48 protein-coding genes, 1 tRNA gene and 1 other RNA gene (1 of these 50 running past the window's edge) are annotated in these 57,671 nt (G+C 48.8%); 12 read left to right on the forward strand and 38 right to left on the reverse strand.

Features of this window, described 5'->3' with window-relative positions; genetic code table 11:
- A partial coding sequence (locus tag Q1V74_RS05390) for a hypothetical protein (RefSeq protein WP_300647390.1) occupies window positions 1–321 on the forward strand: 321 nt, incomplete at its 5' end.
- Between the two features lie 177 nt (window positions 322–498).
- Here the strand turns inward: Q1V74_RS05390 and Q1V74_RS05395 are convergent.
- From Q1V74_RS05395 to mnmD, 3 genes are all read right to left on the reverse strand, one after another.
- A tRNA-Lys gene (locus Q1V74_RS05395) sits at window positions 499–574 on the reverse strand.
- A 172-nt stretch (window positions 575–746) separates the two neighbouring features.
- The gene (locus Q1V74_RS05400) at window positions 747–2,825 is read right to left on the reverse strand and encodes a TIM-barrel domain-containing protein (RefSeq protein ID WP_300647429.1); all 2,079 of its coding nucleotides are present in this window, start codon (window positions 2,823–2,825) and stop codon (window positions 747–749) included.
- Window positions 2,826–3,039: 214 nt separating this feature from the next.
- Entirely contained in the window at window positions 3,040–4,863 is a 1,824-nt protein-coding gene (mnmD, locus tag Q1V74_RS05405; protein WP_300647391.1) for a tRNA (5-methylaminomethyl-2-thiouridine)(34)-methyltransferase MnmD, read from the reverse strand.
- A 94-nt stretch (window positions 4,864–4,957) separates the two neighbouring features.
- On the opposite strand from mnmD, the gene Q1V74_RS05410 reads away from it, so the two are divergent.
- The 4 genes from Q1V74_RS05410 (at window position 4,958) to mgtE (ending at window position 9,072) form a co-directional block, all read left to right on the forward strand.
- Window positions 4,958–5,803 (forward strand): inositol monophosphatase family protein, encoded by an 846-nt coding sequence (locus tag Q1V74_RS05410; protein ID WP_300647392.1) that lies wholly within the window; start codon window positions 4,958–4,960, stop codon window positions 5,801–5,803.
- Between the two features lie 99 nt (window positions 5,804–5,902).
- Window positions 5,903–7,108, forward strand: coding sequence for a M20 aminoacylase family protein (locus tag Q1V74_RS05415; protein ID WP_300647393.1), 1,206 nt, complete (start codon window positions 5,903–5,905; stop codon window positions 7,106–7,108).
- Between the two features lie 90 nt (window positions 7,109–7,198).
- Complete coding sequence (locus tag Q1V74_RS05420) at window positions 7,199–7,600, forward strand: acyl-CoA thioesterase (protein ID WP_260649268.1); 402 nt, start codon at window positions 7,199–7,201, stop codon at window positions 7,598–7,600.
- A 2-nt stretch (window positions 7,601–7,602) separates the two neighbouring features.
- Window positions 7,603–9,072 carry a magnesium transporter gene (mgtE, locus tag Q1V74_RS05425; RefSeq protein WP_300647394.1) on the forward strand — a complete coding sequence of 490 codons (1,470 nt, stop codon included), beginning with the start codon at window positions 7,603–7,605 and terminating at the stop codon, window positions 9,070–9,072.
- Between the two features lie 2 nt (window positions 9,073–9,074).
- Here the strand turns inward: mgtE and Q1V74_RS05430 are convergent, their stop codons facing one another.
- The 5 genes from Q1V74_RS05430 to Q1V74_RS05450 form a co-directional block, all read right to left on the reverse strand.
- The gene (locus Q1V74_RS05430) at window positions 9,075–9,974 is read right to left on the reverse strand and encodes a GTP-binding protein (RefSeq protein ID WP_300647395.1); all 900 of its coding nucleotides are present in this window, start codon (window positions 9,972–9,974) and stop codon (window positions 9,075–9,077) included.
- Window positions 9,958–11,583, reverse strand: coding sequence for an amidohydrolase (locus Q1V74_RS05435; RefSeq protein ID WP_300647396.1), 1,626 nt, complete (start codon window positions 11,581–11,583; stop codon window positions 9,958–9,960). The genes Q1V74_RS05430 and Q1V74_RS05435 overlap by 17 nt, the downstream gene beginning before the upstream one ends.
- A 4-nt stretch (window positions 11,584–11,587) precedes the next feature.
- The gene (locus tag Q1V74_RS05440; RefSeq protein ID WP_300647397.1) at window positions 11,588–12,985 is read right to left on the reverse strand and encodes a sodium/glutamate symporter; all 1,398 of its coding nucleotides are present in this window, start codon (window positions 12,983–12,985) and stop codon (window positions 11,588–11,590) included.
- A 187-nt stretch (window positions 12,986–13,172) separates the two neighbouring features.
- A complete protein-coding gene (gene secA / locus Q1V74_RS05445) occupies window positions 13,173–15,896 on the reverse strand; it encodes a preprotein translocase subunit SecA (RefSeq protein WP_300647430.1) in 2,724 nt (907 codons plus the stop codon).
- Window positions 15,897–16,024: 128 nt separating this feature from the next.
- Complete coding sequence (locus Q1V74_RS05450; RefSeq protein WP_300647398.1) at window positions 16,025–16,912, reverse strand: M23 family metallopeptidase; 888 nt, start codon at window positions 16,910–16,912, stop codon at window positions 16,025–16,027.
- 17 nt (window positions 16,913–16,929) lie between these two features.
- Here Q1V74_RS05450 and Q1V74_RS05455 point away from each other — a divergent pair, with 17 nt between their 5' ends.
- Window positions 16,930–17,412: a DciA family protein gene (locus Q1V74_RS05455; protein ID WP_300647400.1), complete on the forward strand. Its 483-nt coding sequence runs from the start codon at window positions 16,930–16,932 to the stop codon at window positions 17,410–17,412.
- A 21-nt stretch (window positions 17,413–17,433) separates the two neighbouring features.
- Here the strand turns inward: Q1V74_RS05455 and lpxC are convergent, their stop codons facing one another.
- From lpxC to rnpB, 16 genes are all read right to left on the reverse strand, one after another.
- Complete coding sequence (gene lpxC / locus Q1V74_RS05460; RefSeq protein ID WP_300647402.1) at window positions 17,434–18,357, reverse strand: UDP-3-O-acyl-N-acetylglucosamine deacetylase; 924 nt, start codon at window positions 18,355–18,357, stop codon at window positions 17,434–17,436.
- A 153-nt stretch (window positions 18,358–18,510) separates the two neighbouring features.
- The gene (ftsZ, locus tag Q1V74_RS05465) at window positions 18,511–19,719 is read right to left on the reverse strand and encodes a cell division protein FtsZ (RefSeq protein WP_300647403.1); all 1,209 of its coding nucleotides are present in this window, start codon (window positions 19,717–19,719) and stop codon (window positions 18,511–18,513) included.
- Between the two features lie 96 nt (window positions 19,720–19,815).
- Window positions 19,816–21,042, reverse strand: a complete 1,227-nt coding sequence (gene ftsA, locus Q1V74_RS05470) for a cell division protein FtsA (protein ID WP_260649274.1) — start codon at window positions 21,040–21,042, stop codon at window positions 19,816–19,818.
- 12 nt (window positions 21,043–21,054) lie between these two features.
- The gene (locus tag Q1V74_RS05475) at window positions 21,055–21,864 is read right to left on the reverse strand and encodes a cell division protein FtsQ/DivIB (protein ID WP_260649275.1); all 810 of its coding nucleotides are present in this window, start codon (window positions 21,862–21,864) and stop codon (window positions 21,055–21,057) included.
- Between the two features lie 2 nt (window positions 21,865–21,866).
- The gene (locus Q1V74_RS05480) at window positions 21,867–22,811 is read right to left on the reverse strand and encodes a D-alanine--D-alanine ligase (protein ID WP_300647404.1); all 945 of its coding nucleotides are present in this window, start codon (window positions 22,809–22,811) and stop codon (window positions 21,867–21,869) included.
- Complete coding sequence (gene murC / locus Q1V74_RS05485) at window positions 22,808–24,217, reverse strand: UDP-N-acetylmuramate--L-alanine ligase (protein ID WP_300647405.1); 1,410 nt, start codon at window positions 24,215–24,217, stop codon at window positions 22,808–22,810. Before murC ends, Q1V74_RS05480 begins: the two co-directional genes overlap by 4 nt.
- The gene (gene murG, locus Q1V74_RS05490) at window positions 24,214–25,284 is read right to left on the reverse strand and encodes an undecaprenyldiphospho-muramoylpentapeptide beta-N-acetylglucosaminyltransferase (protein ID WP_300647406.1); all 1,071 of its coding nucleotides are present in this window, start codon (window positions 25,282–25,284) and stop codon (window positions 24,214–24,216) included. The genes murC and murG overlap by 4 nt, the downstream gene beginning before the upstream one ends.
- Entirely contained in the window at window positions 25,281–26,471 is a 1,191-nt protein-coding gene (ftsW, locus tag Q1V74_RS05495) for a putative lipid II flippase FtsW (protein ID WP_300647407.1), read from the reverse strand. Before ftsW ends, murG begins: the two co-directional genes overlap by 4 nt.
- A complete protein-coding gene (gene murD, locus Q1V74_RS05500; RefSeq protein ID WP_300647431.1) occupies window positions 26,468–27,925 on the reverse strand; it encodes a UDP-N-acetylmuramoyl-L-alanine--D-glutamate ligase in 1,458 nt (485 codons plus the stop codon). The genes ftsW and murD overlap by 4 nt, the downstream gene beginning before the upstream one ends.
- Window positions 27,922–29,094, reverse strand: a complete 1,173-nt coding sequence (gene mraY / locus Q1V74_RS05505; RefSeq protein WP_260649280.1) for a phospho-N-acetylmuramoyl-pentapeptide-transferase — start codon at window positions 29,092–29,094, stop codon at window positions 27,922–27,924. The genes murD and mraY overlap by 4 nt, the downstream gene beginning before the upstream one ends.
- On the reverse strand, window positions 29,084–31,855 hold the full coding sequence (murF, locus tag Q1V74_RS05510) for a bifunctional UDP-N-acetylmuramoyl-L-alanyl-D-glutamate--2,6-diaminopimelate ligase MurE/UDP-N-acetylmuramoyl-tripeptide--D-alanyl-D-alanine ligase MurF (protein ID WP_300647408.1): 2,772 nt from the start codon (window positions 31,853–31,855) through the stop codon (window positions 29,084–29,086). The genes mraY and murF overlap by 11 nt, the downstream gene beginning before the upstream one ends.
- On the reverse strand, window positions 31,855–33,594 hold the full coding sequence (locus tag Q1V74_RS05515; protein ID WP_300647409.1) for a penicillin-binding protein 2: 1,740 nt from the start codon (window positions 33,592–33,594) through the stop codon (window positions 31,855–31,857). The genes murF and Q1V74_RS05515 overlap by 1 nt, the downstream gene beginning before the upstream one ends.
- The gene (ftsL, locus tag Q1V74_RS05520; RefSeq protein WP_300647410.1) at window positions 33,591–33,893 is read right to left on the reverse strand and encodes a cell division protein FtsL; all 303 of its coding nucleotides are present in this window, start codon (window positions 33,891–33,893) and stop codon (window positions 33,591–33,593) included. The genes Q1V74_RS05515 and ftsL overlap by 4 nt, the downstream gene beginning before the upstream one ends.
- Window positions 33,890–34,957 carry a 16S rRNA (cytosine(1402)-N(4))-methyltransferase RsmH gene (rsmH, locus tag Q1V74_RS05525; protein ID WP_300647411.1) on the reverse strand — a complete coding sequence of 356 codons (1,068 nt, stop codon included), beginning with the start codon at window positions 34,955–34,957 and terminating at the stop codon, window positions 33,890–33,892. Before rsmH ends, ftsL begins: the two co-directional genes overlap by 4 nt.
- A 10-nt stretch (window positions 34,958–34,967) precedes the next feature.
- Window positions 34,968–35,396: a division/cell wall cluster transcriptional repressor MraZ gene (gene mraZ / locus Q1V74_RS05530; protein WP_300647432.1), complete on the reverse strand. Its 429-nt coding sequence runs from the start codon at window positions 35,394–35,396 to the stop codon at window positions 34,968–34,970.
- Between the two features lie 257 nt (window positions 35,397–35,653).
- Window positions 35,654–36,045, reverse strand: an RNA gene (gene rnpB / locus Q1V74_RS05535) — RNase P RNA component class A.
- A 58-nt stretch (window positions 36,046–36,103) separates the two neighbouring features.
- Here rnpB and Q1V74_RS05540 point away from each other — a divergent pair.
- Window positions 36,104–37,915, forward strand: a complete 1,812-nt coding sequence (locus Q1V74_RS05540) for an ATP-binding cassette domain-containing protein (protein ID WP_300647412.1) — start codon at window positions 36,104–36,106, stop codon at window positions 37,913–37,915.
- Window positions 37,916–37,980: 65 nt separating this feature from the next.
- Here Q1V74_RS05540 and pyrC read toward each other — a convergent pair whose 3' ends face one another.
- Window positions 37,981–39,045, reverse strand: a complete 1,065-nt coding sequence (gene pyrC / locus Q1V74_RS05545) for a dihydroorotase (protein ID WP_300647413.1) — start codon at window positions 39,043–39,045, stop codon at window positions 37,981–37,983.
- 1 nt (window position 39,046) lies between these two features.
- A complete protein-coding gene (locus Q1V74_RS05550) occupies window positions 39,047–40,249 on the reverse strand; it encodes a M20 aminoacylase family protein (protein WP_300647414.1) in 1,203 nt (400 codons plus the stop codon).
- 141 nt (window positions 40,250–40,390) lie between these two features.
- On the opposite strand from Q1V74_RS05550, the gene Q1V74_RS05555 reads away from it, so the two are divergent.
- Together Q1V74_RS05555 and Q1V74_RS05560 are read left to right on the forward strand one after the other, a co-directional pair.
- Window positions 40,391–40,699, forward strand: coding sequence for an SWIB/MDM2 domain-containing protein (locus tag Q1V74_RS05555; RefSeq protein WP_300647415.1), 309 nt, complete (start codon window positions 40,391–40,393; stop codon window positions 40,697–40,699).
- 62 nt (window positions 40,700–40,761) lie between these two features.
- Complete coding sequence (locus Q1V74_RS05560; protein ID WP_300647416.1) at window positions 40,762–41,574, forward strand: alpha/beta hydrolase; 813 nt, start codon at window positions 40,762–40,764, stop codon at window positions 41,572–41,574.
- Here Q1V74_RS05560 and Q1V74_RS05565 read toward each other — a convergent pair.
- The 6 genes from Q1V74_RS05565 to mog form a co-directional block, all read right to left on the reverse strand.
- The gene (locus Q1V74_RS05565) at window positions 41,545–42,537 is read right to left on the reverse strand and encodes an L-threonylcarbamoyladenylate synthase (RefSeq protein ID WP_300647417.1); all 993 of its coding nucleotides are present in this window, start codon (window positions 42,535–42,537) and stop codon (window positions 41,545–41,547) included. The two genes, Q1V74_RS05560 and Q1V74_RS05565, sit on opposite strands and share 30 nt — an antisense overlap.
- Window positions 42,530–43,699 (reverse strand): 5-(carboxyamino)imidazole ribonucleotide synthase, encoded by a 1,170-nt coding sequence (locus Q1V74_RS05570; protein WP_300647419.1) that lies wholly within the window; start codon window positions 43,697–43,699, stop codon window positions 42,530–42,532. Before Q1V74_RS05570 ends, Q1V74_RS05565 begins: the two co-directional genes overlap by 8 nt.
- 2 nt (window positions 43,700–43,701) lie before the next feature.
- Window positions 43,702–44,202: a 5-(carboxyamino)imidazole ribonucleotide mutase gene (purE, locus tag Q1V74_RS05575; protein ID WP_260649290.1), complete on the reverse strand. Its 501-nt coding sequence runs from the start codon at window positions 44,200–44,202 to the stop codon at window positions 43,702–43,704.
- Window positions 44,203–44,207: 5 nt separating this feature from the next.
- Window positions 44,208–45,089, reverse strand: coding sequence for a phosphoribosylaminoimidazolesuccinocarboxamide synthase (locus Q1V74_RS05580; protein WP_300647433.1), 882 nt, complete (start codon window positions 45,087–45,089; stop codon window positions 44,208–44,210).
- A gap of 51 nt (window positions 45,090–45,140) precedes the next feature.
- Window positions 45,141–46,205, reverse strand: a complete 1,065-nt coding sequence (gene fba / locus Q1V74_RS05585; RefSeq protein ID WP_260649291.1) for a class II fructose-bisphosphate aldolase — start codon at window positions 46,203–46,205, stop codon at window positions 45,141–45,143.
- A gap of 74 nt (window positions 46,206–46,279) precedes the next feature.
- A complete protein-coding gene (gene mog, locus Q1V74_RS05590; protein ID WP_300647434.1) occupies window positions 46,280–46,900 on the reverse strand; it encodes a molybdopterin adenylyltransferase in 621 nt (206 codons plus the stop codon).
- Between the two features lie 152 nt (window positions 46,901–47,052).
- Here mog and Q1V74_RS05595 point away from each other — a divergent pair, with 152 nt between their 5' ends.
- Window positions 47,053–47,886 (forward strand): NAD-dependent epimerase/dehydratase family protein, encoded by an 834-nt coding sequence (locus tag Q1V74_RS05595; RefSeq protein WP_300647420.1) that lies wholly within the window; start codon window positions 47,053–47,055, stop codon window positions 47,884–47,886.
- Between the two features lie 3 nt (window positions 47,887–47,889).
- On the forward strand, window positions 47,890–49,221 hold the full coding sequence (locus Q1V74_RS05600) for an MATE family efflux transporter (protein ID WP_300647421.1): 1,332 nt from the start codon (window positions 47,890–47,892) through the stop codon (window positions 49,219–49,221).
- A 42-nt stretch (window positions 49,222–49,263) separates the two neighbouring features.
- Here Q1V74_RS05600 and Q1V74_RS05605 read toward each other — a convergent pair whose 3' ends face one another.
- The 3 genes from Q1V74_RS05605 to tkt all read right to left on the reverse strand — a co-directional run bounded on the left by Q1V74_RS05605 (window position 49,264) and on the right by tkt (window position 53,597).
- A complete protein-coding gene (locus Q1V74_RS05605) occupies window positions 49,264–50,460 on the reverse strand; it encodes a phosphoglycerate kinase (RefSeq protein WP_300647435.1) in 1,197 nt (398 codons plus the stop codon).
- Window positions 50,461–50,521: 61 nt separating this feature from the next.
- Window positions 50,522–51,538 (reverse strand): type I glyceraldehyde-3-phosphate dehydrogenase, encoded by a 1,017-nt coding sequence (gap, locus tag Q1V74_RS05610; RefSeq protein WP_260649295.1) that lies wholly within the window; start codon window positions 51,536–51,538, stop codon window positions 50,522–50,524.
- Between the two features lie 13 nt (window positions 51,539–51,551).
- Entirely contained in the window at window positions 51,552–53,597 is a 2,046-nt protein-coding gene (tkt, locus tag Q1V74_RS05615) for a transketolase (RefSeq protein ID WP_300647423.1), read from the reverse strand.
- 165 nt (window positions 53,598–53,762) lie between these two features.
- Here tkt and Q1V74_RS05620 point away from each other — a divergent pair, with 165 nt between their 5' ends.
- The gene (locus Q1V74_RS05620; RefSeq protein ID WP_260649297.1) at window positions 53,763–54,509 is read left to right on the forward strand and encodes a 16S rRNA (uracil(1498)-N(3))-methyltransferase; all 747 of its coding nucleotides are present in this window, start codon (window positions 53,763–53,765) and stop codon (window positions 54,507–54,509) included.
- Here Q1V74_RS05620 and Q1V74_RS05625 read toward each other — a convergent pair.
- From Q1V74_RS05625 to Q1V74_RS05635, 3 genes are all read right to left on the reverse strand, one after another.
- A complete protein-coding gene (locus Q1V74_RS05625) occupies window positions 54,506–54,973 on the reverse strand; it encodes a barstar family protein (RefSeq protein ID WP_300647424.1) in 468 nt (155 codons plus the stop codon). The genes Q1V74_RS05620 and Q1V74_RS05625 overlap by 4 nt on opposite strands.
- Before the next feature lie 197 nt (window positions 54,974–55,170).
- The gene (locus Q1V74_RS05630) at window positions 55,171–57,465 is read right to left on the reverse strand and encodes an NADP-dependent malic enzyme (RefSeq protein ID WP_300647425.1); all 2,295 of its coding nucleotides are present in this window, start codon (window positions 57,463–57,465) and stop codon (window positions 55,171–55,173) included.
- A gap of 145 nt (window positions 57,466–57,610) precedes the next feature.
- Window positions 57,611–57,671: the 3' end of a hypothetical protein gene (locus Q1V74_RS05635; protein ID WP_300647426.1), read on the reverse strand. 812 nt of this gene lie beyond the right edge of the window; only the last 61 of its 873 coding nucleotides appear in the window; the start codon falls outside the window, past its right edge; its stop codon occupies window positions 57,611–57,613.

A 57,671-nucleotide genomic window follows, 5' to 3' on the forward strand; every position in this document is an offset into this window, starting at 1 on the left:
CGCGCTATTTTACGTGAAAAAAACACGAGCGACAGCCCTGCGTTGCCATTATTGTATTATATTGCTGCCTTTCATTCTTTTATACGTATCGAGCCAGAAACCCCACGTGGGGATTTAATTGCCGCCGCCTTTTCTGGCAAATCTCTTTTACAACAACCCATTTGTTATCAGCAACTAGGCACACAGGCGTTAGCGCTTCTCAATCAAACAGACCAACAGCGTATACAAGAGCAATGGGGGCCACCCGCACAGCATCAACGCTTGGCCGATTTACTCCCTGACCTACACCAACAATATCTCACCGCTGTTCAACCCTCTTAGCCCTGAGCCAGCTGTTACAACTAACCGACGGTCATCCTCTATAAAAAAAGCCCAATGGCCTGCATACCATTGGGCTTTGCCGTTAAAAACGGGTTTCCTGCAAGGAACAATTTGCTATGTCATCAGCAAAAACAAAAACGCCACCTATGAATAAGTGGCGTCTTTGAGAATTCGGGCTGGTGGGTCGTGCGCGACTCGAACGCGCGACCAACGGATTAAAAGTCCGCTGCTCTACCGACTGAGCTAACGACCCAACCGAAAGATTAAATTATTGCATAGCTGTTTTTAACTGTCAAGCTTTTTATAAAAAGTTTACATAAAAAAGCCTGCAATAATTGGGTCTTTGCTTACCGGTGCACGCACCTAAATAAGCAAAGACGTAACTATAACATGTTTTTAAAAAAAGTACACCTTTTTTGTAAAAACTATCGAGCTCGGGAAATACGAACCTCTGCACCACGTCGTTTGACCTCAAGGCCCTCTGAAGGCAGGATTTTTAACCCTTCCAGACCTTTAATATAGCTAGAGCCTTGCATCTGCATTACACGAATTTTATTACGCATCACAGCAGGGCTATGCTCTGGCATACCAAACATCCAGACTTCTTCGAGTAAGCGGGCAGAATTGAACTCTGATGTATTGAGCGCTGTCGGGCCTAAACACAACATATGTCCCTCGCGTCCAAAAACAGGGAGCCGGTCCAAACCCGCTTTAACCACCCAACGTGAGCCACCCTCATAGCGCCAACCTGTGGATAAATCCCACCAGTCACTGCCTTTAGGTAGATATACCTCGATCTCGTCTCCTGGCTGCACAAAAGGTGCAACCAGAAGTGTTGAGCCGAGCATGTACTGATGTTTCCAGTTTAGCACTTCAGGATCATCCGGAAACTCTAGCGATAAAGCACGCTGCACAGGCAAACCACAGCGCACAGACTCTTCGATAATGCCCAGCACATAAGGTACTAAGCGATAACGCCATTCTAGCCAATGCGCAATAAGCTTTTGGGTCTCAGCATCAAACGAGGTAGGCAATAAGCCGTCCACAGCCTGAAAATGAAAGTTTGCCGAAAATACCGCCATCGATAACCAGCGCACATAAAGCTCTGGTGTCATGCTATCTAGGGGAGCATTTGCCGAGCCAATTTGATGTGTTTGTGCTGTAATCCCGCTATTACCAATGGAAAGTGCAGCCTGCAAGGTTTTGGCTAAGCCATCCCAGTCATTGGTCACATCTGGCCCTAACTGCCAAGCAAAACGATGTGCAGAAGGATATAAATCGCGGCTTGCTACCAAGCCTTCTTGAGGCGTTTTATGCCCTGCAAAAGCATCGAATAAGGCTTGGCGTGCAAGTAACGGATAGACCGTGCGTAACATCGCACCGCTTTCTCCACCACGGGCTGTGATCTCATCTGGCAAATCATATTGCGCTTGAATCACCACCGCCCCTAGCCCCTCGTCGTAGCTCTGGCGCAAACGCTCCACCCATAATTTATAAGCATCTTTGTGGGTGAGGTCCAATAGCCCAAAGTCTTTGCCTGCAGTGACGGCATTGCCTTTAAAAGTGTAGGCCAAACCGTCGTCATCATTAATAAGCAGCCAGCCTCGGTCCTCCCACTCATCGAATAATGCTGTGCCTACAGCTACCCCCGGAAAAACCGAAGCCGCTAATTTGCACTGCTTGTCTTCGGCGGCAGCCATCATGTCGCGTACATCGGCAATACGCTCGGCATCCCACTCAAAAATAGGGCGATCAGCACTAAAGCCTAGGGCTGCAGGTGGTGCTAGGTTTAAGACATCAACCCCAACCTGAAGCTGCTTAAGCTGTTCAATGGTAGCGTAACCTTGCTCAATGGATTGACTCTGTGTTTGATCCAACCAAACCCCCATTGGCCAGAGCCCAGGTTGCCCTGCTCGCCCTGTCAACGCGGTGTACTGGTTTAAGATTTCGACAGGCTGACCTATAAAAATAAACAGGTCAAACACCGTGGCATGAACCGTTAACTGATACTGATCCGCTTGGCTTAGTGCCACATCATGCTCTACGCGCTCAAATGTATTTACGTAAAGCCCCCAGCCACGATTACTCCACGCTAGTGGCAACACTCGATCCGCATAATGGTCTGAAACGAGTTTTGCTCCACGTCGATTAAGATCACCCGTGGTCTCACCCAAACCAAAAATACCGTCGTTAGGGTCCAGAGTTAAAGCAAACTGCCATTGAGGCGTTGCGATCAAAGACTGACTTTGTAATAAAAGCTGATCCCCGTTATACGCGCGCAAAGCAAACGTGTCTTTATCAATCTCGAGCACGCTTTCGCCTTGCTCAATGCGCCAACCCTGTGCTTGCTCCGTGACTTCGAGCTCGCCAACGGCATCCTGTCGGGCAAGAAGCATATCGGCATATTGTTGTGCTCGCGCTGATACTCGCTCGGGCTGAATATGCTTGAGCGCACCAAAGCGCAAGCGAAATACGCCAGGGGCATGGGCTTCGATACGAAGCATGAGATCATCGGTTGCGGCAAAATCAGCCGCCGAGGATTTTGTGGATATAGAGCTTAGAAGATTAAACAATTGCGTCACATCATCAGAGTGTGTTTTGGACGGCACAATGCGATCCTCAAGGGCAAAGCCCAAAACTAGAATTAAAAAATACTATTTTGACGCATATTTGCTGCAAAGCAAATACGCATCACTACTATATATGAACAGACACGTATTATCGCAGGTCTAGCGCTCGGGATAAATCACGCTCTATCAGCGCCGGCTCTGCCGCCATCTGTGCGGCAATTTGTTCAGCAAGTACCGCCGCCCAACTAAAGCCATACGAACCATAGCCTGCATTTAACCATAAGCCCGGCAGAGGCTGGGCCAACACCGGCAAATGATCTTTTAATGCGGCTCGAGTCCCCACCCAAGCACTTTCTACCGCCAATACGTCCTGATCCAACGGCACTAAAGGCTCCGTTTTTTGGAATATTTCGCGACAAGCAGCCTGCGTCAGTGGTCGGGGCGGTTGATCGTAAGTGCTACCTAGCACATAGCCTTCGGCTAAAGGAACCACATAACCACTACCTGCAACAATACGTGAAGGTGCTGCATTTAAAGCCGCACGTGCTATCGAAATACTTTGTCCTCCTATTACATCTAAACCCATAACTCGTGGAGCTTGACCGTGTAGGGCCTGTGGCAACAATGACGTAATGCCTTGTGCATTGGCCAAAATAATATGCTGGGCCTCGTAGTGATCACCCGCACGGGTGATCACTTTCCAACCTTGAGTAGAGGCATGAACAGTCACTACCGTATCAGCTCGCCACGTCACCAGGTTTGTTTCCAATAGCTGTGTTAATAACTCTTGAGGGCGAATAACAGCGCCTTTAGGAAAATACAAAGCACCGTGCTTCACCGGCGTGCTCGCATACCGCGATGCGTCTTGTGCTGTTAGATATTGTACCCAATCTAAATCAAAGGCGAGCTCTGCCACACTTTGCTGCTGTAAAAATGCCTCTTCTTCGCTTTGAGCGACAACAAGAGAACCCACAACCTGCATTGCCCCCGTCGATGACTGCCAACGCTGCAGCGCCCGCAATATTCCGGCACGACTGAGACGGGCACGTGGAGCGTCATCTCGAGTCAATAATGGGGTCATAGCTAATCCAGCATGCCCAAGTTGCGCTCCCCCTGCTCCATGCATGAAGTGAGGGTCCAGAACACAAGTAGCAATACCTCGTAACGATAACGCATGCGCCGTTGCGGCTCCCGCTATACCGCCCCCCACTATGATCACCGGCTGTTGTGGCGGCTCAGTGTAAGAGCGACCTAAATGCGGACGCAGTGTGGCTTTGATCATATGACGCTTATAAGCAAAACCCGGGTGGCGCGTCACCACAAAGCCCGCATTTTGTAAATCGCGACGAACCTGAGCCGCCGCACACCAGGTTGCCGCCGTCGCACCGGGTGCTGCCATACGCACCAATTGTCCAAACACTTCTGGCGTCCACATGGCCGGATTAACTCGTGGCGCAAAACCATCTAAATAAAATGCATCGGCCTGACATACCATCTGCTTTGCTGCTTGACGAATATCACCAAAAAACAAGGTCAGCGTCACCGCCCCCTGCTCAAACTCTAAACGATGGATGCCTGGGACTAACACCGGCCACTGTGCCAATAACTGGTCAGCCAGCTTACGCAAAGCAGCTGGTGTATGCGTCAACATCAACGCCAAATCTTTTGCATAAAAAGGGTGTGCTTCGAACGACACAAAATGCAAACGGCGGCTACGCTGCTCATCCTGCTGCCAAGCCGCCCACGTTGCTAAAAAATTATTACCTAAACCAAAGCCGGTTTCTACGATAGTAAATTGCTCCCTGCCTCGCCAACGCTCTGGCAACCCATTTCCTCCTAAAAACACATACTCGGCTTGTTCTAAAGCACCAGACGCGGCGTGATACAGGTCATCGTAGCGATCACTGCAAGCCAGCCCCGTCTCGGTAAAAGTTGGAGTAGCAGGAACTAAAGGTTGAAATGCGCGTGTCATATGGATTCGTTTTAATAATGGGTTGCTTGTACAATTTGAAGAGCAGGAGCAGTTTTTGCTCTTTACCGTCTCTTCATTCTTTTAGGTCGAGTTTATGCAAACCTCTTTCGCTCTCAGCAGTAGCTTAGAAACTGCCGTACAAGCGGCTCATGCCGGAGCTGCTATTTTACAAGCCTATGCGAATAATCGCAGCGAATTAGTCATTGACACAAAAATGCGTAATGACTTAGTGTCGCAAGCCGATCGTGAAGCGGAAGCAGCGGTTATCCATATTTTACGCAGCCAAAGCCCCGAATTTGGGCTCATTGCTGAAGAAACAGGCGGACAAGCAAACCAGCAGCTGGCCACATGGTATATCGACCCTTTAGATGGCACCACCAACTTTTTACATGGTATTCCGCACTATGCCGTCTCAATCGCTTTGATTGCTCACGCTGGCACAGAAGTCAACGGCTCTCGTTTAGACCAAGATACCCCCGTGATTGGGGTGGTGTATGACCCCAACCGAGAGGAAATGTTTACCGCCATGCATGGTGTGGGGGCTTGGCTCAACGGGCAACGCATTCAATGCTCTCAGGCTGACAGCCTAGCTAATAGTGTGGTAGCAACGGGTTTTCCTTTTCGGGATTTTAGTTTTGCCAACCAGTACATGCCAACGTTGAACACCGCCATCACCAGCACGCGTGGGGTACGTCGCCATGGCGCCGCGGCTTTGGACTTAGCCTGGGTGGCATGTGGTCGCTTTGATGCCTATTGGGAAATGGGGCTTGCCCCTTGGGACGTAGCAGCAGGCACTGTTATCGTGCGTGAAGCCGGTGGGATTAGCGAAGACATGTACGAACAACTGCCTTGGCCACGTAATGGCTATGTGTATAGTGGTAACGCTACTGTGGCCCCTGAGCTTTTAGCCATGATTAAACCCCATTTGATCTATCCTTAAGCAAGGGCGCTGCGCGTCTTTACGGATTCTCTTTAGCAACATTACCGCGTAACATGGTAGTCATCATTCCTACGACTTGGTATTGCTAAAGGTGAATCCATGACAACGCTTCCTCCCCTTGATCTCTGGCACGATGAGTTCATCGCTATTCGCCGCGATCTTCATCAGCACCCCGAACTCGGTTACGAGGAATTCCGTACAGCAGATAAAATCGCAGACTATTTGCAAAGCTGGGGTATCCCCTTTCACCGTGGTTTGGGTGGTACAGGGGTGGTAGGGATTTTAACCGGCACCCAAGGCACTGGGCCGACGATAGGACTACGAGCTGATATCGATGCGCTGCCCATGCCAGAGCAAAATCAGTTCGCGCATAAAAGCCAACACGATGGTGTTATGCATGCCTGTGGCCATGATGGCCACACCACCATGTTGCTTGCCGCCGCCAAATATTTAGCGCAACATAATCATTTCAAAGGCACAGTCTATTTTATTTTTCAGCCAGCCGAAGAAGGCCTAGGCGGCGCCAAAAAAATGATCGAGGATGGCCTTTTTACCCAGTTTCCAATGGATGCTGTCTTTGGTTTGCATAACTGGCCAACTCTGCCCACTGGTCATTTTGGTTTGCGTACCGGTGCTATTATGGCTTCGAGCAATATCTTTGTGATTGATATCCAAGGCAAAGGAGCCCATGGCGCTATGCCGCATTTAGCGGCAGACCCCATTATGGCGGCCACCTCTATTGTTCAAGGTTTACAAACCATTGTCAGTCGCTATCTTGACCCACAAGAACCTGCCGTACTAAGCATTACCCAATTACATGCTGGTTCCGCAGATAATGTGATTCCCGATACAGCACAAATCCGAGGTACGGTTCGTACATTTTCATCCCAAGCCACCGATCAAATCGAAGAGCACCTGCGTCGCATTAGCCAGCAAACAGCAGCGGCGATGTCCTGTCAGGCATACATTGACTTTGACCGGCGCTACCCCCCTACCGTTAACCATGCTATTCCCACTCAATTTTGCGCGGATCTACTTAAAAACTGGCTAGGCGAAGCATCCGTCATCGACCCCGTTGCCCCCTCCATGGCTGCTGAAGATTTTTCTTTTATGCTTGAAAATGTTCCCGGCTGCTATTTATTTCTAGGCAATGGAGATGGAGATCATCGCTTAGCCGGACATGGTTTAGGTCCCTGCACGCTACATAATGGTAGCTACGACTTTAATGATGCCCTCATCCCTATTGGAGCGACCTATTGGGTTAAACTCGCCCTAGCCTGGTTAAAACAAGCTCCCACCTCTTAGGCTCATCACAAAAGTTTGCAGCAGGAATCTAGCATCTAGGTACAATAATAAGCATTTCTTTTTGTTTGTATTTTGTACCTAGGAGTCATCATGAGCGGTGCTCTGATTTCCATTCCCAAAGACCGAGATCCTGTTTTACGTGTTATTCCAATGCCCGGCGATGCCAATATGCATGGTGATGTATTTGGCGGCTGGATCATGGCTCAAGTTGATATCGGGGGCTCTGTGCTGGCCTCGCGGCGCGCACAGGGTCGGGTTGCTACGGTTGCCGTTAACTCTTTTACCTTTAAGCAACCGGTATTTGTGGGTGATTTATTAAGCGTCTATGCCGAAATCATTAAAACCGGCACCACTTCTATTACCGTTTCAGTCGAAGTCTATGCAGAGCGTAAACTTTTACCTGATGAAACGGTCAAAGTCACCGAAGCCGTTTTAACCTATGTTGCCACTGACGACCAGCGTCGTAGTCGTCCTTTACCGCCTTTAAAATAACTATGACCCAATCTGCGCCTACTGCGACCCGCCCTACCGTCCGTCGCTTAGATCCGGAAGATGCTCAGCTTGCTTTACAACGCCTACAAAGCATTCTTAAACGTCACGAAGTGATTACGCTTCTGACCGAAAAGCAAAGCGAAGGCGATGAGCGCTCCGAGCTTATCTCCAATCTTACACATCGTCGTCACGAAAACGAGATTCGAGCTATTATCAATCATCTGCACCCTGCGGACATTGCTTTTATCCTCGAATCGCTCCCTGAGCCTGAACGACAGCTTGTGTGGGATCAAGTCGCAGAAGAACATGATGCTGACGTCCTTCTTGAAATCGAGGACTGGGTACGCGAATCGTTAATTAAATCCATGGATGCCGAAGAGCTTATTGCCGCGGCCTCTTCCATGGATGCCGATGAGATTGCGGATCTGGCACACGACCTGCCACCCGATGTTATGGCCGAGGTGCAAAAGGGGCTAACTGATGCCGAGCGTGCCCAATTGATCGCTGCCATGGGCTATCCCGAAGACACCGTGGGCGCAATCATGGACTTTGAGATGGTGCGTGTACGCGAAGACGTCACCCTCGAAGTGGTTTTACGCTACTTACGCCGCCTTCAAGAGCTTCCTGATCACACAGACCAAATTTTTGTGGTGGACCGCGAAGACAAGCTGCAGGGCACACTATCTTTAGCCACACTACTGGTCTCTGATCCTGACAGCCTTGTTTCCCACGTTATGTCCACCGACTATTTTAGTCTGCATCCTTTGGATCCGGACACTGATGCGGCCAGTGCTTTTGAGCGCTATGACTTAGTCTCTGCGCCGGTCGTCGACGATTATGGGCGGCTCATTGGACGGGTGCCTATTGATGAGGTCGTCGACGTACTGCAAGAGGACTCACAAGAACAAGAACTATCTCGTGCTGGCTTACAAGAAGAAGATATTTTTGCACCAGTACTCAATGCTTTACGTAACCGCGCACCTTGGTTACTTATTAACCTGTGTACAGCCGCCACCGCATCATTTGTGGCTTCTCGCTTTGAGGATACGGTCAGTCATATTGTGATTTTGGCGTTTTTAATGTCTATTGTCGCCGGTATTGGTGGCAACTCGGGCAACCAAACCATGACCATGATTATTCGAGCCATGGCAATGGGGCGCATTACAGGCTCTAATATATGGCCCTTGGTCAAACGCGAGCTTTTAGTCACCTTTTTGGTCGGCGCCTGCGGTAGCCTTGTCACTGCTACATTTGCTTGGTTTATTTCAAAGTCCATCCCCATCGCCTTGGTGATGATGGCCGCCATGATCGGCAATATGCTGGTTGGCGCAACCCTAGGGGTATTAATCCCTACCCTGCGTAGCCGTTTTGGCAAGGATCCTGCCGTTGGCTCTTCCGTTTTACTGACCTTTGGCACCGACTCCCTAGGGTTTTTTATTTTTCTAGGGCTTGCTACGGTATTTTTATTATAAGTTCAATCTTGGTTTTTCTTACACAGCGCTTGCAGCTTTTGTTGTAAGCGCTGTAGCTTTTCTAACGAACGCCCAATAAAAACCAATTGTGTTTTTTGAACCTGAAAAGTCGGCGAGCAGTGACACTGCCCCCTTGTGTACTGTACCACATACCCTTTACTTGCAGCGGCATCTAAACACACGCGCCCTTTCGCTCGGTACAATGTATCTGCATAACTTTGCAGCAGCTCAACAAGTACCCGTTCCTGTATTCCATATTCGCTTTCAACGCTTAAACTGTGCCATCCTGATGAGGCATCAGCTATAGCAGGGGCCGGCCTAATTGACGTAGCCGATTCCATCGTAGGCATCATTTCATAATGAACAGGAGCTCTGGTTTTTTCTACCAAATCCGCTAAAGGAACCGCCAAAGGCTGCTGAGGAAGGCAGCGATTAATCACTAGCTGGGTAGCACTTTGTACTTGCCTCTCCCAAACCGTGTTAACCAGCTCATCTACACTATGTTGTGCCGCTAAGGAAGCATCGACAAAGCACCAATTATCACGCAACACAAATCGCTGTGAAACCCGAACCATATCCACAATTTTGGCTGAATCTGCAATGCCGCTTAGCTCCATATATACCTGACTCGGTGCAGGCGAAAGCCGCCCAATTTCAGCCATTTTTTCCGCCATGCTGCCACCCAACGTGCAACATACACACCCATTTTGTAAGCGTATAATCTGCTCATCTTCATAATCGATGAGCTCGGCATCTATATTTAATTGCCCAAAATCATTCACAATAATCAAGCTATTAGGCTCAATGCCCGCTTGAATCCAACGATTTAAAGCTGTGGTTTTTCCTGCACCTAAAAAACCAGAAAGTAGTACGACAGGTATTTTTTTAGGTTCGTACGACATGCACCTGTCCTCCAACCACCGTAGCATGCACCGTCATATCACGCAGCTGATCTGGTGTCGTCGCGTACAAGTCATGCTCTAAAACCACCATATCGGCGTACTTTCCTACTTCTAAACTTCCTACTTGATCATCCAAATGCAAGGTATAAGCCGCACCCAAGGTGACCGCATATAATGCTTGCTCCATAGATAAGGCTTCATGCTCACCTAAAACTTGATCCGTTGCCGTGCGACGTGCTAACGCACACCACATTGAAAACAAAGGCCCTAAAGGCGTCACAGGTGCATCCGAATGCATTGCCACTGGTATCCCTAACTCATAAGCCGATCGTAACGGTTGCATACGACGCGAACGACTGTAGCCTAGAGTAGATTGGCGGTGAATATCACCCCAATAATAAATATGATTAACAAACATATTTAAACAAACCCCCAGCTTAGCCGCACGACGCATTTGTGCCTGGCTAATAAACTGGCAATGTTGCAACGTATGACGATGATCTGGCCTATACCATAACGTTTGTGCTTCCTCGATCGCATCAAGCATCAGTTCTACCGCCTCGTCACCATTGGTATGAATATGGAGCTGTAAGCCCGCTTGATGATAGTCCATTACCATTTGCTTTAACGTTGCGGGTGGGGCGTTCCATATCCCATTCTCTTGCCCATTGTGATAGCCAGGCCAGCGCATGCGTGCTGAAAACCCCTGAATAGAGCCGTCCGTCATCAGTTTCACTAATCCAAAATGTAACCGATCCGTATTAGCTTGCTGACATTGTTGAACACGCTCTATTCCCTGAGAGCTTTGCCACTCTAAGGCCGCCATCGCAGGTACTAAACGCACAGGATAATCGGTTTGACTTGTCGCCTCTTTTAAAACAGCCACCCCTTGATCACTTAATGGATTATATAAATCAGTAATAGTGGTAATTCCGGTACGCTGTGCTGCCAAAGCATATTGCTTTAATGTTTCAAGACTGGCCACCTCATCAAAAATACTCTGCCCTAATGCTTCAAACACCGCATGCATTGCTGCCATTTCTCGCAGCTCTCCATTTGGTGCGCCATCCTCTGTGCGCATTACCCCTTCGATTTGACTCTGCGCTAGATTCGTTTGACGCAACATCGCCTCATTAACGGTCATCAAATGCAAGTTGGCATGAAACACAACCACAGGGCGGTCAGCCACCACCTCATCAATAATGGCCTTATCTAAACGCTCCCCATCAAAATAAACGGGATCAAACCCCCAAGCTATGAGCGGCTTACCTGCAGGTAATTGCTGGGCCTGTTGCAGAAGCTTCTGCTGAATTGCCGCTAAATTTTGGCAGCCGTCCCAGTACTTGCCCTGCGGGTCATAACGTGGAAAATAGCCTAAATAGAGGTACTTCCACATCGCGCCCTCTAAGGCATGGCTATGTCCCTCGACAAAACCTGGATAAATATATTTATCGGCAAACTGCTGATCTAATCGATACTCACCTAAATCCTTAAGTTCTTCTAATGGCCCGACGCCTAGCACCCGCCCCTCTTTTACCGCAATATGCGTGGCTGTAGGTAAAGATGGATCCATTGTAATAATGCGTTTGGCCTCAAAAATAGTAAGCATGTCTTTATCCTCCCACCATGCTAGGTTTTAATGCAGGGGTTGTTTTTTTGATCATTAATGGCATTAACACTAAAGGAATAAAAGCGGTGGCCGCAAAAGCAAGTAAGTAAGTGTTCGGATCTAAGGATGGGGCGATCGGTGTCAAAATAAAAAGCACTGGCAAATTCACTAAAACAATAGCTAAGTTAAAAAAAGCGAGCTCTTTAGCAACGGAAGTGCTAAAGTCAGCATCCACCAAGCGCAAAAGTAACAGTCCTGTTCCCGTCGAGCCGGTGCAGCAACCAAACGATGTAAGCGCTCGCTCGGGGGCTAATTTTCCACTTAACTTAGCGCTATACCAACATAGAATAAAAGTGGCTATCGTCACAGCTGTTGCCACCAGCAGTACGGGAGCTAATAACGCGTACAATACCGAAAATGCAATACTCATAATGGTTCCTACCACCATAAAGTCGACAGAGGCGCCGGTAATACGCTTTAACGTCTCATCATCTACATAACTCGACCAGCCCGCCTTATCAATGATAAGACGCATCAGCACACACACACCTAAGCCATGAACAAAGAACATATTATGACTAAAAAGCACGGCAATACTGATCCCAAACGGCGCATGTCCTAGCGCTACTTTCTGCATAAAAGACAGCCAAATATGGGTGATACCATAAGCAATACCCAGTAGGCCCAAATGCCATGCCAAACTATCCATATTGGCACTATGTGTCACTAAGCGCGTAGCACTTTGGCCGCGATTTGCATGAAAAAAACCAACTAAAAATGTCTCATCAATACGAGAGCGTTTATTGGCGTTCTGTCCTTTTTTAATCACATGACGAGCTGCTGGCACTCCCACCAAAAACGCTACTAAAAAACCAATGGATGCATAAATCAACCCAACTTGTGCAGCATTGGCAATCCCATATTCCTGCTCCCATATTCCGCCATAAGTCAGAGCCTGCCCTGGTCCCTGAGTAAACCCATGTGTAATCAAAGCCCCTAAAAGAGGTCCCACCTGACTCCCTGTTACCGCATCATAAAAGACTATCAACCCGTAACCAATTAAAGCTTGCAAACCAAGACTAGCAGTCCAAATTAAAGTTAACCATATGCCTCCCCGTACCACTCCGTCACCCGCTAAGGCTTTTTCATTACTACTACCCGTCAAGCACAAGGACATAAAACTCAAGGTGAAAAAGTGAAAGGTTAACGAGTTAAAATCTGCAGGCGTATAACCCGGAATTAATGAAAAAGACAACAAAACAAAACCTAATACCCCGCCTAAAATGCTAGCAGGGACCAAGGACTGCTGTAAGAAAGGGATTCTTTTACGTAAAACCCCGCCAAGAAATAACATAGCTGCCATCAAGGCAAACGCCATAATTCCATGAAAAGAGTCTCCCATGTTGGTCTCCTGTGTGGATAATACTTTTGTGAATTATTATTTAAAAATAACGATGTTTGCACACCATTATGCGAGCAAGAACCCAGTTCATACATAAGTAATTACCCATATTTGTCTCGAATAATGAGACAAAAACAAAAAAGCCACCTACTTAATAAGCAGGTGGCTTTAACAAACCAAGGAAAAACTAGTTTAAACGCCCATGGCAATGTTTATATTTTTTACCACTACCACATGGGCAATTATCATTACGCCCCACTCGTGGAATGGCTTCCGTAGCTGAGTCTTCTTCTGTAGGCATTAAAGCCTCGCCCTGTACCGCAGCGTCATAATCAGCATGTTGATAACGAACATTTTCTAACTCTACTGGTGGCTCTGTTTCAGCTGGCGCTTGTTGGATCTGTACCGTTAGGAGTGTTTTAATGACCTCATCACGAATACGGTCTAGCAATTCAGCAAATAGCTCAAAAGCCTCGCGCTTGTATTCTTGTTTAGGGTCTTTTTGCGCGTACCCCCGCAGGTGAATACCCTGGCGCAAATGATCTAGAGCCTGCAAATGACCACGCCACTGCGTATCAATAGACTGCAGCACGATAGCACGCTCAAAGTTTGCCCACTGTTCTTGCCCAACCAACGCTACTTTTTCATCCAAGGCCTGTTTAGAAGCCGCTAATACCCGATCTAAAAGGTCTTCTTCGGTCAGGTGCGTTTCTTTTTCAACTAAGGTCACCAAGTCCAGCTCAATATGAAATTGCGTAGCCAGTGCCGTTTGTAGGCCTTTAATATCCCACTGCTCTTCCATACTTTCTTCGGGCACATATTGGTGGAAGAAATCCGTAATTGCTCCCTCGCGCATGAAGGCAATGTTTTCACTAATATCATCGGATTCAAGCACCTCATTGCGCTGTGCATAAATCACCTTACGCTGGTCATTCGAAACATCATCAAACTGTAATAACTGTTTACGAATATCAAAGTTGCGCGCCTCTACTTTGCGTTGTGCTGATTCGATTGAGCGCGTTACCATGCGAGCCTCGATCGGCTCGCCCTCGGGCAAGCGCAAGCGCTCCATAATATTACGTACCCGATCCCCTGCAAAAATGCGCATTAGCGGATCATCAAGGGATAAATAAAACCGTGAAGAACCAGGGTCGCCCTGACGCCCTGCGCGACCTCGTAGCTGATTATCAATACGACGAGACTCATGACGCTCCGTACCAATAATACGTAATCCACCAGCCGCTTTTACCTGTTCATTAACAGGTAGCCATGCGGCGCGAATTGCTTCGATACGCTCTGCCTTTTGTTCAGGGCTCAGCTCTGGATCATGCTGGACTTCAGCAATTTGGCGTTCGATAGAACCACCAAGTACAATATCTGTACCACGACCAGCCATATTGGTTGCAATGGTAATGCTACCTGGTTTACCGGCATCAGCAATAATCTGCGCCTCGCGCTCATGTTGCTTAGCGTTTAAGACCTCGTGCTTAAGCCCTGCTTTTTGTAATAACCCGGAAAGCAATTCCGAATTTTCAATGCTCGTCGTACCCACCAACACAGGCTGACCACGCTCGTGACAATCTTTGATATCAGCCAAAATTGCATTGAATTTCTCCTGATCGGTTTTAAATACCTGATCATTCTGATCCACCCGAATCATGGGGCGATTGGTTGGGATCACTACGGTTTCTAAGCCGTAAATTTCTTGGAACTCAAACGCTTCTGTGTCTGCTGTACCGGTCATACCAGCCAGCTTTTCGTACATGCGGAAATAATTCTGAAAGGTAATAGAAGCCATGGTTTGGTTTTCATTTTGGATTGCCACACCCTCTTTGGCTTCTACGGCTTGGTGTAAGCCTTCGGACCAGCGACGTCCCGTCATCAAACGCCCTGTGAACTCATCCACAATAACGATCTCGCCATTTTGGACCACGTAGTGCTGATCGCGAAAGAATAAGTTATGCGCCCGCAATGCCACCATAATATGATGCATCAGCGAAATATGACGCGGGTCATAGAGAGACTCACCCTCTGGGAGTAGGCCCATATCAGCTAGAATTTTTTCTGCTTTTTCATGTCCAGCCTCTGAGATATATACCTGTTGAGCTTTTTCGTCTACCCAAAAATCCCCCTCGGGCTCTGGCTCATGGGGTTTGGGTTCGGCAGCCATCTTGGTAAGTAGGGGCGGAACCGCATTGATCGCCTGATATAAGGCCGTGTTGTCATCGGCCTGCCCAGAAATAATCAAAGGAGTACGCGCCTCATCAATTAAGATGGAGTCTACCTCGTCAACAATGGCAAAGTGCAAGCCCCGCTGACGACGCTCCGAGGCATGGTATTCCATATTGTCGCGTAAGTAGTCAAAACCAAACTCATTGTTGGTGCCATAGGTAATGTCGGCTTGATAAGCCGCTTTTTTTTCTTCGTTTGACTGATTCGGGACAACAACCCCTACCGACATCCCTAAGAAATTATAGAGCTTAGCCATGGTTTCCGCATCACGACGCGCTAAGTAGTCGTTCACGGTCACCACATGTACACCTTTACCCGTTAAGGCATTTAAGTACACCGCCAGCGTGGCCATTAAGGTTTTACCCTCTCCGGTACGCATCTCGGCAATTTTTCCATTATGTAAAGCAATGGAGCCTAACAGCTGCACATCAAAGTGACGCATGTTATAGACTCGCTTAGCGCCCTCTCGCACCACTGCAAACGCTTCGGGTAACAGTGAGTTCAATGACTTACCCTCAGCAAGACGCTGACGGAATTCTACAGTTTTCGCTTGAAGCTGTTCATCTGTTAGTGCTTCATATTCGGGTTCAAGCGCGTTGATCTGTACAACTTGCTTGCGGTACTGCTTAAGCAGTCGATCATTGCGACTGCCAAAAAGTTTTCTGAGCAAAGAAACCATTCTTGTATCGTCTAGGTAAGATTCACGGCGCATCATCTAAGTGCGCCTACTCCCATTCCTATGATTCGGGTTAAGGGAAAACTGGCAACATAACAATACAGTTTAACGCAGCTTGATGCCAAATAGATTTATTCTACCTTTTTGTTCTGGGCAAACTGAGTCGAAATTGCCTCTTTGGGTAAAAATAACATGGGGTCTAAAGGCTGATCTTCAAGCCGAACTTCGAAATGTAAATGTGCCCCTGTTGTCCTGCCGGTTGCACCAACCCGAGCAATAAGCTGTCCTTTTTCCACGACATCCCCGAGCCTAACTAAAATAGATGAGGCATGCGCATAACGTGTAACCAAGCCATCTCCATGAGTAATTTCAACCATTTTGCCATAACCACTACGATAACGAGCCTCGGTCACAATACCACCGGATGCCGCTACAATAGGGGTGCCAACTGGAGCAGAAAAATCCATGCCTTCATGTAAGGTATAACGCCCGGTAATGGGATGACGGCGCCACCCAAAGGGTGAGCTCATATAACTAACATCCACAGGATGAATAGTGGGATAACGCGCCTGATTGCCTAAACGTTGGCTCAAAACGGTATCAAGCATCATCAACCAATCCTGACGTTGTGATAAGCTATTATGTAAATCATCGAGTTGCTTACCTAGATCTTGAGCGCTACCATTAAAACTGATACTCGACTCTGGGTTTTCTATATCCATAAGCTCTGGATCGGTATAGGCCACACCTGTTGTGTCAGCAATACGACGACCTAAATGCTCCATTTCGATAACCTTGGCTTGTAGGTCACCCACTCTTTGAGCCAGCTGCTGAACACTCTGCTGTACGTAAAGCGCGTCTCTGGCCTGTGCTTGATCTAAAAGCCACTGCTGCTCAGGGCTTAGGGTTTTAGCGTTCAGTTTAGACTGCACTAATGCCCCAGCAGCAGCTGACAAGCTTAACCCCATTACTACCGTAAATATACGTACTATCCATTTTTGTGTATGGCTTAACTTCATTGTGACGGTTTCCCTTTATGTCTCGGGCTTTTTTTCAACGGTTTCATCAACGATCATCTGCTCCTGCCAGCCCTATTACAGGATGGCTAGAAAAAGATTCCCATCAGCTGTTACAGACAGCCAATAAATACCTTGAATTAGAAAAAAAGCTTCAGTCCTGTCTTCCGACAGGACTCAAGCTCTGTAAAGTGGCTCATATTGATAGACAACAGTTAACCATTGCGGTTCCCAGCGCTGCTCATGCCACCAAACTGCGACAGCTTGTACCTAGTCTACTGCAGCAGCTTCAAAGCCATGGCCAGTTTAATCAAATACACGTCCAAATCCAATCCGTATTTTTTACTGAGGATTTGTCACTAGGACGAGTACAACAAGGTGGGCGCGGTATAGATGAAACTGGCCTAGAAGCCTTTACTGAGCTTAAGCAGTCATTAGAGCCTGGACCTATAGCTACAGCTATACAAAAACTATTAGCTCGCCACCAAAAAGAAAAAGGCTGAGGAAAAACTCAGCCTTAAATACTATGCCAGCTTCCACTCGCGCACATATGGCAAAGAAGCCGTTTCTGTTTCAGCATAGCTAACAAGCTCCCAGCTGTCTTGCGCTGCAAGTAGTGCCCGTGCAAGCTGGTTATTAAGACCATGTCCCGATTTGCATGCCACATAACGAGCGACCAATGGGTGACCAATTAAATACAGATCACCAATGGCATCCAGGATTTTATGTTTAACAAACTCATCCTGATAACGTAAGCCATCTGCATTCAATACACGAAACTCGTCCATTACAATGGCATTATCTAGACTCCCCCCACGAGCCAACCCTGCGGCACGCATGGCTTCTACCTCACTGGCAAACCCAAAAGTACGCGCTCTGGCTACAGACTTTGCATAAGAGTCTTTAGCAAAATCCACCTCGGCAAAATTAGCCGTAGCATCAATGGCTGGGTGTTGAAAATCAATAGAAAACTGTAAAGCAAAACCCTCATAGGGTTCAAGACGCGCCCATTTTAAATCCGCACCGGAGCCTTCTCGCACCTCTATCGGTTTTAGCACACGTAAAAACTGCTTAGGACGATTCTGCTCTGTTAATCCAGCTGAACGTAGCAAGTACACAAAAGTACCCGCACTTCCGTCCATAATAGGGACCTCTTCGGCCGATAAGTCTACATGTAGGTTATCAATACCTAAGCCGGCTAAAGCCGACATCAGATGTTCTACTGTGGATACTCGCACACCTTCTTTTTGCAGCACCGAAGCCATCGTCGTCCCTCCTACCAAATGCGCTTTGGCCGGGATACTGACGATAGGGTCCATGTCCACACGATGGAATACAATGCCTGTGTCAGGCTCAGCTGGACGCAAAGTGATCTCGACCAAATGCCCTGAGTGCAGCCCAATGCCTTTCGTGCTGACAGTTTTAGAAATAGTGCGCTGACGTAACATAAATCAAAAATTATAAAAACGAATAACTGCTATTATACGGCGATAACTGCTGCACCGCAGCAACTCGTCGTAATCGTGGCTCCCCATCAGGTGGCTAGCCAATGCTAAAGCACTAGCTAGCCATGCGAGAGCACACCTATCGGGGGTAGGTGTTTAGTCTGCCTGTTTACGTAGGTAGGTTGGAATATCGTATTGATCCATACCAGAGGTTTCTAAAGCACGTACCTGCAAGGACGCTTCTGCACTGCGAGTCCGCATAACAGAAGGAATCGATGGGGCAGGCTCTTCAGAAATTGGCTCGGGCTTTACTGGCTCAACGGTAGTTGGCTCATTATCCGTTCCCGTGCGTAAGACAGGCTCAGCAGCAGGAGTTTCCACTAGCTGCGGACGTGCCTGTTCCTGCTCTTTGTGTCGTCCTAAGCCGGTAGCCACCACGGTAACGCGTAGGCTATCACCCATGCTGTCATCGTATGCTGTACCAAAGATTACGTGCGCATCTTCCGCTGCGTAACCTTGAATAATATCCATAATCTCTCGTGTCTCACGCAGTTTGAGATCTCGGCCTGCCGTAATGTTCACCAAGACACCACGTGCACCATGTAAATCCACACCCTCGAGCAATGGGCATGCAATCGCACGCTCAGCGGCCTCTCGGGCACGACCTTCACCAGAAGCCACCGCAATACCCATCATGGCTTGCCCTTGCTCGCCCATAATGGTTTTCACGTCTTCGAAGTCAACGTTTACGTTACCTTCTACGTTAATAATTTCGGCAATACCGGCACAAGCATTATGCAAAACATCATCCGCGACTTTAAAGCAGTCTTCTTGGGTGGCGTCTTCGTCCATTAAGTCGTAGAGGTTTTCATTTAAAACCACGATTAAAGAGTGAACGTGTTTTGATAGCTCCGCGATACCGGCATTTGCCGTATTCATGCGACGCTTACCCTCGAAATTAAATGGTTTCGTCACAACGCCAACTGTCAAAATGCCAAGCTCTTTAGCGACCTCAGCCACAATGGGGCTTGCTCCAGTCCCCGTGCCCCCGCCCATACCCGCAGTAATGAAAACCATATGGGCTCCCTCGAGCACTTTGCGGATCTCATCTCGTGCCGTTTCTGCCGCCGCACGACCTTGCTCGGGTTTAGCACCGGCTCCGAGCCCAGAGCGACCCAACGCGATTTGCACAGGGGCTTCGCTACTTGCTAACGCTTGTGCATCAGTATTGGCGCAAATAAACTCTACGCCTTGAACGCCGGAATGAATCATGTGATTCACCGCGTTACCACCAGCACCGCCCACACCAATGACCTTAATCACGGTAGAGCTATTACTAGTGTCTAGTATTTCAAAGTTCATCATTTCGATTCCCTCGCATATGTATTTGGCAAGAATGTTGTCTTGCCTCCCCGATCAGTTGTTATATACGCAGTTACTGTTTTTTACAAAAAACAAGTGTTAATTCATAAACCATTCTTTGGCTTTTGCCAATAAGTGCTTAAAGCGACCTTGCGTCTGTATCCCTTTACGACCGCGCCCATAATCCAAACGAGCCTGAGTCAATAACCCCATGGCGGTAGAAAAACGTGGATTGCGCATCATGTCTGCTAAGCTACCATGGTAAATGGGCATAGCGACTCGTACTTGCTTTAAAAATACGTCCTCTGCTAGCTCCACAATACCAGGTAATAATGCCGTGCCCCCAGTAATCACTACCCCAGAGGCTAATAGGTCTTCATAACCGGATTCCCGCACGCTGTGTTGTACTAATTGAAACAATTCTTCAACACGTGGTTCTATAACCGCTCCCAGCGCATGGCGCTTTACTTGGCGATTTGGTCTATCACCTAAACCCGGAACCTCGAACAGTTCCTCGGGGCTTGCATTTGCCTCGCGTGCTAAACCATAACGCAGTTTGATTTCCTCTGCGTCTGGCATCGGTGTACGCAACATGGTAGCAATATCACTTGTGATTTGGTCTCCCGCGATGGGGATCACCTGCGTATGTCGTATAGCACCACCGGTGTATATCGCTATATCAGTGGTACCACTACCTATGTCTATTAATAATACACCGAGTTCTTTCTCATCCTCAGTCAAACAGGCCAAACTTGAAGCCAAAGGTGAAAGCATCAATTCTTTGACCTCTAGGCCACAACGGCGTACGCAACGCTCAATGTTTTGGGCCGATGATGCGGTCGCCGTCACTATATGGACCCGAACCTCCAGTCTAAAACCACTCATACCGACTGGATCTTTAATGTCTTCTTGAGCATCCACAATGAACTCTTGCTCCAACACATGCAGCACCTGTTGATCCATTGGGATATTCACTGCTTGAGCAGTTTCTATTACCTTAGCGACATCCGTAGGAGTGACTTCCTTGTCCTTGACGGCAACCATGCCACTTGAGTTCAAACTACGAATATGGTTACCCGTAATCGCAGTATAGACCTCGCCTATTTTGCAATCAGCCATCAACTCCGCTTCTTCGAGTGCGCGCTGAATTGAGTTCACGGTGGCTTCAATATTGACAACGACCCCCTTGCGCATGCCCATGGACTCATGTTGACCTAGTCCTAATACTTCGAAGCGGCCCTCAGGCAAGACCTCGGCTACCACAGCCACAACTTTACTCGTGCCTATATCTAATGCAACAATGAGATCCTTATTATCACGGGTCATAGAATTTTATCTTTATTCAATAATTGTAGGTGGGGCTAGCTCGATAGCAAAACCATTGCTATAGCGCAAATCTGCGCTTTGAATAGCCCGCCCCTCTAGTCGTTCTAGCAATGTAGGCCAAGCTTGTACAAAACGCTCTAGGCGCTCTGCAAAATCCCGTGCGCCTGAAGTACCATGCAAATCTGCAATATCCGCAGCAGGATCACGCCCAAGCTGCATACGCATACCGTTAGATAGCACAACATCCCAAGCATAACGAGGACTGAGATTAAACTCATGGATGCTAACTCCCAGTGGTGTGAGCCACTGAGTAATTTCAGCATAGCGCTGTACCACTAAATGCTCAGAGTTAGCCGGTCCACGCAACTGAGGCAACTGTACTTCCTCGCCTAAGACAGCCTCATTTGCAGAGAACGGCTCACCCCAAGTGTTAATCATGTCATTTTCATTCCAATATGCCATGGGCTGGTGTTCTTCTATTTTAACCTCTAATGTGTTTGGCCACACCCTTCGTACTTGAGCGCGTCTCACCCATGGGGCACTTTCAATCAAAACACGCGACTGCTCTAAATCAATAGTGAAAAAATTCCCCTTTAACTGCCCTGCAATAGTTGCGCTTACCGTCGCAGGCGTTACATAGACCAAGGCGTCATTATTGACCCCTTCAATTTTAACGGTATCAACCACAAAATAAGGTAGGCGAATCACCCAAACTATTGCACTGAGCAACAAGCCGATTACAGCTAGTAGCGCCAGTACATTCGCCACATAATTGACGTGACGATAGTCTAATGAAAATGAAGGTAAATATCGCCCTAACATACTTATTTTCTAGCCACCGCTTGAAGTTTTAAGCTCGCACTTTTTAAGATGCTTAAGCATAGCTGTTCGTAACTTATCCCTTCAGCCTTGGCTGCCATGGGAACTAAAGAATGACTCGTCATGCCAGGCGAAGTATTGACCTCGAGCAACCAAGGCTGATTATTTTCATCCAGCATGAAATCCACACGTCCCCAGCCCTCGCAGTTCACACCCAAATATGCTTGACGTGCATACTCTTGAATTTGCATAGTGAGTTCAGCAGGTAAGTCCGCGGGACAAAAATACTGCGTCGCATCACTGTAGTATTTGTTTTCAAAGTCGTAGTTGCCATCAGGGGCTACTATTTCAATCACTGGTAAAGCCCGAGCCTGCTCGCCTGAACCTAATACCGGCACAGTAAGCTCACGCCCTTTAATAAAGCGTTCAGCTAGCACAAACCGATCAAAACGCGCCGCTAACCGATAGGCGTCAAGCATTTGTTCTGAGGTTTCAATACGGCTAAAACCTACGGTTGAGCCTTCGTGCGCAGGCTTCATAATAAAAGGAAAAGCCAAGACCTGATCCAATTGACGTAGGTCTTGCTCTGACTGCAATAAAGCAAACTCAGGAGTAGGCAAGCCAAGTTGCAACCAAACCCTTTTTGTCATGACTTTATCCATCGCTAGGGCGGATGCCATCGGCCCACTTCCCGTGTATGGAATCTGCAGTAGCTCTAACGCCCCTTGTAGCGTTCCGTCCTCACCAAAACGTCCATGCAAGGCGATAAAAACACGGTCAAAACCAGCTTGAGCTAAATCACTTAAATTTTGAGATTGCGTATCAAACAAATGAGCATCAACCCCTAACCGGCGGAGCGCATCATGTACCCCTGCTCCGGACATCAGAGAGACCTCGCGTTCGGCTGAAACACCACCGTACAACACCCCAACTTTTCCTAAATGATTCATGCTAATTCCTTTAGTTGACCCGCCACCCGACTAATTGAACCTGCCCCCATTAACAATACGACATCCCCATCGCGCACAAAATTATGGATGGCTTCAGGCAGTTGTGCAACATCTTCTACAAAAACAGGCTCGACGCGTCCAGCAACACGAATGGCTCGTGATAAGGCGCGCCCATCCGCCGCAATAATAGGCTCTTCCCCAGCCGCATAGACCTCGGTTAAAAATACAGCATCGGCTTGGCTGAGAACCTGCACAAAATCCTCAAAACAATCGCGTGTGCGCGTGTAGCGATGGGGCTGGAATGCCAACACTAGACGACGATCAGGCCACGCTCCACGAGCCGCGTCTAAGGTGGCTTGCATCTCAGCTGGGTGGTGTCCATAATCATCAACCACCGTATACGTGCCCCCACCTGCCGCAGACGGTACCGCCAAATCACCGATTTGAGCAAAACGGCGTCCTACACCTGTAAAGTCATCTAAGGCCGCAGCAATATCCGCATCGGCCACTCCAAGTTCAGTAGCGACAGCAATCGCTGCCAAGGCATTCAAAACATTATGCTTACCGGGTAAGTTCAAACGTATCGATAATGTAGGTAACTCGCCCGCACTTCCTTGGCGTATCACATCAAAATGCATTTTAGTGCCAACATGGCGTACATTAATAGCCCGTACCTGCGCTTGCTCATTATCAATACCGTACGTCGTCACCGGTCGTGATACAAAAGGAATGATCTCTTGTACATTCGCATCATCCACACAGAGAACGGCGCTCCCATAAAAAGGAAGGCGTTGGGTGAAATCAATAAATGCGCTTTTCAACCGAGCAACATCATGGCCATAGGTGTCCATATGGTCCACATCTATATTTGTAATAATCGCCATGACAGGCAATAAGTTCAAAAAGGAAGCATCGGATTCATCTGCCTCGACGACAATATAGTCTCCCTGTCCTAAGCGAGCATTCGCCCCAGCTGAATTCAATCGCCCCCCGATCACAAAGGTGGGGTCCAAGTCGCCAGCGGCTAAAATACTAGCAACTAAGCTAGTCGTCGTAGTTTTACCATGGGTTCCAGCTACAGCAATGCCTCGCTTTAAGCGCATTAGCTCAGTTAGCATCAACGCTCTGGGCACCACGGGAATGCGCAACGCCCGCGCTGCTAAAACCTCTGGGTTATCATTACCGATCGCCGTAGACACCACGATCGCCCCCATCCCTTTTACATTATCCGCATGATGCCCGATAACAATACGTGCCCCAAGCTGCTCTAATCGTCTTGTTACCGCTGACTCTTGAATATCCGAACCACTAATGGCATATCCTAGGTTCAACAAAACCTCGGCAATACCGCTCATACCTGAGCCGCCAATCCCGACAAAATGAATATGTTGAATACGATGTTTCATGCATTTCCTTTAGCTAATCGCACACACGTATTAGCAATTTTTTCTGTGGCTTCTAATTGCGCATGCTCCTGAGCATGAATGGCCATTTGCTGCAGTTGCTGACGATTGAGTTGTCGTAACCAGCTAGTTAACCACTCTACAGTTAGAGCAGATTGTGGTTGCAACCAGGCGGCATCACAATCACTTAAATAACGTGCATTGGCAGTTTGATGATCATCTATGGCATGGGGTAAGGGCACGAACAGCGCAGCCACCCCTACGGCGGCCACCTCTGCAACCGTCATTGCTCCAGCACGACAAATCACCACATCCGCGTCAGCCATCGCGGTTGCCATATCATCAATAAAAGCTGTTGCTGTGGCTTTTACTCCTAACGCCCGATAATGATCCTGCACCTGACGCACATGCATCTGACCTGTTTGGTGTGTCACCACCGGTCGTTGAGCCTCTGGGATTTGTTCTAAAGCCAAGGGAATCACGGCATTCAACGGCGCCGCCCCGAGGCTGCCTCCAACCACCAATAAGCGCAAAGGCCCCCGTCGTCGCCCATAGCGCAACGCCGGTGCAGCTTGCTTAGTAAAACTTGCTCGCACCGGATTACCCACCATGACAGCCCCCGGGAGCGCCCCAGGGAAACCCACTAAAGCCTGGCGAGCTATTTTCGCAAGGTAACGATTTGCCGTACCGCCAATGGCATTTTGCTCATGTATGATCAGAGGTATCCCTGCCAGTTTTGCCATGAGCCCCCCAGGAAAGGCGACATACCCACCCATGCCTAGCACCACACTCGGGCGCGCTACCTTTAATGCTTGTCGGGCTTCTAGGCAAGCTTTTACAAGACGAAAAGGAAGCTGCACCATAGCAGAAACCCCTTTGCCTCGTAAGCCAGCAAAACGTAACGGTAATAACGGAAAACCATGCTCAGGCACAAGCTGACCTTCCATCCGCTCTGGATGCCCTAACCAATAAACGCGCCAGCCTTGAGCGCGCAAATGATGCGCTACAGCAAGCCCAGGCATAATATGACCGCCCGTGCCTCCTGCCATGATCAATATTGATCGACTCATCGCCGTATCCCCCGCATTAAATTCCGGTTCTCATGGTCTACACGTAATAACAAGGCAATAGCCATCAAATTCATTAAAATGGCTGAACCACCATAACTCACTAAAGGTAATGTCAGCCCTTTAGTTGGCAATAAACCCAAGCAAACACCAATATTAATAAAGGTCTGCACCCCAAACCACACGCCTACCCCTTGAGCTAGCATGCCATTAAATAACCGCTCCATAGCAATGGCTTGACGACCTATTTCAAAAGCACGCCAAATAATAAAGGCAAAAGTCAAAATAAGTAGGGTCACACCAACAAAACCAAGCTCCTCACCGATTACCGCTACAATAAAATCCGTATGCGCCTCGGGCAAATAATGCAGCTTTTCGATACTGGATCCAAGACCCACACCAAACCATTCACCACGCCCAAATGCAATCAACGAGTGGGATAACTGATAAGCACTACCATAAGCATTTTCTGGTTTCCAGGGGTCTAAGTAAACAAACAAACGCTCCCTACGCCATGGGGCAAACCAAATCATCGCTGCACCAATGCCACCAAAAAGTGCAATCATCCCTAGCATCCAGCGCAAAGCGATACCACCAATAAACAGAATCCCCATAGCAATGCAGGCGATGACAACAAACGCGCCAAGATCAGGCTCAAGTATTAGTAAGCCGCCGACCAAACCAACAACAGCGATCATTGGCACAAAGCCACGTAAAAACTCCGACATATGATCTTTTCTCACTACAACGTATTTAGCAGCAAAGATCATCATGGCGACCTTCATAAACTCTGATGGCTGAAAATTGACCAAGCCTAACGGGATCCAACGCCTAGCTCCATTGACCTCTCGGCCAATACCCGGAATCAATACGAGTAATAGCAACAGCACTGCAATAACAAAAACAGGGTAAGCCATTTTTTCCCACACACGCATGGGAATAAAACTGACGGCTCCCGCTAACAGCGCCCCTAGAGCTAAAAACAGAGCATGACGTAATACAAAATAATAATGGCCATAACCACGGTACTGCGGCCCATCAGCCAGAGCAATGGACGCAGAATACACCATGAGTAGCCCAAATGCCGCCAACATGCATACAACGGTAAGTAAAGAAATATCGATACTCGGCATCGTTGTACGTGTCGGGCGCTTACTGCGCCAAAGACGTTGTGTTAACGGGGTGCTCATGCGACTTCTCCATGATCTAAAGCTAAATCGGTCACGGCTTCTATAAAGCACAGACCACGCTCGATATAGTTTTTAAACATATCCAAGCTAGCGCAAGCCGGCGATAGCAGCACAGCATCCCCACTTAAGGCATGAGAAAAAGCCTGGTGCACGGCCTGTTCTAAGCTAGAGACCAGCTCCACAGGAACTGATACCACCTGCAACTGCTCCGCTATTTTCTGCGCATCTTGACCAAATAAAACCACCGCTCTACATATGCTTTTTTGAATGCTCGTGGCCAATGGAGCAAAGTCCTGGCCCTTACCAACACCACCAGCAATTAAAACCAAAGGTCGCTTTAATCCCTCTATCGCGGCTACCGTCGCACCTACATTCGTCCCTTTGCTATCATTGATAAAGTCGATACCTTGAATATTGCGCACAAACTGACAACGGTGGGGCTCGCCCTGATAATGCCGTAAAGTCTCTAATAAAGGCCCCCACGCCAATCCGGCGGCATGCGCTAAAGCTAAAGCAGCTAAGGCATTGCTCAAATTATGCTTACCCTGAACAAGCAAAGCGGCGGCAGGCAATAGATAATCAGGCTTTCCGTCTGCTGTTGTAGTACAAATCCAATCCTGGCCCTGGAATTCGCAAACTCCCATATCCTGTCGCTGAGGGGGGCGATTCAATCCAAAACTTTGTACCTGGTGGTGAGCCACTAGGTTCAAGATGGCCGCATCGTCTCGATTAACAATAGCTAACTGACTCATGCTTAGTAAGCGCGCTTTAGCCTGAGCATAAGCGGCCATTGAACCATGCCAGTCAATATGATCTTGCGATAAATTCAGTACCGTGCCCGCTAACACCGGTAAAGATTCGGTGTGCTGAAGCTGAAAGCTAGAGAGCTCAATCACCCAAAAGTCAGGTAGGGCGTCTTGGTCAAGTGCTTCGGTTAACGCCGCCAACGCCGCTGGACTAATGTTTCCAGCTGCCCGCACCGTTACACCGCTCGCCTGCACCATCGCTTTTAGCATTTGTGTTACCGTGGTTTTACCGTTAGTTCCGGTGACTGCCAGCAGCTTAGGCTGATAGCCCTGTAAGCGTAAGTCAGCAAGCGCTTGTGCAAATAGCTCTATTTCGCTGATAACACGAATACCTCGCTCTGTAGCAGCCGTTAATAATGCCGCCACCTCAGGCTGCGTCACCGCTAGGCCTGGACTCAATACTACGGTTTGCACCCCATCAAGCACATCTAGCTGCATCGCCGCTGCGCCAAGAACCACCTCTATAGCGGCGATCTCGTACTGCTGGTGTAGTTGATCGATATAATCTTGATAATGCGGTCGCGTGTCGGCCAAACGTACGGGCAACTGTTGACGTAAATACCAATGTGCCGCAGCAAGACCTGTTTCCCCTAACCCGAGAATCAGTGTAAAGCCATTTTGAGAGGTGGAAAATATAGGGCTGTTCATCGTAATTTCAATGTGGAAAGACCAATCAATACGAGCATCATGGTAATAATCCAAAAACGCACCACCACTTGGGTTTCTTTCCAACCACTGACCTCGAAATGATGATGTAAAGGCGCCATTTTAAAAATACGCCTTCCTTCTCCGTAACGCTTTTTAGTGTATTTAAACCACGTGACCTGCATCATTACGGAAAGTGTCTCAACCACAAAGACCCCACCCATAATGAAAAATACGATTTCCTGACGAACGATCACAGCAATCGTACCCAAGGCGCCCCCTAAGGCTAACGCTCCCACATCACCCATAAATACTTGGGCAGGATAGGCGTTAAACCATAAAAAGGCCAAACCGGCACCCGCAATCGCAGCACAAATAACCATAAGCTCTGAGGCGCCAGGAATATAAGGAAAGAGCAAATACTTGGAGTAATCCACACGCCCTACAACATAGGCAAAAATACCCAAGGCACTGCCCACCATCACCGTTGGCATAATGGCCAAACCATCTAACCCATCCGTCAGGTTAACCGCATTGCTCGAGCCTACAATTACAAACCACGTTAGCGCCGCAAAACCAAACACCCCCAGGGGATAACTAATGCTCTTGAAAAAGGGCACAATTAAATCTGCCTGAGTGGGCAAAGGCATCGTAAAACCGCTTAGTACCCACGCTTTAAACAAAGGCCATAAGTCCCCTGTGGCTGGCGCAGAGACCGCAAATGTGAGATACACCGAGGCAACAATACCAATGACGGTTTGCCAAAAAAACTTTTGCCGGGAGGACATGCCCTCTGGGTCTCGATGCACCACTTTTTTATAATCGTCTGCCCAACCAATCCAACCAAAACCAAAAGTCACCAGCAATACCACCCATACAAAGCGGTTTGTCCAGTCTGCCCACAATAAAGTACTGACCCCGATTGAAATCAGCACCAGCACCCCCCCCATCGTTGGGGTACCATTTTTTTGTAGATGGCTCTCTGGGCCATAACTACGTACAGCCTGACCGATTTTCATTTCTGTCAAACGTCGTATCACCCATGGACCACACCATAAGCCAATAACTAGCGATGTGGCACATGCTAACACCGCTCGTAGTGTGATGTATTCAAATACACCAAAGGCTCGAATATGTGATTCAGCCAACCAGCGGGCTAATTCAAGAAGCATTCTGGTTCTCCGTAAAATACTGCTCTACGGCTTCTACGACCCGCTCCATGCGTGTACTACGAGAGCCTTTGACTACAATTTGTGCCGGCATGGCCTGCAATAGCTGAGCAATTAATTCATCTAAACTCTCAAAGCCACATGCACCCTCTCCAAAAGCATCAGCGGCTTTTTGAGCATCGTTGCCTAAGGCCAATAACACATCAATGCCTTGTTCCCGAGCATAAGCACCCACTTCGGAATGCACTGCCCCACTATGGATTCCAACTTCTGCCATATTGCCTAAAACAAGGATTTTTTTCCCTTTGAGCTGTGCCAAAACGTCAATAGCCGCTCGCACCGAATCCGGATTGGCGTTATAGCTATCATCAATTAACTGCATTCCATTAGGTAAAGGTTTAAGCTGCATGCGTCCTGCCACTGCTTGGAAAGACTCCAAGCCCGTAACAATCGCAGCAAGGGGGGCTCCAGCAGCCTGCGCACATGCTGCTGCGGCTAAAGCATTACGTAAGTTATGAACCCCAGGAACAGGCAAGTGCACAGCGGCACTATCTGCACCCATGACCAAACGAAAGCGGGTTACGGTTGCATCGGCATGGATGTTTTCCGCACGTACCACCGCTTGCTCATTTAGACCAAAGCACAAGGTTTGTCGCGCCCCGGCTAACTGCTGCCACAATGGTGTGTACGTATCATCAGCTGGAAATACGGCCACCCCTTGTTCTGGCAAAGCGGTGATCACGCTACCATTTTCTTGGGCTACAGCCTCCACCGTGTGTAGGTATTCTTGATGCTCTCGCTGCGCATTATTCACCAACGCAATCGTCGGCGCCGCCACCTGTGCTAAAGGTGCGATTTCCCCAGGATGGTTCATCCCCAACTCAAAAACTGCAGCCTGATGCGAAGGACGCAAGCGCAACACGGAAAGTGGCACCCCGAGTTGATTATTTAAATTTCCCTCTGTAGCTAAATATGTATTATCCGTACCTAGCCATTGTGCAAAAATGGCCGCTATCATTTCTTTGGTTGTGGTTTTACCATTACTCCCCGTTACAGCCACAACGGGGATAGCAAAACGCTGTCGCCATAATGTAGCGACCTTGGTTAACACCGCCTGCGTATCCCCTAAGACAAACTGGGGTAAAGACACGTCAACAGGGCGAGCCACAATGGCCGCTACCGCCCCTTTTTCTTTGGCCATTTGCACATAATCATGACCATCAAATTGTTCCCCTTGCAAAGCCACAAAAAGCTGCCCTGCTTGCAAGCGTCGGGTATCGGTACAAATAGAGACATGGCGTAGCCAAGTTAATGCAAAACCTGCCCAATGCGTATCATCAAAGACATAGCGCTGGCCTTGGATCTCTTGGTAAGTTTCATGGCCTTTACCTGCAATCAACACGATATCATTGGGCTCTGCTGCCCATAACGCATGTAGTATTGCTGTAGCTCGGTCTAGCTCTGTATGTACATGACGTGTTGTTATACCTGCTAAAATCTGCTCTGCGATCGCTTGAGCGGACTCACTACGAGGGTTATCAGTGGTAACCACCACCTGATCCGCCAGTCGACTCGCAATATCCCCCATGAGCGGACGCTTAGCCGTATCACGATCCCCACCACAACCAAAAACACACCAAAGTTTGCCTTGTCGCACCTGAGCGACCTCACGCAAAGAAAGTAAAGCATGTTCTAGGGCGTCGGGCGTATGGGCGTAATCCACCACTGCTAAGGGCAAAGGACGATGCTCGCCTACTGCCAACGGTTTTACGATCTGCAAACGACCGGGCACTGGGCCTAACGTTGCCATTAAACGAGCAATCTTAGCGACCGGCCAGCCTAGCTCTAAAAGCACGGCGGCCACCAATAACAGGTTAGAAACGTTATGATCACCTAGCAAGTGCGTTAGGATCTGCGCTGTACCATGCGCTTCAATTAAATTAAAAACCTGCCCATCGGCACCAGTATGTACATCATCCGCGTACAAGTCAGCGGACGCATCCTTCATGGAGTAACTTAATACTCGTTGCGCCTGAGCCTCTGTTAAGAGTTCACGTCCAAATGCATCATCTTGATTGATCACGGCTAAGCGTAAACGCGGCCATTGAAATAAAAGACGTTTTGCTGCCTTATAGTTAGCTAAGGTTTGATGATAGTCCAAATGATCATGAGACAGATTCGTAAAAGCCGCGATATCTATCGCTACCGCATCTAAACGCCCCTGTTCTAAGCCGATAGAGGAGGCTTCGAGAGCCACTAAGTTTGCTCCGGCTTGATGCATCGCTGCTAAACTACGATGCATAGTTAAGACATCTGGGGTTGTCAGCACACCACCTAGATTTGTTCCATCAGGTAGACTCACCCCTAAGGTGCCAATTGTGCCGCATGAAACACCCGAGTTATTCAGCATGGCAGCAATCCACTGTACAGAAGATGTTTTGCCATTTGTTCCCGTCACGGCAATGACAGTCATTTGCTCAGAGGGACGGCCATACCATTCGTGACCAATGGCCCCTAGCAAAGCACTCAGATTCTCTACCTCTAGGGTTGGCACCGACGTGGCACGTGCATGTGCCTGATCCTGCACCACAGCAGCTGCTCCTGCCGCAATCGCCTGATCAATGTATTCATGTCCATTTGAATGCAAGCCTGAGCAAGCAAAAAACACATCGCCTGCTTGAATTGCACGCGAATCCAAACACAAGTGCGCAGAAGTCGATACCCCTTGCGCCGTTAACCAATCTACTATTTGTAATGCTTGCATTATTGTTTTTTCTCCTGATTGGGGTTTGCCGCCACCAATGCATCTACCGGCTCATCCGGCTCTATATCCAATCGGCGCAGGCTACTGGCAACAATCTCTGAAAACACAGGTGCCGCCACCCTTCCACCAAAATAATGCCCTTTAGGCTCATCAATACTGACAGCAACCACAATACGAGGGTTACCTGCTGGTGCAAAACCAACAAAAGAGCTACGGTAACGCGAGCGGCTATACTGACCATTGACAATTTTTCTGGCCGTACCACTTTTACCCGCAACCCGATAGCCTTGTACCTGAGCGAGTTTAGCCCCATCAGGGCCTGCCGCGGCTTCGAGCATAGCTCGTACTGCTTGTGCTACCTCGGGCCTAAATACCTGAACACTGGTGGGGCTGGTTTCGCGCTTTATTAACGAAAGCGATACCATATCGCCATTTCGAGCAAACACCGTATAAGCTTGTGCCATTTGCATTAATGACACCGACAAGCCATAGCCATAAGCCATCGTTGCTCGCTCGATGGGTCGCCACCGATCCCAAGGACGCAAACGACCAGAAACTGCCCCAGGGAAGCCGATTTGTGGTGCACGCCCAAAGCCAAGGGCGGTAAAAGCCTGCCACATCTCCTCTGAGGTGAGTAGCTCTGATATCATCGTCATCCCAATATTGCTGGAACGTCGAAGAATCCCAGCCGCATCTAAGACACCATTATGGCGGCTGACATCAGTAATCGTATGTCCCTGATAGCGATACTGCCCACTACCGGTATTGAACTTTGTATTTAGTCCAATACGTTTTAGGTCTAGCGCCAAAGCCACTGTAAAAGGCTTCATCGTAGAGCCCGGCTCAAACGTATCCGTCAGCGCTCGGTTCCGAGTCATCTCAGGGCGGATAGTACTGCGTTTGGCCGGATCAAATGTGGGCAGGTTCACCAAAGCTAAGATCTCACCGGTTTGCACATCTACCACCACCGCACTAGCGGCATCGGCATTATTTTCTGCCATTGCTTTGGTTAAAGCTGAAAATGTGTCGTACTGAATCCCAGCATCCAGAGATAAGTAAATATCTTTGCCATGCTGAGGTGGTATGACCTCGGCCACATCCTCAAGGATATGGCCTAAACGATCGCGTAAGACCTTTCGGGAACCAGCCTGCCCTGCTAACTCTGTGTTAAACGCAAGCTCTAAGCCCTCACTCCCTTTACCATCGATATCGGTAATCCCAACAATTTGTGAAACGGTTTCACCTTCGGGGTAAACCCGTCGTAATTCATCACGGGTACCAATACCCGGCACTTTTAAGGCTAGAATTTTCTCAGCGGTATCTAATTCCACCTGACGCTTTAAGTAAGCAAACTCTCGCCCACCATTAGCTATCAAGCGCTTTACCTCTGAGAGTGGTAACTGAAGTAACTCACCGACTTGACTCAGCTGTGCATCCGTAGCTCGCGCCGTATTCTGAGGGTTAGCCCAAATTGCCTTCACCAATACCGATGAGGCTAGAACGACTTTGCCACTACGATCAAAAATTTTCCCACGGATAGGAGGTAAGCTTAATTCTTGCAAATAGCGACGCTCACCCTGGGCTTGTAAAAAGTCCGTAGTCAGCCCTTGCAAATGTAAAGCTCGCGCAATCAACGCGATAAAAGCCAATAAGATACACAGTAAAACGAATCTAGCCCGCCATAACGGTAAACTAATGGCGGGCTGCTTGTGACGTAATTTATGATCCCTAGGCCTCATGGCTGAGCCCCCCGTGGCGGTAGAATCGAGGGTTTACCTTGAATATAAACCGTGCGACTTAGATCCGCGGGGTAAAGTGCTAAGTCTTGTCGGGCAATACGATCAATACGCGCATTACGCGCTAACTCAGCACGATCCGATTGTAAATGGCGCCACGCCACATCCAGCTCTTGCGCCTGTAACTGTAGCTGCTCGCTTTTAATAAAAAGCGCACGAGACTGATAGCGCGTATTAACTAAATAAATCGCCGATGCCATCACTAACAACGCTAAGATAGGGACCCAAATACGTAAATTCATCGGCGCCCTCCGCGTTTGGAGTGCGCCCCCGCTACGGCTGAATAGTCAATAGCCGCTGCTAACTGCTGTTGCCACCCAGAAGCCAAAGGTGCAGCCGTACGCTGGGCCACCCGTAATACCGCTGAGCGAGCACGCACATTGTGCTCAATTTCCTCTGCGCTAGGCAAAACCCGCCCAAGACTCTCTAACCACGCCGAAGGCAAATCTTTTTCTGCAATAGGTAACCGTGCATACTGCATCGCTGGGTTAGCTGCGCCAGTAATAAACTGCTTAACGATCCGGTCCTCTAGGGAGTGAAAGCTAATTACTGCCAAACGACCGCCTGTTTTTAATAGGCTTAAGATTGACGGGAGCGCATCCGTAAGCTCCTGGAGCTCGCGGTTGAGGAAAATCCGTATAGCCTGGAAGGTCCGAGTGGCTGGGTGATGATTCTTTTCCCGCGTGCGGACGGTGCTGGCGACCAGCTCGGCGAGATCATGCGTGGTACGTAGCGGGCTGGATTCGCGGCGACTTGTAATCGCCTTTGCAATCTGGAAAGCAAACCGTTCTTCGCCATAATCTGCGATGACCTCCTTAATATCATCTAGGTCAGCTGTAGCTAACCATTCTGCGGCCGTAGGGCCGGTTGAGTTATCCATACGCATGTCCAAAGGACCATTGCGCATAAAAGAAAAACCACGATCAGCATCATCTAGCTGAGGCGAAGATACCCCCAGATCCATCATGACGCCATCAACCTGATCTACCCCTAAAACGGCTAAGCGCTCTGCTATCTGCGCAAAACCAGCATGTACCACTGTTACACGCGTATCCTCGGCGCTTAAGGCTTGAGCATAAGCAATAGCCGCAGGGTCCTTATCAAAAACAATAAGGCGGGCCTTAGGGGAGAGAAACTGTAATAAATATCGACTATGCCCACCACGCCCAAATGTTGCGTCGACAAAAACCCCGTCTTTAGGGGCAAAGGTGGTATCGGGCACAGACCAGCGCCGCGCTTTAAATGCAGGCGCGATCAATGCAGAAACCGTAGGTTCCAATAAAACGGAACGGTGTTTGAGTTCCATGACTAGCCGATTAAAGAGAAAAATGATCTAAAGACTCGGGTAGGCCTTGAGCCAAATCTGCGGCTTGGCGAAGTTCGAGTTGCTCAGCGTCCCAGAGTTCAAAGTGAGCACCTAAACCTAACAGCATGACATTTTTGTGCAGACTGGCGACTTGACGTAGTTCAGGACTGATCAAAATACGCCCAGCCGAATCAATGTCCACGTCTTGTGCAGAGCCAAGCATCAGCCGTTGCAACGCCCTCGCTGACATAGGCAAAGCCGCAATTTGTTCACGCTTTTGCTCCCACGTGGAACGGGGATAGAGGATTAAGCAGCCATCAGGGTGTCGTGTCAAAGTCAGGCGGCCGGATTCCTCCGTCATTAAGACGGCTCGATGACGCGTAGGGATCGTCATGCGACCCTTAGCATCGAGGCTAAGCGCACTACTGCCTTGGAACACCCGACCCATCCTTTTCCACAAAAACCCACTTTTTCCCACTCTAAGCCATGCGAGTCGTAGGGTCAAGACTCTGAACGATTTTTTTCAATTACAACAATCACTTAGATTCGGATTCATTTCAAATTAAATCAAGAGAAAACCCTATAAAATCAATAAATTGAATCTGAATCTAAAAGTAAAATGTAACAAGCCATACCCTCCTGATGAATTATCAGGATACGGTTTTTACATATAGATACAATATGGAAAGAATAAGAAGGTGGGACAGGTCTATAGGCCGGATTTTGTAAGCCTGATCAGGCTGGCAATCATTCATCTAGGCGTATGGTTACCCATACGCTCAAGCCATCTACCCGCATATTCGGACGAGCCGCCCTTTCGGTGCTTTGAACACCTGCATATGCCTATTTGATGTTGCTCCAGATAGAGGTTACCGCGTTTCACCCTGCATCGTTATGGTGTGAAACACACCAAACAGTACGGAGATAGCCGTACCAGTGCATATAATAGATATGCCCCCGACGCAGTCTCGTCTCTGTGGCCCTATTCCTTGGCTCGGCGCATGCCTTGCCAGACGGCTGTTAGCCGCTATCTTGCTCTATGGAGTCCGGACCTTCCTCGGGGATCCCGCGATTGCCCGACCTGCCCCACAACCTTATTGTAACCTGCGACAATATAAACATTCATCTTTTATTTTAATTTTGCCTATGTCTACTCATCTCGTAACGCTAAACCGCGTACAACTCGCCTTTGGTCATTACCCCTTGTTAGATCAAGCTGACCTCATTATTTATGATAATGAGCGGTGCGGGCTTATCGGGCGCAATGGCACAGGCAAATCCTCACTACTAAAACTCATCGATCAACGCTTACAGCCTGATGAAGGCGAAATCATGTTCAAAAGTGGTTTACGTGTGGCCACCGTGGAACAAGAACCAGAGCTTCCTGCCCAAACCACTATTTATGATTACTTGTGTGGTGACTATGCTGAAACAGAAGACTGGCAGCGCGTGGGCCGTGTAGGCGCTCTTATTGACCAACTGGGCTTAGATGGCCAAGCCTATACCGACGCCCTATCTGGTGGAACACGTAAACGCGTGGCTTTGGCTAAAGCTATGGCGGATGAGCCCGACCTATTATTACTCGATGAGCCCACAAACCATTTAGACTTCGATGGGATTTTATGGCTAGAGCAACAGCTTAAACAGTTTAAAGGCAGTGTTGTGGTGATCACCCATGACCGTGCTTTTTTAGATGCGGTAGCCACCCGCATTATTGAACTGGATCGAGGCCAAATTTTTAGCTTCCCCGGCAACTTTTCTAAGTGGCAAGAACGTAAAGCCGAATGGCTAGAAGCCGAAGCACAACAAAATGCTAAATTTGATAAATTTCTTGCACAAGAAGAAGTCTGGATTCGTACCGGCGTGCAAGCACGGCGCACACGCGACGAAGGGCGAGTACGCCGTCTAGAAGCGTTACGACGTGAACGCGCAGAGCGACGTGAGCGCTCTGGTAATGTGAATTTTGCTATTGCAGAGGGGCGCAAGTCAGGCAAAATCGTAATCGAAGCCGAGCACATTTATCAAATCTATGATGATAAAACGCTAATCGACGACTTTTCTACTGTTATTATGCGTGGTGACCGCATCGGTCTGATTGGACCAAACGGCGCCGGTAAAACCACTTTGCTACGTATCTTACTCGGCTTGCAAACTCCCACTCAGGGCCAGATCAAACACGGGACTCAGCTAAACATTGGTTATTTTGATCAAATGCGCGCTAACCTGGATGAAAATGCCACCCTCAAAGAAACCATTAGCCCAGGCACAGAATGGGTGGAGATTGGGGGTCAGCGCAAGCACGTAATGAGCTATTTAGAGGATTTTCTCTTCCCGGCTGCGCGAGCAAATTCGCCCGTTAAAACCCTATCCGGGGGCGAGCGCGCTCGGTTGGCTTTAGCCCGTATGTTTGCTCAACCAACAAATGTGCTGGTACTGGATGAACCCACCAACGACTTAGATATTGAAACCCTTGAGCTATTAGAGCAGCTTCTCACCGAATACAGTGGGACGGTTATGCTAGTTAGCCATGACCGCGCTTTTCTAAATAATGTGGTCACTCAAGTGATCGCTGCCGAAGGAAACGGGAAATGGGGCGAATACATCGGCGGCTATGACGAGTGGCTTGCTCAACGCCCTGAACCAGAGCCTACACCAAGCAAAGTGGCTGAAAAAGCACCAGCGCCTAAAGCCGCTCCAGCCCCCACACCAAGCCCTCGCCCTAGCAATAAAAATCGCCTCGCCCCCTGGGAGGAAAAGGAGCTAGCTGAGCTACCGGAAAAAATCGCCGCCATCGAAACCCAGCAAGCCGAGCTTGCCGAGCAATTGGCCGACCCCAATCTTTATAGCGAAGGCAATGATAAAGCCGAAGCCATTAACCAGCAGCTTGCCCAGCTCGAAGCAGACCTCATGGGGCTCTTTGACCGATGGGAGCAGCTAGAAGAGAAAAAAGGGGACTAGCCTAACAGCGCGCTTCACAAAACCGATCTGCCTGCCTAGAAAAGCGCGCTTGACTCTTTGCCTGTTTAACTAACAAAACGCCAAGGCAATGACTCTCCCGCCGCCAAGGGCACAATCTGATCATTAGCCAATGCGAGCGCCTGTGGAATAGCCAACGGCGCCCGCTCTAGCGTCACATGCTCTGTATTTGGCTCCAACCCATAAAAAGCGGGGCCATTTAAGCTCGCAAATGCCTCTAGGCGATCTAACTTACCTACTGACTCAAAAGCGGTTGCATACAGTTCCAAGGCGTGAAATGCAGAATAGCACCCCGCACAACCACAGTCTTTTTCTTTTTGTCCTTTTACGTGGGGCGCACTATCTGTTCCTAAGAAAAAGCGGGGGCTGTCACTTGTAGCCGCAGCCAACAAAGCTTGTCTATGTACCTCTCGCTTTAAAATAGGAAGGCAATACCAATGTGGACGCAAGCCCCCTTGAAATAAAGCATTACGGTTATACAGTAAATGCTGGGGGGTAATGGTGGCGGCTACAGGCCCCTCAGCATGCATGACATAGTCCGCCCCTTCTTTAGTGGTAATGTGCTCAAACACCACTTTAAGCTCAGGAAACTGATGTCGTAAAGGCAACATCACCCGATCAATAAATACTGCCTCTCGATCAAAAACATCAACGTCCGGATCTGTGACCTCGCCATGTACCAACAACGGCAACTGATGTTTTTGCATGGCCTCTAACACCGCACCGCCATATTTCAACAAATCCGTTACGCCCGCATCAGAGTTTGTCGTCGCACCCGCAGGATAAAGTTTGACCGCATGCACTACGCCAGACGCCTTGGCTTTTTCAATTTCAGATGCCGGGGTATTATCAGTCAAATATAAAGTCATCAACGGCGTAAAAGTATAAGGCGAGTCTTGCGCAGCCAATGCCGACATAATCCGAGAACGATAAGCCACCGCTTGCTCTGTAGTTGTCACAGGCGGAGTAAGGTTAGGCATCACTATCGCACGCGCAAACTGTCGGGCCGTATGCGCTACCACCGACGCTAATACGGACCCATCACGTAAATGCACATGCCAATCATCGGGTCGTCGAATTCGTAATTGCTCTGTAGCCACCGTTATTTTCATCCTATAGAGAATCTGTTGTTGCTAGAAACTGCTGCGCTATCCGTATAAACATCGCAGCACCGTGCGGAATCACCGCATCATTAAAATCAAACTGGGCATTATGCAACACCCGCCCTTGCTCTGCGCCCCCCTGCCCCAAACGAAAGTATGCCCCCGGGCACTGACGCAACATAAACGCAAAATCCTCAGCCCCCATCGATGGAGTCAACTGGTCATCCACCTGCGCCGCCCCAAATAACTCTGTGGCAACCTGTGCCACTAACCTCGCATAATGTGGTGTGTTAATCGTGGCTGGAAATAACGGCATATAACGCAGTGCTACCTGTACCCCAAACATCGCCGCCACCCCATCACACACTTGCTGCATGCGCTGCTGAACATGTTGTTGCACGGCCTCAGAAAACGTACGTACCGTCCCACTCAGGTGCGCCGTATCAGGTATGACACTATATGCCGACAAATCTCCTGCCTGCATAGCTGACACCGTGAGCACAGCGGAGTCAAAGGGATGTATATTACGTGCCACAATGCTTTGCAAAGCCGTCACTAAATGCGCAGCAGCAACCAAGGGGTCTTTGGCCTGATAGGGGTGCGCCCCATGGCCCCCATGTCCAGTGATAGTTATCTCAAAACTATCTGCTGCAGCCATCATCGCCCCCTCATTGACGCCAATATACCCAGGGGGCAAGCTAGGCCAATTATGTAACGCAAAAATCGCATCACAAGGAAAGCGCTCAAACAAGCCATCCTCAATCATAGCTTGGGCACCCCCTAAACCTTCTTCAGCGGGCTGAAAAATAAAACATACTGTGCCAGAAAAATCTCGGTGTTTAGCGAGATACGCCGCTGTCGCCAATAAAATCGCTGTATGCCCATCATGCCCACAAGCATGCATTTTACCGGCCACAGTTGACTGGTAGCTTAACCCTGTACGCTCTTGAATAGGTAGTGCATCCATATCGGCTCTTAACCCTACCCAACGTCCATTATCCGGACCTAGCCCGCGCAAAACACCGACCACACCTGTTTTTCCAATACCTGTTGTCACATCTATATCATGATCTTGCAAAAACTGTGTTACCAATGCCGCCGTTTGGTGCTCCTCAAACCCTAGCTCTGGAAAAGCATGAATTTGCTGCCGTATTGCTCGAAGCTCTGGCAGCAAGCTGTGAAGTTCTGTTAATAAAGGTGTTTGTGGTGTCATTCGTACGGTTTCTATGGATAAAATAAAGAAATGGAGGAATAATTCCTGTCAGCGAAGATTAAATAGCCATAGCATGCTATGTTTTCATAAGGCTGACAACCCGCCTAATTATCATCTGCGACTTTCTTATAGGAGCAAGCCATGGCAAAAGCCACCAAAACCACAGCGGCAAAATCCACTAAAACGGCTAAAACCACCAAAAAAACGGCTAATAGCGGTTTCATGAAACCCATGACCCCAAGCGCAGAGCTAGCCGAGATCGTAGGCAAAAAACCGTTACCTCGTACCGAAGTAACAAAAAAAATGTGGGAATACATCAAAAAGCATGATTTACAGGCCCCAGAAAATCGCCGTAATATTAATGCCGATGCAAAACTCAAGCCCATTTTTGGCAAAGATCAAATCAGTATGTTCGAGTTAAGCAAATGCCTGAATGCGCATTTGAGCTAAGCGCATTGATTCTGGTTCAATAAGCGACTGCTTTTCAGTCGCTTTTTTATTAAAAAACCATCATGATGAAAACCACACAAACCATTCGCTTACACTGGAATGGTAGAGACAGAAATATTGAATACCAATGGGTAGGAGTCCAAGATCCTGCCGCACCTTTAATGATTTTTTTACATGAGGGTCTGGGCTCTGTTGCCCATTGGCAGCATTGGCCCGATCAGCTCTGCCATGTCCTTGGCTATAGGGGCTTAGTCTATTCCCGTTACGCCTATGGCAACAGTAGCCCTCGCCCTAGCGACGAAATTTGGCAAGGCGATTATCTGCACATCGAAGCACAACAGGCTCTACCCGCTTTGCTCCAAGCCTTAGGCATTGACCAACCTTTTAGTCTTTTTGGTCATAGTGATGGTGGCACCATTGCTTTGTTATACGCCGCTCTGCCCAACAGCCTTGCCCAAGACATTATCGTTTTAGCACCGCATATTTACATCGAGGCACAAAGCACCCAATCCGTACAAAAAGCAATTCATTGGTACCAGCACGGAGATTTAAAACAACGTCTTGCTCGTTATCACGCGGATGTGGACTCAGCCTTTTGGGGCTGGGCAACAGTTTGGGGTGACGAGAGCTACCAAAAAACATGGAATATAGAGCGTGATATTCAGACTATTCGCTGCCCTATTTTAGCCATCCAAGGCACCGAAGATGAGTATGCTTCTTTGGATCAGATCCACATTATTCAACGCCACCTGCCCCAGCAAACCACGTTATGCGTGCTGGAGCACTGTCGCCATACCCCTTATATTGACGCGCCCGAAGCCGTGACTAAAGCGGTACAAGACTTTTTAGCTGAACGCCGCTGCCGCACGAGCTAAGCGATCATTTACCGCCTCCCAAGCCTCATTGTGAGGCGGCTGCTGTACATAAATCGCACTATATCCCTGCTGATCCAACTGACGTAACATACTATAGAGTTGACTTGCAAAATGCTCTGGTACTGCAGGGGCTTGATAACACGGCACTACAGACGGCGGCGATGCATCGATCACAACCGCTACACTATTAGGCGCCGCTAGCTGCTCTATCTGCTCTGCCGAGACCAAATATAATGGCGTGCGTGGCGCATAATGCGCCTTAAGCGATCCAGATACACGTGGTGTATTCGGCGTACTTTTTTGCCCTAAGTCCTGCTGTAAAACACGAGCAATCTGTTGTGCCGTAATATGACCTGGGCGCAGCACCACAGGCGCTATCCCCTCAGCCACACGCGATACATCAACAATTGTGGACTCAATGCCAACATCCGCATCCCCCCCCGCTAAAATAAATAGCGTATCAGGGTCCAGATCAGGAAACTCATCACGCACATGCTGTGCTTTTGTCGGTGACACCTGCCCAAAACGATTCGCCGAGGGCGCTGCGACCCCCGCCGATGGGTTCGCGGTAATCTGCGCAAAAGCTTTTAATAGTGCCTGTGCCACTGGGTGCGAGGGACAACGTATCCCAATGGTATCCTGCCCCCCTGTGACTAACGCGTTTACTGCCTTGGCTTTAGGTAAAATCAAAGTTAAAGGCCCAGGCCAAAAAGCCTGCATCAGTTTCGTGGCTTCCTCTGGAATCGATGCCACCCAAGGCGTGATATCTGCATCCACAGCCACATGCACAATCACTGGATGATCAGCCGGACGCCCTTTGGCAGAAAAAATCGCGCGAACCGCCTGGGGGTTAGAGGCATCCGCCCCCAACCCATAGACCGTTTCTGTCGGAAAGGCGACCAACTGGCCTTTGGCTAAGCGCTGTGCCGCATCATGAACCAATGCGTCTAACTGCTTACTCATACCAATCAAAGCCTAGAATTTCAGCCACTTGGAGCGCTTTTGCCTGTAGCTGTTTCGCATTGGGCGCCAAGAGTGTGACATGACCCATTTTGCGCCCTTTTCGGGCTTCATTCTTGCCATACAAGTGCAAATATACCCCTGGCAGCGCTAATAACGCACTCCAGTTAGGCTCCTGGTGATGACCGTGCTCATCAAACCAAAGATCCCCTAACAAGTTGAACATCTTAGACAGCTGTAGATCTTGAGGGGAGCCTAAAGGCAAGCCCGCCATCACGCGCACCTGTTGTTCAAACTGGCTACTTAAACAGGCTTCTATCGTAAAGTGTCCACTATTATGTGGGCGTGGAGCAATTTCATTGGCTAATAATGTGCCATCAGCCAAAACAAAAAACTCCACACACAACACGCCATAGTAATTTAGGGATTCGGCAATAGCGATGGCAGCAGTTTTGGCTTGCTCATGATAAGGGGTCAAGCGACAAGGATTTGCTGCGGTTGATACTGCCAAAATCCCATCTCGATGTTGGTTATGCGACGGTGTATAAATTGCGGTTTTTCCATCTAAGCTACGCGCCACAACAACAGAGATTTCGTCCTCTAGAGGCTGTAAGGATTCCAGCACACAAGCAACCTGACCGAAATTTGCAAAAGCCTCTAAGGCTTGCTCTTTTGTTTGTACGCGAGCTTGGCCTTTACCGTCATAACCAAAGCGTGCTGCTTTTAATATGCCCGGAAACAATGCGGCATCGGCTTTCAACAAATCTTCCATACTATGGACCACACAATGTGGTACCACCGGCACACCCGCTTTGCTAATAAATTGCTTTTCTCGAATACGGTCCTGCACCACAGAAACCGCCTCGCCGCTTGGGGTCACCCGACTGTGCTCAGCCAGACGGTTCAAACTTTGGGCAGGTACGTTCTCAAACTCTGTTGTAATAGCTGGGCAAAGCTCTGCTAACTGCTGCAAAGCAGCCGTATCATCATAGGCAGCACAAATATGTTTATCCGCCACGGCTCCTGCGGGACTAAAATGATCTGGGTCTAAAATAGCGACTTTATATCCCATGCGTTGAGCGGCATAACAAAACATGCGTGCTAGCTGCCCACCGCCGACCATGCCTAGCCACTGGCTGGGTAAAATGGTTTCTACATTTGACATAACTAATTCGCTTCAACAGCAGGTAGATGCATAGCACGCGCATTTTCAGTTTGCTGTGCCCGAAAGGCTTTTAGTTTGGTTTTAAGCGCCGCATCATGCACCGCCAAATTCGCGACCACATGCAAAGCAGCATTCGCCGCGCCGGCCTCGCCAATGGCAAACGTTGCCACCGGCACGCCTTTAGGCATTTGCACAATAGACAAAAGCGAATCCTCGCCTTTGAGATAACGCGACGGTACCGGCACACCGAATACGGGGACCTCTGTCAGAGCTGCTAACATGCCCGGGAGATGCGCTGCCCCCCCTGCCCCAGCAATAATGGCATGGTAACCTTTAGCCGAGGCCTGCTGACCGTATTCCACCATATCTACTGGCATACGATGCGCTGACACCACCTTGGCTTCAAAAGGTATGCCAAAATCACTCAAAACCTGCGCCGCATGTTGCATCACCGGCCAATCCGATGAGGACCCCATCACAATACCTACTTTTACTTCTGTCATGCGTATTATGCTCCTAGCCGTGTAACGGCTTCAGCGTATTTAGCTGCCGTTTGCTCAATCACCGTCTGCGGCAAACGTGGTGCCGGCGCCGTTTTATCCCAATCCTGAGCCGCTAACCAATCACGTACAAACTGCTTATCAAAAGATGGCGGGTTGCTCCCCACCTGATAAGTGCTAGCATCCCAAAAGCGGGAAGAATCAGGAGTTAAGACCTCGTCCATCAAATGAAGTTGCCCCTGCTCATCTAGACCAAACTCAAATTTCGTATCGGCAATAATAATGCCTTTGGTCGCAGCATAATCCGCCGCTGCTTGATAAAGAGCCAAGGTCGTATCACGCAGCTTTTCTGCAAGCGCTTGCCCTAGTTGGTCAACCACATAATCAAAGCTTACGTTGACATCGTGCTCACCCACTTCCGCTTTTGCGGCGGGGGTAAAAATAGGTTGCGCTAATTTTTGGGCTTGTTGTAAACCCGCTGGTAATGCAATACCACAGATCGCGCCTGTTTTTTGGTATTCCTCCCAGCCTGAGCCCACCACATAACCACGCGCCACGCATTCCACCATAATAGGGCGTAAGCGTTTAACGACCATCGCGCGGTCTTTGACTAGTGGTTGTTCTTCAGGGCTTACTACGGTTAACGGATCAATACCGGTAGCATGATTCGGCACAATTGATGCCAGTTTCTGTAACCAGAATTCGGTAAGATGCGTTAACACGGCCCCCTTTCCGGGAATGGGGTCATCAAGAATCACATCAAAAGCGGACAAGCGATCGGATGCAACAATGAGTAATTTGTCGTCGCCCACGGCATACATATCACGGACTTTGCCGCGGCCAAGTAAAGGCAACGATTTTAGCGTGCTTTGATATAGAGCTGGCACGATATATCCTATAAAACAAAGGGCGGTGTATTACACCGCCATAACCATGGTTAATTATTCAACACGTTGAGCAAGCTCGCCTGCTGCGTATTTTGCTGCCATTTCGGATAAAGGAATGGGTTTAATTTTGGAAGCATTACCTGCCGCCCCAAACTGCTGGTAACGCGCAATACAAATGGCTTTAGCAGCTTCGCGTGCGGGCTTTAGGAACTCGCGAGGGTCAAATTTAGATGGATGCTCTACTAAGAAACGACGCACAGCCGCTGTCATTGCCAAGCGAATATCTGTATCAATGTTAACTTTGCGTACACCATATTTAATGGCTTCTTGGATTTCCTCGACGGGAACCCCGTAAGTTTCTTTCATATCGCCACCGAACTCGCGGATTTCCGCTAAGAGTTCCTGAGGTACGCTGGAGCTACCATGCATGACTAAGTGAGTATTAGGAATGCGCGCATGGATTTCTTTAACCCGATCAATCGCTAAAATATCACCCGTTGGCTCACGTGTAAATTTATACGCCCCATGGCTAGTGCCAATCGCAATCGCTAATGCATCAAGCTGCGTCCGGCGCACAAATTCAGCGGCCTCTTCGGGGCTGGTGAGCAACTGCTCTCGTGTTAAAGTGCCCTCGAAACCATGCCCGTCTTCTTTGTCACCCTGCATGGTTTCTAGTGAGCCTAAACAACCCAGCTCACCCTCTACCGTAACACCGAGCTTATGTGCCATTTCAACAACCCGACGCGTCACATCCACGTTGTACTCGAAATCGGCAACGGTTTTGCCATCCTCTTTGAGTGAGCCATCCATCATGACACTGGAAAAACCAAGGTCTATCGCCCCCTGACATACGGCAGGAGACTGCCCGTGGTCCTGGTGCATCACCACAGGAATATGTGGATAGCTTTCTACCGCAGCTTGAATCAGATGTTTTAAAAAGCCTTCGCCTGCATATTTACGTGCACCCGCAGAAGCTTGCATGATAACAGGGCTATCTGTTTCATGGGCGGCTTCCATAATGGCCTGAACCTGTTCTAGGTTATTAACGTTAAATGCCGGAATGCCGTAACCATTTTCAGCCGCATGATCCAGCAACTGACGCATGGAAACCAAAGCCATGATGAAATCTCCTAGATAAACAAATAATGAATACTGTCATTTTAATGGGGAATGCCGTTTTTTGCTTGCTTGATTTAAGCCGTGGGCTGACGGCGCGCTGATTTAGGCCGGAAAGCTTTCACAACATGCTCGTGGGTTTCAATATAGGGCCCACCAATTAAATCAATACAATAGGGAACGGCGGCAAAAATACCGGGCACGATCGATTGGCCTGCTTCGTCTTTTAAACCCTCTAGGGTTTCAGCAATGGCTTTAGGCTGCCCTGGCAAATTGATAATCAGTGCTGCATGTGAATCTGTCTCACGAATCACCGCCACCTGGCGTGATAAAATCGCAGTAGGAACAAATCGCAAGCTAATTTGACGCATTTGCTCGCCAAAGCCAGGCATTTCTTTGGTCGCTACGGCTAACGTCGCCTCTGGAGTCACATCTCGCCGCGCTGGGCCTGTGCCCCCTGTAGTCAACACCAAGTCACAACCGACCTCATCTACCAGTTCGATTAAAGCATTAGAAATAGCTTGAGGCTCATCGGCTACCAAACGCGTAACATACTGAGAGGGCTGCACAACCGCCTTATCAAGCCAGTCTTTTAACGCAGGAATACCCTGATCCTCGTATTGTCCGGTGGCAGCACGATCAGAAATAGAAACCAACCCCACAATCAACTGATCGGGATGTTGGCGGTGTAAACGCATAGAGCTCATAGTTATCCTAATCAAAAAGCGTGTAATTTTAATCAGTTAGGCTCTATTCTACACCGAGCTTGCTCTTACTGCTGTGAAGCAGGCTGCAACAAAAATTAACTACGTTATGATGTGGGTTTTGCTTTTTCTTTTTGAGCATCATCATGAAATCATTACTTTGGATTGGAGCCGGTGATTTGGCTCAAAAAAGCGTATCTCAATTAAACGCTGACTGGAAAACCACAGCGCTACGTCGACACTCGGCTGCGCAAGGTTTTCAACAAAGCCTGCTTGCCGATGTGACCCAAGCAGACTCGCTACGTGTACTCAACGCCCCTTATACACATCTGGTTTATAGCCCCACTCCTGCACATCGCACGGAGCAAAGCTATACGGCTATTTACCAGCAAGGCCTAGAAAACCTGTTACAGCACATCAACCTAAATACCTTAACCCGTTTTATTTTCATTTCCTCTACAGCGGTTTACGGTGCCGACGCTGTACCTCAAGACGAGTACTCCATGCTCCGTCCAGCAGCGTTTAATGGGGAGTCTCTTTTAAAGGCTGAGCAGTGGCTACAGCAGGAATTAGGCGATAAGCTCTGTGTGGTTCGCTTTAGCGGTATCTATGGGCCGGGGCGTTATCGTATTTTTGAGCGCTTACGCCAACAGCAGCTGCGCATCAACCCAGCTATGGATAACTATGCTAACCGTATCCATAGTGAAGATGCGGCACGTGTCTGCTCGCACCTTTTAACGCTAGATACACCTTTGCCTTGTTATGTAGCAACCGATAGCACCCCGCTACCCGCACGTCAATTATATTCCCATATAGCTAAGCACATTCAGGCCCCAATGCCTATTCTAGATCCAAGCATTCCCTACCAAAGTAAGCATTTTTCTAATCAGCGCTTACTTAACAGTGGTTTTTTATTTCATTACCCCAATACGCTAGAAGGATACACGACGCTTTTAGCTTCCCTGTCCCCAGACGCTTAACGTATGTCTCGTCTTTCCTACTCTGAGCTTTTCCGTCTAGCGCTTCCTATTATTCTGGCTAATGCCGCTGTGCCCTTATTGGGCTTAATTGATACAGCGGTCATTGGTCAAACAGGCTCTGCAGCAGACTTGGGTGCCATCGCTCTAGCCGCTTTGATTTTTAGCTTTGTTTACTGGGGGTTTGGTTTTTTACGCATGGGTACCACCGGCTTTGTTGCACAAGCCCTAGGCGCCAAAGATAAGCAAGAGCTGCACGCCTTGCTTTTTCGTACGCTCTTACTGGGCCTCAGTATTGGCGTTGCACTTATCCTATTACAAATTCCCATAGAACAAACTGCCACCTATTTACTTAAAGCCAGTAACGATGTAAATGCTCGTGTTCGCGATTATTTTTATATCCGTATTTGGGGTGCACCAGCCACACTGATGACCTTTGCGCTGCTCGGTATTTTAATTGGCATGGGCTGGACACAACAGCTGCTATGGGTACAACTCCTTTTAAATGGTCTTAACCTGATCCTAAATGTGATTTTTGTGGTTGGCATGGATTTAGGTGTAGCCGGGATCGCACTCGGTACCGTACTCGCAGAATGGGTGGCCTGGCTGTTCGCTCTTTGGCTAGTCATTCAAAAAATGGAGATTAGCCACCCACAACAACGCCTATGGCAACTACGCCAACGCATTTTTGACCGTATTCGCCTCGTAGCATTGTTTCGAGTCAACAGCGACATTATGATTCGCACCTTGGCATTAATTACTGGCTTTGCTTGGTTTGCTAAGCAAGGAGCTCAGTTTGGTGATCACACTCTCGCTGCAAACCATATCTTGCTACAGTTTGTTTCCCTATCTGCATTTTTTCTCGATGGTTATGCCAATGTCGCTGAAATGCTGGTAGGCAAAGCCTATGGACAGCGCAATCAAAAACAGTTTGAGCTCGCCATACAGCGCTCTTCTATTCTGGCCGCTGCTACCGCTTGTTGTTTGGCACTACTCATTTTTTTATTTGGCAACCACTTTATTCCATGGCTCACCAAAGACCCGGTTGTACAACAGGTAGCAAGTGAACATGTCTTTTTAGCTGCCCTTTATATCGCCTGCTCTTTTGCTGCTTTTCAACTGGATGGAATTTTTATTGGTGTGACCTATAGCCAAGCCATGCGCAATTCCACGTTGGTGGCTTTGGCCTGTCTAATTGGCTTGGGCACATGGTGGATTATCCCCTACGGCAATACCGGCCTCTGGAGCGCTTTTATTGTTTATGTGGTGGTGCGCGCCGTTGTCTTGGGGTTTTATTATCCACGTATTTGGTCACGACTGCTGACTAGTACCCATTAAAAAAGCAGCCTAACGGCTGCTTTTTTAGCATTAATGCTGCCTTTAGTCTTGAGCGCGTTCTTCTAAAACGGCCACAGCGGGAAGTTTCTTACCCTCTAAAAACTCTAAGAAAGCGCCGCCGCCGGTCGAAATATAACCAACTTTATCTGCAATACCAAATTTGGCGATTGCCGCTAATGTATCGCCACCCCCAGCAATCGAAAAGGCCTGCGAATCCGCAATCGCATTAGCAATGGTACGAGTACCACTAGCAAAAGCGGGAAATTCAAACACCCCAACTGGGCCATTCCACACAATAGTCCCAGCATTACGCAAAATATCAGCTAGCTGGTGTGCTGATTCAGGACCAATATCTAAAATCATATCGTCCTCTGCCACGTTGTCTGCTGGTTTTATCGTTGCTGTGGCATCGGTAGAAAAGGTTTTTGCACAAACCACGTCAACAGGTATTGGCACTGCAGCACCACGCTCTGCCATATGCTGTAGTACCTCGTTGGCCTCACCGATTTGGTCCGTTTCCGCTAACGATTTTCCAATGGCTAAGCCTTGTGCTGCCATAAATGTATTCGCAATACCACCACCCACAATGAGCTGATCAACCTTATCGGCTAAAGCACGCAAAATAGAAAGCTTTGTCGAAACTTTGGCTCCTCCTACAATCGCAACCAAAGGACGTGCGGGCTCTTTTAGTGTACGCCCTAATGCTTCTAGCTCTGCCGCTAGCAATGGCCCGGCACAAGCCACTGGCGCAAAACGAGCAATACCCTCTGTAGAGGCTTGAGCCCGATGTGCGGTTCCAAAAGCATCGTTCACATAGACATCACATAATGCCGCCATCTTTTTCGACAACTCTGGGTCGTTCGCTTTTTCACCAACATTACAGCGGCAGTTTTCCAACATCACAACCTGCCCTGGTGCAACCTCTACTCCATCGACCCAATCACGACGCAAGGGCACAGGCAAAGCCAACATGCGTGATAGACGCTCTGCTACCGGCGCAAGAGAATCCTCTGGTGCTACCACCCCCTCTTTAGGACGCCCTAAATGCGAGGTCACCATAACGGCAGCACCAGCATCCAAAGCCATTCGAATCGCCGGCAACGACGCTTTAATACGCGTATCCTCTGTGATTTCCCCATTACTTAATGGAACGTTCATATCGGAACGGATAAATACGCGCTTACCTTTTAGCTGCCCTGCAGCCGCCAGCTCCGCCAATGTTGTGATATGTGTAGTCATGCTCATTTTGTCTAGACGAAATAAAGGCGGGGGTCAAACCCCGCCTAACAATTAAAAACGATTATTTAGCTGCCATCATCGCTGCGGTAGTATCCAACATACGCACAGAGAATGCCCATTCGTTGTCATACCATGCCGAGACCTTAACCAAGCTGCCTGAAACCTTTGTCAGCAATGAGTCCACAATACTGGATGCTGTGCTGTGATTATGATCAATCGAGACCAAAGGCTCATCACAATAAGCCAATACGCCTTTTAAGCGTCCTTCTGCGGCATTTTTCAAAATACCGTTTACTTCTTCGACCGTTGTCGGGCGGCTAGACACAAAAGTCAGATCTACCATCGAAACGTTAACCGTAGGTACGCGCACAGCAAAACCGTCTAGCTTTCCGTTTAACTCGGGTAGAACCAAGCCCACAGCCGCTGCGGCACCGGTTTTCGTGGGAATAATGCTTTCTGCTGCAGCACGAGCACGACGTAAGTCTTTGTGCGCCACATCAATTAACACCTGATCGTTGGTGTAAGCATGAATAGTCGTCATTAAACCATTGACCACCCCTAGCTCTTGGTGTAAAGGCTGCACCAAGGGTGCTAAACAGTTTGTGGTGCAAGAAGCGTTCGACACCACCGTGTCAGTGGCCTTTAAGATATCGTGGTTAACACCGTAAACCACAGTGGCATCCACATCTTTGCCACCAGGAGCAGAAATCAATACTTTTTTCGCTCCTGCTTGTAAGTGCGCACTAGCGGCTTCCTTAGTGGTAAAACGCCCCGTACAATCCAGCACCACGTCCACCTTCAAATCCCCCCAAGGCAGCTTGGCAGGGTCACGCTCAGAAAGCAAACGAATACGATCGCCATTAACGATCAAGTACTGATTATCCTCGGATAGCTCCACGTCGGCGTTAAAACGCCCGTGTACGGAATCATAACGGGTGAGGTGACGTGCAACGACGTCTTGGCCGGGAGCGTTCACTGCCACAATCTCAATACCGTGTTTTTTACCGTATTCGTAGTGAGCTCGTAATGTCATGCGGCCAATACGACCGTAACCGTTAATCGCGACACGAATGGTCATGGATACATCTCCTTTATAAAACGTTTTCTACGGCCTCAACAAGCTTAGCCGCGGTAATTCCAAAATGCTCAAACAACTGTCCTGCAGGCGCGGATTCGCCATACGTATCTAACCCAATAACGGCACCGTCTAGGCCCACATATTTATACCAACCCATAGTCGAGCCAGCCTCTATAGCTACCCGAGGAACCCCTGGCAATAACACCTGATCACGCCACTCGGCCGGCTGCTCATCGAATACATTCGTACATGGCATCGATACCACTCGCACAGCGATACCCTTATCCGCTAGTTGCTTTTGCGCTGCCAGTGCGATTTCAACCTCGGAGCCGGTGGCAATAATAATGGCCTGTGGGTTCTCCACATCACGTAACACATAACCGCCTCGAGCTATCGCGGCGACGGTTTGCTCATCACGCTCAATAAAAGGTAGGTTTTGACGTGAGAGCAGTAATGCGCTCGGCCCCCCGTCTTTGACATCCATCCCCACACTTTGAGGGCGTGTTAACGCTTGCACCCAAGCCACGGCCGTTTCTGTCGTATCACAAGGACGCCAAACATGCAGATTCGGGATTAAACGCAGACTGGTAGCGTGCTCTACCGACTGATGGGTTGGACCATCTTCGCCTAAGCCAATAGAATCATGTGTAAAGACATGAATCACGCGTTGCTTCATCAACGCCGCCATACGAATCGCATTGCGAGAATAATCCGAAAAAGTCAGGAAGGTTCCACCGAAAGGAATATACCCCCCATGCAGCGCCATACCATTCATAATGGCGGCCATACCAAACTCGCGTACGCCGTAGTTAATATGACGCCCAAACTGCAAGCCATCGGCCCCGACACGTAAGGGCGTCACCCCTGGCCAATTCGTTAGGTTAGAGCCAGTTAAGTCGGCCGACCCCCCAATCATCTCGGGCACAACATCCACCAAAGCGGTAATCGCTAATTGGGATGCTTTGCGTGTGGCCACGGTTTGCGCTTGCTTAGTGGTCTCAGTAATAAAGGCCTGCGCTTTTTCTGCAAAGTCAGCAGGAAGTTCCCCGGCCATACGGCGACGCAGTTCGACTGCTAACTCTGGATAAGCCGCCTCGTATTGGGCAAAGGCCTCGTTCCAGGCGGACTCAAGTTGCGCCCCACGAGCTTTAGCATCCCACAGCTCGTAAACATCAGCGGGAATCTCAAAAGGGGCATAAGGCCAATCGATCGCTTGGCGAGTCAGGGCAATTTCCTCATCACCTAATGGAGCACCATGCGATTTTTCAGAGCCGGCTAGATTCGGGGAGCCTTTACCAATGACAGTGCGACAACAAATCAGAGTCGGGCCTTTGTTTTCAGCCGCAAACTGCTTCGCTTGAATAATCGCGGCATTTACGGCCTCAGGATCATGTCCATCAACAGCAGGAATCACGTTCCAACCATAGCTGCGGAATCGCTCAGGCGTGTTATCGTTAAACCAAGGCTGTACTTGACCATCAATGGAAATACCATTGTCATCATAAAGGGCAATGAGCTTAGATAGCTTCAGTGTGCCAGCAAGAGAACACGCTTCGTGTGAAATCCCCTCCATCAAACAGCCATCACCAAGAAAAACATAGGTAAAATGGTCAATGATGTTGTGATTGGGGCGGTTAAACTCTTTGGCTAACATGGCTTCGGCTAAAGCCATCCCCACAGCATTAGTCACCCCCTGCCCTAGGGGGCCAGTCGTGGTTTCCACACCGGCGGTATAACCGACCTCTGGGTGGCCTGGGGTTTTAGAGTGCAACTGACGGAAGTTCTTTAACTCCTCAATTGACAAGTCGTAGCCGGTTAAATGTAATAAGGCATAAATCAGCATCGACCCATGACCATTGGACAAGACAAAACGGTCACGGTCTAACCAAGCAGGATTAGACGGGTTATGTTTTAAATGCCGATTCCATAAAACTTCGGCAATATCAGCCATGCCCATAGGGGCGCCGGGGTGTCCGGATTTGGCACGTTGAACAGCGTCCATAGCTAACGCACGAATCGCATTAGCCATCGTTTTTGCGGTGGAAGGAGGAAGATCCATGGGATATGCTCACAAGGGCTAGCAAAGTCGCTATGCACCTATTTAGTCAATCAGAAATTCTAAAGGTTAGATTTTACCATTATTGCGCAGCTCAAAGCGCCGCCCTGCTCTGCACAGACAATTTGCCCTCTAATTTAACGCATTTACTTTGTTTTTGTACAACTTATGAGCTTACCTCGCTTTTTCTATGCCGATTCTTTACAAAGCCAAGCACGTATTCTTCTTCCCAAAGAGCTCGCGCATTATATGCAACGCGTTTTGCGCTTAACTGACCAAAGCCCTGTAGTTCTATTTAATGGCCAAGGTGGTGAATATCATGCCACCCTCGAATATGAGGGCAAGCTTGTCTACGCCCATATAGGAGCACATCATGCCATTGAACGGGAGCTACCTTGGGCGATCAGTGTTGCTCAAGGTCTCGCCACGGGTGACAAAATGGACTGGATTTGCGAAAAAGCCGTAGAAATGGGGGTTGCACAACTATTTCCTATCGCCGCTCGCTACAGCACGTTAAAACTCGTAGGAGAGCGCCAAGAAAAACGCCTACAGCACTGGCAACGCATCGCTCAAGCGGCAAGTGAGCAGTGCGGGCGCAATCAAATCATGCCAGTCCATCCGGTGCTCACCCTGCCCCAACTCATACAGCAACACAGCACAAAGGCACAATTTATTTTTTGTGACCCAGATGCCAAAGACGACTTTCCTACGGTGCTCAAGCAAGCTGCGCAAAGCAATACGCATCATTGGGTATTACTAATCGGACCTGAAGGTGGGTGGTCTGAAGAGGAAAAAGAAATAGCGCTCGAAGCCGGCGCTATGGGGATGCGGTTTGGGTCACGTGTATTGCGCACCGAAACCGCTGCAATTGCCCTGGTTGGCGCTATTCGCGGCCAGCTAGGGTGGACGGATTAGTTATCATCCGCACTACCAGAATAAGGCGTGGGCGCAACGCCAGGATCAGGGTCAGGATGCTTTCCGGCATGAATCACCGTATAAGCAAAATAGCGATCTTTGGTGCTGGCAAAATCCGATACATCGTTGCAAACACTTAAAATAGCTTGCGCGTCCTCGGCCAACGAGGGATCCCCCGTATGAAGCTTGTTAAACCACAAATACAGACCGGTTTTTTGATCCATTACGGTGTCACATAAGCAGTCGTACAATGCGTCTAAGTCATTGCCAAAAAACTCGGGGAAATCCACGGCTTTTACAATTGCGCGTAAAACAGCTGAACGACTGCGAGCGCGATCACACTCGACTGTCAAAGCGGTTATTTCCGCTGCTTGTGCCAAAGCAAAAATGCCCTCTTGTTGGGACTCGGTAGCCTCAATGAGACCGCCATTCTGCAGTAAAGCTTGCAGTGTCGCTTGGCTCATTACCAGGCCTCCTGAATAGTGTGGATACGATTGATTCCAATCATGGTGGTGTAAATCCTGCTATAAAAATGATGTCACTACGATTAAAAGAGGCTTTTTAATCCATTTAGATAGACTTAGGCAAGCATAGTAAAAAATTACCACGCCTGCCTAAGCAAAATGCTGCTTTCTGATCACACCTAGCCGCAAGTTAAACACTATGCATTGGCTTTGGCGTTGGCCTCAAGAACGGTTAAAGCAGTCATATTAATAATACGGCGTACAGAAGAGGTCGCGGTCAAAATCGAGACCGGTGCATTTGCCCCCAGCAAAAACGGACCTATCGCTACATTACCGCCCCGGTCTGTTTTAAGCAGATTGTAGGCAATATTTGCAGCATCCACGTTGGGACAAACCAACAGATTAGCCGAACCTGTGAGTGTTGTTTGCGGCAAGATGCTTTTACGCATTTCCTCATCTAAGGCACAATCCCCGTGCATCTCCCCATCCACCTCTAAATCTGGCGCTTGGTTACGGATCAAGTGCAAGGCTTCGCGCATTTTCTGACTAGAGGGTGTTAGCTCCGTGCCAAAATTAGAGCGGGAAAGCAAAGCTGCTTTAGGCTCAATACTGAGTGCTTTCATACGCTGTGCTGAAGCAATGGTGATTTCGGCTATCTGCTCAGCAGAAGGGTTGTCATTGACATGGGTGTCTGCAATCGCTACCGTACGCTCTCCTAGCAGCAAAATGTTCATCGCCCCATAAGTCTTTGCCCCTGGAGCTTGACCTATGACCTCGTCCACATACCGCAAATGATTCGCATAGGTGCCCACCGTACCACAAATCATGCCATCGGCCTCGCCCAAGTACAGCATCATAGCGCCAATTAACGTAAAGCGCCTACGCATTTCCACTCGTGCCATTTCTCGTGTGACACCATCACGACAACGTAGCTCCCAGTAAGCTTTCCAGTACGTATCAAAGCGCTCGTCTTGTTCTGGATTGGTAATTTCAATGTCTACCCCAGGACGTAAGCGCAAACCATAACGTGCAATACGCTGCTCGATCACAGATGGTCGCCCCACCAAAATGGGTTTAGCAAGCTTCTCGTCCACCACCACTTGGACTGCTCTCAGTACACGCTCGTCCTCGCCTTCGGCGTAAACAATTCGTGCTTTAGCGCCGTCTTTAACCAAGCCTTTGGCAATACCATAAATTGGCTTCATGAACGCGCCCGAGCGATACATAAACTGCTGCAACTGATAGATATAACTGCTGAAATCATTAATCGGGCGGGTAGCCACCCCTTCTAACATACCCGCTTGGGCTACGGCAGGGGCAATACGAGAAATCAAACGAGAATCAAAAGGTTTAGGTATGAAGTAGTTGGGCCCAAACTCCATATTGTCTAACCCATAAGCAGCGGCGACTAGCTCGTCTTGCTCTTCACGAGCTAATTGACAAATAGCATGTACTGCAGCTTTTTCCATGCCCCGTGTAATAGTCGTCGCGCCAATATCTAAAGCACCACGGAAAATATACGGGAAGCAAAGCACATTATTGACTTGGTTAGGGTAATCGGAACGTCCGGTCGCCATCACCACATCATCACGTACAGCGTGTGCGACCTCGGGTAAAATTTCTGGGGTGGGATTGGCCAGCGCTAGAATCAACGGGCGCGGTGCCATTTGTGCCACCATTTCGGGTTTTAATACCCCCCCAGCAGACAGGCCTAAGAACACATCGGCATCAGGAATAACCTCGGCTAATGTACGCGCCTCTGTTGACTGAGCATACTGCTGCTTTTTTTCATCCATCAGCACTGTACGCCCTTGGTAAACTACACCTTCAATATCAGTTAACCAAATGTTTTCCACGGGCAGGCCTAAATCCACCATCAGATCCAAGCATGCCAAAGCCGCTGCTCCCGCCCCTGATACCACGACTTTAACTTTTTTCAGGTCTTTTTTAACAACAGATAAGCCATTTAAAAAAGCCGCCGCCACACAAATCGCCGTGCCATGCTGGTCATCATGGAAAACAGGGATATTCATACGTTCACGCAGCTTGCGCTCCACCTCGAAACACTCTGGCGCTTTGATATCCTCGAGGTTAATTCCACCAAATGTAGGCTCGAGCCCAGCAATAATATCCACTAACTTATCGGGGTCGGTTTCATTAATTTCAATATCAAAAACATCTATACCCGCAAAGTTTTTAAACAGAACCGCTTTACCTTCCATCACGGGCTTAGAGGCTAAAGCACCGATATTGCCTAAGCCCAACACAGCAGTGCCGTTAGTAATCACGCCCACTAAATTACCCCTACCGGTGTAGCGATAAGCATTTTGTGGGTCAGCCACAATTTCCTCACAAGCAGCCGCCACCCCAGGCGAATAAGCCAGTGCTAAGTCGCGTTGGTTGGCTAACTGTTTTGTGGGCGTAACAGATAATTTACCGGGGCGCCCTTGTTCGTGATATTCCAGCGCGGCTTTACGAAGATTCTCATCCATGGTGACAACTACCCTACAAAGAGTGAATGGGGATTGTTACAAAAACGATTAAAGACTTATTCTACTCGCAGCCGCCCCTAAAGACATGCTGCACTACAACATCGCTACCTACCTGTAAGACACCAGAGGGCGCCATGATAGGTTTTTAGTATGAAAACAACGCGTCAGGATCAAAAGCCGCACGTACGGCAGCATCAAGCTCCTGG

Source organism: Paenalcaligenes sp. (assembly GCF_030152715.1).
Classification (GTDB): Bacteria; Pseudomonadota; Gammaproteobacteria; order Burkholderiales; family Burkholderiaceae_B; genus Paenalcaligenes; species Paenalcaligenes hermetiae.

What these genes read in the sequence shown, in the direction of transcription:
- Q1V74_RS05625 (WP_300647424.1), bottom strand. Translation starts at nt 54,973, where the DNA reads ATGAGCCAAGCGACACTGCAAGCTTTACTGCAGAATGGCGGTCTCATT.
- gap (WP_260649295.1), bottom strand. Translation starts at nt 51,538, where the DNA reads ATGACCATTCGTGTCGCGATTAACGGTTACGGTCGTATTGGCCGCATG.
- murD (WP_300647431.1), bottom strand. Translation starts at nt 27,925, where the DNA reads ATGAACAGCCCTATATTTTCCACCTCTCAAAATGGCTTTACACTGATT.
- Q1V74_RS05440 (WP_300647397.1), bottom strand. Translation starts at nt 12,985, where the DNA reads ATGGGAGACTCTTTTCATGGAATTATGGCGTTTGCCTTGATGGCAGCT.
- Q1V74_RS05600 (WP_300647421.1), top strand. Translation starts at nt 47,890, where the DNA reads ATGTCTCGTCTTTCCTACTCTGAGCTTTTCCGTCTAGCGCTTCCTATT.
- mnmD (WP_300647391.1), bottom strand. Translation starts at nt 4,863, where the DNA reads ATGACACGCGCATTTCAACCTTTAGTTCCTGCTACTCCAACTTTTACC.
- Q1V74_RS05565 (WP_300647417.1), bottom strand. Translation starts at nt 42,537, where the DNA reads ATGAGTAAGCAGTTAGACGCATTGGTTCATGATGCGGCACAGCGCTTA.
- ftsA (WP_260649274.1), bottom strand. Translation starts at nt 21,042, where the DNA reads ATGACCCGTGATAATAAGGATCTCATTGTTGCATTAGATATAGGCACG.
- Q1V74_RS05400 (WP_300647429.1), bottom strand. Translation starts at nt 2,825, where the DNA reads ATGCTTCGTATCGAAGCCCATGCCCCTGGCGTATTTCGCTTGCGCTTT.
- purE (WP_260649290.1), bottom strand. Translation starts at nt 44,202, where the DNA reads ATGACAGAAGTAAAAGTAGGTATTGTGATGGGGTCCTCATCGGATTGG.
- Q1V74_RS05455 (WP_300647400.1), top strand. Translation starts at nt 16,930, where the DNA reads ATGTCTCGGGCTTTTTTTCAACGGTTTCATCAACGATCATCTGCTCCT.
- murF (WP_300647408.1), bottom strand. Translation starts at nt 31,855, where the DNA reads ATGCAAGCATTACAAATAGTAGATTGGTTAACGGCGCAAGGGGTATCG.
- secA (WP_300647430.1), bottom strand. Translation starts at nt 15,896, where the DNA reads ATGGTTTCTTTGCTCAGAAAACTTTTTGGCAGTCGCAATGATCGACTG.
- lpxC (WP_300647402.1), bottom strand. Translation starts at nt 18,357, where the DNA reads ATGTTACGTCAGCGCACTATTTCTAAAACTGTCAGCACGAAAGGCATT.
- Q1V74_RS05415 (WP_300647393.1), top strand. Translation starts at nt 5,903, where the DNA reads ATGACAACGCTTCCTCCCCTTGATCTCTGGCACGATGAGTTCATCGCT.
- mraY (WP_260649280.1), bottom strand. Translation starts at nt 29,094, where the DNA reads ATGCTTCTTGAATTAGCCCGCTGGTTGGCTGAATCACATATTCGAGCC.
- tkt (WP_300647423.1), bottom strand. Translation starts at nt 53,597, where the DNA reads ATGGATCTTCCTCCTTCCACCGCAAAAACGATGGCTAATGCGATTCGT.
- Q1V74_RS05435 (WP_300647396.1), bottom strand. Translation starts at nt 11,583, where the DNA reads ATGCTTACTATTTTTGAGGCCAAACGCATTATTACAATGGATCCATCT.
- Q1V74_RS05430 (WP_300647395.1), bottom strand. Translation starts at nt 9,974, where the DNA reads ATGTCGTACGAACCTAAAAAAATACCTGTCGTACTACTTTCTGGTTTT.
- murC (WP_300647405.1), bottom strand. Translation starts at nt 24,217, where the DNA reads ATGAAACATCGTATTCAACATATTCATTTTGTCGGGATTGGCGGCTCA.
- Q1V74_RS05410 (WP_300647392.1), top strand. Translation starts at nt 4,958, where the DNA reads ATGCAAACCTCTTTCGCTCTCAGCAGTAGCTTAGAAACTGCCGTACAA.
- pyrC (WP_300647413.1), bottom strand. Translation starts at nt 39,045, where the DNA reads ATGAAAATAACGGTGGCTACAGAGCAATTACGAATTCGACGACCCGAT.
- Q1V74_RS05450 (WP_300647398.1), bottom strand. Translation starts at nt 16,912, where the DNA reads ATGAAGTTAAGCCATACACAAAAATGGATAGTACGTATATTTACGGTA.
- ftsW (WP_300647407.1), bottom strand. Translation starts at nt 26,471, where the DNA reads ATGAGCACCCCGTTAACACAACGTCTTTGGCGCAGTAAGCGCCCGACA.
- Q1V74_RS05420 (WP_260649268.1), top strand. Translation starts at nt 7,199, where the DNA reads ATGAGCGGTGCTCTGATTTCCATTCCCAAAGACCGAGATCCTGTTTTA.
- murG (WP_300647406.1), bottom strand. Translation starts at nt 25,284, where the DNA reads ATGAGTCGATCAATATTGATCATGGCAGGAGGCACGGGCGGTCATATT.
- ftsL (WP_300647410.1), bottom strand. Translation starts at nt 33,893, where the DNA reads ATGAATTTACGTATTTGGGTCCCTATCTTAGCGTTGTTAGTGATGGCA.
- rsmH (WP_300647411.1), bottom strand. Translation starts at nt 34,957, where the DNA reads ATGGAACTCAAACACCGTTCCGTTTTATTGGAACCTACGGTTTCTGCA.
- Q1V74_RS05620 (WP_260649297.1), top strand. Translation starts at nt 53,763, where the DNA reads ATGAGCTTACCTCGCTTTTTCTATGCCGATTCTTTACAAAGCCAAGCA.
- Q1V74_RS05550 (WP_300647414.1), bottom strand. Translation starts at nt 40,249, where the DNA reads ATGACACCACAAACACCTTTATTAACAGAACTTCACAGCTTGCTGCCA.
- Q1V74_RS05595 (WP_300647420.1), top strand. Translation starts at nt 47,053, where the DNA reads ATGAAATCATTACTTTGGATTGGAGCCGGTGATTTGGCTCAAAAAAGC.
- Q1V74_RS05605 (WP_300647435.1), bottom strand. Translation starts at nt 50,460, where the DNA reads ATGACTACACATATCACAACATTGGCGGAGCTGGCGGCTGCAGGGCAG.
- fba (WP_260649291.1), bottom strand. Translation starts at nt 46,205, where the DNA reads ATGGCTTTGGTTTCCATGCGTCAGTTGCTGGATCATGCGGCTGAAAAT.
- Q1V74_RS05560 (WP_300647416.1), top strand. Translation starts at nt 40,762, where the DNA reads ATGATGAAAACCACACAAACCATTCGCTTACACTGGAATGGTAGAGAC.
- Q1V74_RS05540 (WP_300647412.1), top strand. Translation starts at nt 36,104, where the DNA reads ATGTCTACTCATCTCGTAACGCTAAACCGCGTACAACTCGCCTTTGGT.
- Q1V74_RS05515 (WP_300647409.1), bottom strand. Translation starts at nt 33,594, where the DNA reads ATGAGGCCTAGGGATCATAAATTACGTCACAAGCAGCCCGCCATTAGT.
- mgtE (WP_300647394.1), top strand. Translation starts at nt 7,603, where the DNA reads ATGACCCAATCTGCGCCTACTGCGACCCGCCCTACCGTCCGTCGCTTA.
- Q1V74_RS05570 (WP_300647419.1), bottom strand. Translation starts at nt 43,699, where the DNA reads ATGTCAAATGTAGAAACCATTTTACCCAGCCAGTGGCTAGGCATGGTC.
- Q1V74_RS05630 (WP_300647425.1), bottom strand. Translation starts at nt 57,465, where the DNA reads ATGGATGAGAATCTTCGTAAAGCCGCGCTGGAATATCACGAACAAGGG.
- Q1V74_RS05480 (WP_300647404.1), bottom strand. Translation starts at nt 22,811, where the DNA reads ATGAATCATTTAGGAAAAGTTGGGGTGTTGTACGGTGGTGTTTCAGCC.
- Q1V74_RS05475 (WP_260649275.1), bottom strand. Translation starts at nt 21,864, where the DNA reads ATGTTAGGGCGATATTTACCTTCATTTTCATTAGACTATCGTCACGTC.
- ftsZ (WP_300647403.1), bottom strand. Translation starts at nt 19,719, where the DNA reads ATGATGAACTTTGAAATACTAGACACTAGTAATAGCTCTACCGTGATT.
- Q1V74_RS05555 (WP_300647415.1), top strand. Translation starts at nt 40,391, where the DNA reads ATGGCAAAAGCCACCAAAACCACAGCGGCAAAATCCACTAAAACGGCT.
- mog (WP_300647434.1), bottom strand. Translation starts at nt 46,900, where the DNA reads ATGCGTTTACACCGCCAACATCCCGATCAGTTGATTGTGGGGTTGGTT.